Genomic DNA, 55,644 nt, shown 5'->3' with positions numbered 1-55,644 from the left:
GGTGAAACGGCGCACGAAAGTCCTTCTCGTCGCGGCCCGTTGAGGGAACCGACATGCGACGCACCTCGTCGTCGGTGATCAGGCCGTCGGCGACGAATTGGTCCAAGGCGGTCATGATCGCGTCGAACGCGACCTCGAATCCCGAAGTGCCATCGGGCTTCAGCCCGACCGTCAGCACAAGCAGCCGACCCCCCGGCGCCAGTTCACGACCGCGGAAGGCGATGAAGTCGCGCCAGTCCTCGGCGGCCTGGCGGGCGTAGGCGCGGCGTGCGTCGTCGTCGGTGCTGTAGGAGATCTCGATGTGGTCGGGAATCGGCATCGGCACCCGCCGCAGCCAATGGATCGCCCACGAACTCCAGCCCAGCGCGATGCTGTCCGAGGGGAGGATCTGGCTGTAGAACGACCGGCCCACCACCGAGGCGTAGGTGGCCGAATCCTTTTTCAGGTAGCTGTCCTGATCATCGGCCAGCGTGCTGAACAACGTGGTGAAATCGTTTCCGGGGACGTCGGTGTGGGCGACCAGGATGGCGTGGTCGGTGCGGGTGCGTTTGCGGATGATGTCGATTGCCGCCCCGATCGGCAGCAGCGAGTTGTAGCCCGTCGCCGCCCCGTAGTCGGCGATCGCGATGGGCTGCGGCGCCCGCGGGATCGCGATGCTACGGGCTGCCTCTTCGAAACGTGCTGTGGCAGTTCGCAATCCAGCTGCCTGCAGCCGCGAGGATTCGGTATAGGTGTGGCTGCCCATCGGCTGCGGGCGCACCACGATGCTGGATTCGCGCATGTCAGCTCCTGCGGCGGCGGTGCAGCAATAACCCGACCACCAGACCCACGACCGCCATCGCGGTCAACAGCAGCCACATCGGCGATTCAACGGTGATCCACAGGACGTGCACCCGCTGGCGCTCGCGGTTCTGGGCGATGAAGATCGCTGCGAGAACCACCAGGGTGATGGCCAGCCAGTAGCGCAGAGCGAACCGCCGCACCGCACCACCGGCGGGCTTGTCGACTTCGTCTCTGGACATCGCAACCTCCCCCTTTGTGCCGATGCGTTGACGTTAGTCGCTGTCGGCTAGTTCGTCGGATAACTCACGCCGGTCAGCTTCTCGGACAGTTGCCACAGACGCCGAGAATCCTCGACGTTGGCGGCCCGGCCGGGGATCTGCGCCTCGGTCACGCCGCCACCGGCGAGCTCCTGGAATCCGCGCGGGCCGTAGAACTCGGCTCCTCTGGCTTTCGGGTCGACGGCCGAGTACAGCACGGGGATGATGCCCTCGTCGACCTCCTGCCACATGAAAGGCAGGTAGCGCCAGCTGAACTGGTAGAAGCGCGCCAACGCGGTCGGCTTCGCGCGACCGTGGGACGGCCCGCTGATCTGGAGGTTGGTCTTGCACAACCCGGGGTGGGCGGCGTTGGACGTCAAGCCCCACCCGAGTCGGCGGCTGATCCGGTCGAGTTCGATCGCGAACATCAACGTCGCGCTTGGACTGGCCGTAGGACAGGTTGGCCGAGTAGCTGCGCTCGAAATTGGGATCGTCGAAGTTGATCCGGCCAAAGCGGGCCGCCAGGCTGCTCAGCGACACCACGCGCGGATTGTCGGCGGCGCGCAGCAGTGGCAGCAGGTGGGCCGTCAGTGCGAAATGGCCGAGGTGGTTGCAGCCGAATTGCAGCTCGAACCCGTCAGCGGTGGTGTCGCGCTCGGGCGGCTGCATCACGCCGGCGTTGTTGACCAGGATGTCGATCGGGCGGCCTTCTGCGTTCAGTTCCGCACCGAGTTCGGCGACGCTGGCCAGCGAGGACAGGTCGAGGTTCTTGATGGTCAGTTTGGCGTCGGGGACCTCGGCGCGGATGTCGGCGATCGCGGCTTCGCCCTTGGCGCGGTTGCGGATCGCCATGACCACGTCGGCGCCTGCGGCGGCGAAGCGTTTGGTGACGCCGAGTCCCAGTCCGCTGTTGGAACCGGTGACGACGGCGAGTTTCCCGGAGAGGTCGGGGAGGGTGAGGGCGAGATCAGTCATGCCGGCGACGTTAACAGAACAACGGTCTGATAACAAGAGAACGCTGGTCTGCTAAATTGAAGCCCGTGACTTCGACGTTTCAGCGCGCCAGGCGGCCCGAGCAGCTGGCCGCCCGCCGCTCGGCGATCCTTACCGCGGCGCGGGCGGCACTGTCCGAGAAAGGGGTCGACGGAGTCACGCTGCGTGACATCAGCGAGCGGGTGGGTCTGGCGAAGTCCAACGTGCTGCGCTACTTCGACACCCGAGAGGCGATCCTCCTCGAGGTGCTGCACGAGGAGTGCCGGGACTGGGTGGCGGAGCTCGAGCGACAGCTGGGGCGGCCGCGGGCGCGAAAGCCCGGCTATGCGACCGAGATTCGGTTCGCCGGTGTCGTCACCGACACGCTTGTGGAGCGGCGGTTGATGTGTGAGCTGCTGGGCGCGATGGCCGGTGTGCTGGAGCGCAACATCTCCGGTCAGTTCGCCCGTGACTTCAAAGTCCGGGTCATGCAGAGCATCGCAACGGTGTCCGAGCTGGCCGCCCGTCAGCTGCCGTGGCTGCCAGACGAGTTCGCGGCGTTTTTCGGCGAGGGAACGTTGAGTCTCGTCGCCGGCATGTTCCCGTTCTCGGTGCCCACCGAGTCGATGCGCGACGTGATCTCCGAACTCGGCTTTCCAGACCCGCATACCCGGTTCGTCGAGGGCCTGCGGACGGGGCTGGTGACCTGGCTGATAGGAGCCGCGGCGCAGAGCCCGGCGTGACACACTTTCTCACCATGGCCGGCACCAAGACTGTCTCCCGCATCCTGACGCTCTCGGGAATCTTGATGATGGTGATCGGTGGTGTCGGTTTCATCATCGTGATGGTCCTCAACGCGTTCGTGCTCGACGAGTTCGACGCCTACGGCGAGGTCCCGATTCCCGGTTCTGCTCAGGTGCAGCTGCCGGCCGGCCAGGCGCAGATCAGCTTCCACACCTCGGTCACCGGGTCGCCGTCCAGCGGTTTCCCGTTGCCGTCGTTGCGGTTGAACATCGTTCCGCCGGAGGGGGTCGCGGACCCGGTGCTGACCGAGAACCACGGCACTCTGACGACGGTCAACAGTGACACCCACATCCGGATCTGGACCGCTGAAATTCCCGCGGCCGGTACCTACCAGATTCGCACCGACGGGCAGGTGAACGGCTACATCAATCCGCGGCTGGCGTTCGGCAAGGAAAGCGGCTCAGGATATCTGCCCTGGGTGTTCGGCGGGATCTTCGGACTGGGCCTGCTGGACCTGATCGCATCGCTGATTTTGCGCAGGCAACAGCCCACGGTTGCGCAGTTCACCCCAGCTCACCAGTACACGCCGTCGGATCAAGGAGTACGGCTGGAGCAACTGAAAACTCTGGCTGCTCTGCGGGATTCGGGAGCGCTGACACAAGACGAGTTCGACGCGGAGAAGCGCAGGATCCTGGGCGAGTAGGCTCAAACGCCGTGAAGGCTGTCAGCTGTGTGCACGGAACGTTGTCGGTGATCGAGATGCCCGCCCCGAAGCCCGCGGACGGTCAGCTGGTGGTCAATGTCGCCAGCTGTGGCATCTGCGGATCGGATCTGCATGCCAAGGACCATGCCGACGAGGTGCGCAGCAACGCCGACGAGATGGGCTACCGCGACTTCATGCGCAGCGACACCCCCGTGGTGATGGGTCACGAGTTCTCCGGGGAGGTCGCCGAGCGCGGCCGCAAGACCCCGAAGGGCTTCAGGGTCGGCACCCGAGTGGTGTCCTTCCCGCTGGTGCGCGGTCACGGTGGTGTGCACTTGACCGGGCTGTCTCCGCTTGCTCCGGGCGGGTACGCCGAGCAGGTCCTGGTTCAGGCGGCCATGACGTTCGCAGTGCCCAACGGTCTGTCGCTGGACGTCGCCGCGCTCACCGAGCCGATGGCGGTCGCACTGCACGCAGTGCGGCGCGGTGAGATCAAGAAGAGCGACACAGCCATCGTGATCGGCTGCGGGCCAGTCGGTTTGGGGATCATCTGCCAGCTGAAAACGTTGGGGGTGGCCACCATCGTGGCCAGTGACTTCTCGCCGGCTCGGCGAGCGCTGGCCGCGCGGTGCGGCGCCCACATCGTCGTCGATCCGAAGGTGGATTCGCCGTACGAACAGGCGTCCAAGCCGCTCGACGCTCCGGCCCTCTACGAGGGCGGTATGAGCGCGATGGAGAGACTTCGGAAGCTTCCCGGATGGCAGCACGTCTATCGCGTCGCCGACGCGCTGGGCGCGGTAGCGCCCAAGCGGCCGGTGATCTTTGAATGTGTCGGCGTGCCCGGCGTGCTGGACGGGATCATCGGTGCGGCGCCGCTGAACTCACGGGTGGTCGTCGCCGGGGTGTGCATGGGTGCAGACCGGATACGGCCGTCGATGGCCAACGTCAAAGAGGTCGACCTGCGATTCGTATTCGCTTACACGCCACTGGAATTCCGCGACACCCTGCACATGCTGGCCGACGGCAAGCTCGACGCGTCCGCGTTGGTGACGGGGAAGGTCGGCCTCGACGGTGTCGCGGCCGCCTTCGACGCCCTGGGTGATCCGGAAGTGCACGCGAAAATCCTGGTCGATCCCAGCAGTTCGGTGATTACGCCCTAACGGCCGACGGGCTGGGCGGCCATTGCTTTGACGTCGGCGGTATGCAGCGGATGACCGCCGACGCCCCAGTCGCCACTGCTGACCTCCTCGACCACCACCCAGGTGACGGGTCGCATGGTCTCGCCCTCGATGTCGACCATGGCGTCGGTGACCTTCTGGATGATCTCCTGCTTCTGTGCCGCCGAGAACACTCCCTCGATGACCTTCACGTTGACGAATGGCATCGCCTTCTCCTTTTCTATTCTCCTGCCGGCCAGCGGAATTGCTGGCCGAGTCCATGGATGTCCGCGAAGCGCGGTGCGTTCGGTTCGAGCGGTAGCCGAAGTCCGTTGACCAGGTAGCTGATCATGCGGTAGTAGCCGGCAAGCATGAGCAATTCGATGATCGCCTCGTCTGAGTGGTATTCAGTCAGGCTCTGCCACAGGTCGTCATCAACAGTGCAGAACTGATGCAAGCTGTCACAGAGTCGGATGAGGACTCGGTCCTCGTCGGACCAAACATCTTCGCTCGCATCGCGTTCCACGAGTGCTGCGATCTGCGGTTCATCCAGTTCTGCCTTGGTGGCGTACGCCGCCACATGCACACCCCACTCGTATTCGGCATTGCACAATGCGGTTGTGCGGTCGATGACGATTTCGCGCTGCCGGATGGTCAGGTGTCCCCGGTCGAGAAGTCCCGCACTGAAGAGCTTGAAGAACAGCCGACGATCGCGGGCCAGCGTGGTGAAGAGAACGAGCGGTTCACCGCCTCGCATCACTGCGTCGATGCTGCCTTGGATGTCCGCGGGCAGCGGAGAGGCGGCCGGAGCCACACGGGCGCTATGATTCTTATAGCGTGTCATGGTTGCGACGATGCCCACACGTGCTACAAAATGTAAAGCATGAATGTTCCCAAGCTTGGCCGGCCTGTGCGTGGCTCGTCGAGTGGGCGCCCGATCATGGTCGTTCTGGATGTGCTCGGTCGGCGCGGCGCACTGCGCGTGTTGTGGGAATTACGCGATGGGCCATTGACTTTCCGCGCGCTTCAGGAAGCGTGCGAAACCAATCCGGGCTCGCTCAACGCGCGCCTGAAGGACTTACGCGAGCTTGGAACCGTCGTGCACGACGACGGCGGTTATCGCCTGACCGACAGTGGTCATAGCCTCATGAAGACTCTCAACAGTCTCCAAAGCTGGTCCGAGCGCTGGGCCTCGGGCGCTCAGTCGCAGAGCTAGCTGCCCTTGGCAACCCACTCGTCGTAGTTCACCAACTCGTCGCCGATCCGCGTGGTGTCTCCGTGGCCGGTGTAGACGACGGTGTCGGCGGGCAGCTTGCCGAGTTTGTCCTTGATCGACCCGAGGATGGTCGGGAAGTCGGAGAATGACCGGCCGGTCGCGCCGGGGCCGCCCTGGAACAGGGTGTCGCCGGAGAACACCGCACCGAGTGCCGGTGCGTAGAGGCAGGTGGAGCCGGGGGAGTGTCCGGGAGTGGCGATCGCGTGCAGCTCGATGCCGTCGGCCTTGAGCACCTGACCGTCGGAAATCGTGCGGAACTCCTTGTCGCCGTGCGTCATCCGCCACAGCATGTCGTCGGCAGGATTCAATAACACTGGGGCGTCGAGATCGGCGGACAGTTGCGGCGCGACGGTGATGTGGTCGTTGTGGCCGTGAGTGCACACCACCGCGACGACGTGCCGGTTGCCGACCGCATCCTCGATGGCCTTGGCGTTGTGAGCGGCGTCGATGACGATCACCTCGGAGTCGTCGCCGACGATCCAGATGTTGTTGTCGACTTCCCAACTGCCACCGTCGAGTTCGAAGGTGCCGTGGGTGACAACCCGCTCGATGCCGCTCACAGCACGACCACCGAGCGCAGCACCTCACCGGCGTGCATCTTGTGGAAGGCGTCTTCGATGGCATCGAGGCTGATACGTTCGGAGACGAACTTCTCCAGGGGGAGCCGACCTTGGCGGTAGAGGCTGATCAGGGTGGGGAAGTCGCGTTCGGGCAGGCAGTCGCCGTACCACGAGGACTTCAACGATCCGCCGCGGGAGAAGAAGTCGACCAGCGGCATCTCGAGTGTCATATCGGGGGTCGGAACACCCACCAGGACAACGGTTCCGGCGAGGTCGCGGCCGTAGAAGGCCTGCTTCCAGGTCTCCGGGCGGCCGACGGCGTCGATCACGACATCGGCGCCGAACCCGTCGGTCAGGTCTTGCAGGGTCTCGACGACGTCGAGCTCCTTGGCATTGATGATGTGGGTGGCGCCGAACTCGCGCGCCCACTGGAGTTTCTTGTTGTCCATGTCGATGGCGATGATCTTCTTCGCACCGACCAGCGCGGCCCCGGCGATCGCGGCGTCACCGACGCCGCCGCACCCGATGACGGCCACGGTGTCGTCGCGGGTGACCGCACCGGTGTTGATCGCGGCACCCAGGCCGGCCATCACCCCGCAGCCCAGCAGGCCGGCGACGGCGGGGTCGGCTTCGGGATCGACCTTGGTGCACTGGCCTTCGTGGACCAGGGTCTTGTCGGCGAAGGCGCCGATGCCCAGGGCGGGGGTCAGTTCGGTGCCGTCGGTCAGGGTCATCTTCTGGGCGGCGTTGTGGGTGTTGAAGCACAGGTGCGGGCGGCCGCGTTTGCACGCCCGGCATTGCCCGCACACCGCACGCCAGTTGAGGATGACGAAGTCACCGGGTTCGACGTTGGTGACGCCCTCGCCGATCGCTTCGACGGTGCCGGCGGCCTCGTGGCCGAGCAGGAAGGGGTACTCGTCGTTGATGCCGCCTTCGCGGTAAGTCAGATCGGTGTGGCACACCCCGCAGGCGATGATGTCGACAACCACCTCACCCGGGCCGGGGTCGGGGATCACGATGTCGACCAACTCGACGGGCTGTTTCTTGGATCGCGAGATCACACCGCGCACTGTCTGGCTCATGGGCCAAACACTAGCGCGGGGGATACCGAATGCGCCGTGCGTGTCCCGCTCGGGCGATACGGTGAAGACTTGCTTACCGCGATCCTTCACACCCAGGCCGACCTGCTGATCACGGCCCGTGCCGCCTACCGCCGCGGCGACTTCGAAACCAGCTATGCGGCGTTCTCCCGCGCCGGCGCCGTGGGTCCGTTGGCGCTTGACGATCTCGATGCGATGGCGACATCTGCGTTGCGGCTCGGCCACCAACGCGAGGCGATGCGGGTCGGTGAACTCGTCTACGTCCGGTTGGCGCGAACCGATCCCAATGCGGCCGCGGGCAAGGCGGTCGAACTGGGGTCGGCGTGGTTGTCGCGGGGTGAGGTATCCGTCGGGCAGGCGTGGATCAGTCGGGCGCGCGGACTGCTGGCCGAGGCGCCGGACAGCCCCGCCTCCGTTCGACTGACCTATCTGGAAACGGTCGTCGCCGTAGTGAGCGACGACAGCGATCTCGCGGCCGAACGCTCCGCGGTGCTGCGCGCGATGACGTTGGTTGGCGCAGCACCGGCGGCCGCCGGTGAGGCGTACTACCAGCTCGGTGAACTCCGGCGCCGTCGCGGTGATATCGACGGAGCGTTCGCGGCGTATGCCCGAGCCCGCGAATCGGGTGTCGTGCCGCAACCCGGTGCGGCGCTATTGCGCTGCGCACTGGGCGATGTGGACACCGCGCGGGCCGAGGTGCGGGCAGCGATCGAGGAGGCCGACCCGCGCCACCTGCCGCGGCTGCTGCGCGGTGCGGTCGAAATTGCTTTGGCTGCAGGCGAACTCGATGAGGCCGACGATTACTTGCGCGCGTTGGAGTCTGCCGATGGCGTGGATTCTGCGATGCGTGGGGCGGTGCTTGTGCGCCGTGGCCGATATCGCGAGGCGCTGACAGTATTGCGGGCGGCGCTGCGAGAGCCACGGGTGCGCGAGTCGGCGTCTGCGGTGGCCGAGGTTCACGAGTGGATCGAGCGGGCCTACACCGGTCTGCTGACGGCGCCCGCGTAGCCTGATCTTGATGGCCACGCCACTCGACTCGATCGCCGACTGGCCGTGCCCGGCCGCCGCCGCCGCAGTGGTGGGCAGCGCCGGGGTCCTGGCCGAGTACGGCGACACCGCTCGCCGATTCCGGCTCGCATCGGTGACCAAACCGCTCGCGGCGCGCGCTGCGCAGGTGGCGATCGAAGAGGGCGTCGTGGAGTTGGACACCCCCGCGGGTCCGCCGGGCAGCACGGTCCGGCATCTGCTGTCGCACGCCTCGGGGCTCTCGATGCATTCGGCGGAGGTGATGGCCGAGCCCGGGAAACGGCGGGTCTATTCGAACTACGGCTTCCAGGTGCTGGCCGAGACGATCGAAGCCGAGTCCGGGATCGAATTCGGTCGGTATCTGGCCGAGGCGGTGTTCGAACCCCTGGGGATGGCCGCATCGGAGTTGGACGGCGGCGCGGAGGCGGCCGGCTTCGGCGGGGTGTCGACGGTGGCCGATCTGACGGCGTTCGCCGCTGACCTGCTGGCGCCGAAGACAGTGTCGGCTCAGCTGCACAAGCAGACGATCAGCGTGCAGTTCCCGGGCCTGACCGGGGTGCTGCCGGGGTTCGGGGTGCAGCGGCCCAATGACTGGGGGCTGGGCTTCGAGATCCGGGACGACAAGTCGCCGCATTGGACCGGCTCGGCGAACTCGCCTCGGACGTTCGGCCACTTCGGCCAGACCGGCACCTTCATCTGGGTGGAGCCGGAACTGGCGTTGTCGCTGGTAGTGCTCACGGACCGGGATTTCGACGAGTGGGCCAAACCGGCCTGGCGGGCGCTCTCTGATGAAGTTCTGAGAGAGTACGCACCGCACTAGCGCAACACAGGCCTCACAAGGCACAATAGACACGCACGACACTATTGCAACTCGGTTACACCAGGTCGTTGGGGAAGACGTCCCTCGTAGAGCCGAAGGAGCAAGGTGATGCGTGCGTCGAACCAGTTCGCCGATGCGACGACTGGCGTGGTGTACATCCACGCCTCTCCCGCAGCGGTATGCCCACATGTCGAGTGGGCTCTGTCGTCGACCCTGAATGCCAGGGCGAACTTGAAGTGGACCCCACAGCCGGCGATGCCTGGGCAGTTGCGGGCGGTGACCAACTGGGTTGGTCCCGTCGGCACCGGTGCCCGGCTGGCGAATGCGCTGCGCTCGTGGTCGGTTCTGCGGTTCGAGGTCACCGAGGATCCCAGCGCCGGCGTGGACGGCGAGCGGTTCTGCCATACGCCGCAGCTCGGTCTGTGGGCCGGAACGATGAGTGCCAACGGCGACATCATGGTTGGCGAGATGCGACTGCGGACCCTGATGTCCTCGGGCGCCGACACGCTGGCCGCTGAGCTCGACTCCGTGCTCGGCACGGCATGGGATGAGGCGCTCGAGCCGTACCGCGATGGCGGTGACGGCGGCGAGGTGAGTTGGCTCAGCAGGGGAGTCGGCTAAGCCACACCGATCAGAACGGTGGGGGTCGGGTGCGTTCGGCGACGCGGGCGTCGTTGAGTTTGCGCTCGGCTGTGATGCGGTGAGCGCGTTGGGCTGCCCGGGTTTTGCGCCGGGTGGGCATCATGATGCCGATCGTTGGTGGCGGTTCCCCTTGCGGTGGCGGCAGGGCCGCGGTGGTGGTGTTCCACGTCGGCAGGAATAGGTGACTGCCGGGTCTGGTGATGTACGTGCGTCCGGTCGGTGAGGTCCACGTGATGGTGCCGTCGGGGTGTTGACGATCCGACCAGCCGGCGTAGAAGGTCTTGAGCAGATGGTGTTTTCGGCACACACAGGCCAGGTTGGACGGGTGCGTCGGGCCGAACGGCCAGGCGATGGTGTGGTCGACATCGCAAAACTCGGCGGGCACATCGCAATTCGGGAAGCGACACGTCATGTCCCGCATCCGCACGAATTCATCCAGCGCTGTGGACGGGCGGTACTGCGGTTCGGGCTCATTCTTCGGACGGCGTACGTACCGCACTTTCGCACCAGAATTGATGAGCTGGGCCAGCAGCGGTGTTGGCACGGTGCCCCGATGGCCGGTCATCACCCCAATGGGCGCCCTGCGGTTCGCAGCTTCGGATGAGGTGTCGGGCTGCTCACCGTGGCTGACGCGATCGGCTTGCTCCTGGAGCGCCTCGGCCTCGGCCACCACATGCACCACCACACTGGCTGCCCGGCCGTCGTCACTGGCTGCGGGGCATTCGGGGTTGCCGCATAGACACGCCAAGCGGTCCGCGCCGGCGGCCATGGCGCCCATGGCATCGGAGCGGCGCTGGGCGATGGTGCGTGGATCGTCCTCGCACACCGAATACGCAATCTGCGTCAAACGGCGCTGCACCACCGCGCCGTCGACGACGGTCACCGCGCCCCGAATCTCGACGACTCCATCACGGGCGTTCTGCATGTCGACCACGACGTCGCGATCCCGGGCCCTCGACCGCACCCGGCGCACCGCACCCGGGTCGTAACGATCTACCCAGTAGTCGATGGCGCGCTGCAACTTCAGCGCCGACAACGCACCCCAGGCAACTGCATCCTCGGCAATCGCCTTGTCCACCAACGCCCAGGTTGCTCGGTCTTGGATCAGGTAGGTGCGATCGGTGATCGCCTCACATACCCGATAACTCAACACGCCCGCCGCGAACAGCTCCGCCACCCTCGGCAACCGATGCCGCAGCGACATTGCCATCAACATCTCGCTCGAAGCCCGACCGGAAGTGATGTGCAACGCCGCCGACACCTCGGCGACCGCGGCATCCCACTCGTCACAGGCCCAGTGCGCGTGCTCGTTGTCTGCGCAGCGCCGCGCTACCAACTCGCCGATGGCTGCGACCCGCCGCGCAGCGTCCTGGGCCTCGCTACGCGCGAAGTCGACGAGGGCATCCACCACGCCCGCATCGCTCGCGGAACCCAACCCGGCATCGAACATACATTCGATCATGCCATCGGGGGGTGACAAGTTCCCCTAACCTGATCGCATGGTCCAACTCCACGTCGAGAAGACGATCGCCGCGCCGCCCGACAAGGTCTTCGCGTGGTTGGCCGATCCGGTCAATCTCAAGTCGGCGCCGCTGATCGTGACGGCCGAGTGGGCGAAAGATTCGCCGCCGCCGGGCCTGGGCGCAATCCGAACAGGCTTCGCCATCGGTCTGTGGTTTCGCGAGGAGATCGTCGCCTACGACCCGCCGCACAGCTATACCTATCTGATCGTCGGATCGGTTCCGGCGTTCGACCACGAGGGTGGCACGTTGACCTTCACCCTCACAGACGGCGGCACCCACGTCGATTGGGTGAGCACGTATACCCATCCGGCCCGTGGTGGTGGTAAGGCGATGGAAGCGCTCAGCTCCAAGCTCCTGCCGTGGAATTTCGCCGCGGTGCTCGACGGTTGCGCGAAGGCGTTGGAGCGCTAAACCTTCTCCGGCACAATAATTTTCAAAGCAGCCGGAACCGCGGCGATCTCCGCGGGCAACGGGCACACGTAGTCGCCGTCGGCGTAGGCGTTGATGCCGGGGGAGTCGACCGTGACCGTCCGGGCGCGGGCCGTCGTGACCTGGGGGAGGTTCACGTGCGTGCCCTTGAACACCGTCGGGAACAGCCGGATGAGTTTCGTGCGCGACGACGCGCCCACCATCGTGATGTCGAGCATCCCGTCGGAATGATCAGCGCCCGGAGTGATCAGCATGCCGCCGCCGTAGCTGCGGGTGTTGCCGAACGCCACCAGCGTGAGGTCGGCGACGATCTCGCGTTCACCGTCGAGCACCAGTCGAAAAGGCAAGGGCCGCAACCGAGAGATCTCAGCGACCAGCGCCACGTTGTACCGCATCCGGCCGTGCGGCCAACTCATGCGGTTCACCCGGTCGCTGACCAGTGAGTCGAACCCGGTCGCGGCGACCGTTCCGAACCAGGTGCTGGACCCGTCGGCGCCCTTGATGTGCCCGAGGTCGACGGTTTCGGTGTATCCGGCCGCGATCACGTTTACCGCGGCCACCGGATCGGCCATCGGCAAGCGGTACTCGCGGGCATGGTCGTTTCCGGTGCCGGCCGGCACGATGCCGAGCGGAATGTCAGTGCGCGCCAACGCCTGTATCGCCAGGCGGATCACGCCGTCGCCGCCGATCACGACCAGCGCGTCCGTCTCGCGGGTCAGCGCCTCGTCGACCAGTTGGCGCGCGTGGGCGGCGTCACGTCCGACGATCCCGGTCACGTCGATGCCGAGCTCCTGGAAGCGGGCCACCGCCAGCTCCCCGGCATGGGGTGCATTACCGTGACCCGATTTGGGGTTCGTCAGGACAGTGACGCGGGAGATCATGGAATCAGCTTGCCCGGGTTCAGGATTCCCGCCGGATCGACCGCCTTCTTCACGGCCTGCAGCACCTTCACGCCCAACTCGCCGATTTCCGCGGCCATCCACGGCCGGTGATCGGCCCCGACCGCGTGGTGGTGGGTGATGGTCCCACCGGCGCGTGAAATCGCGTTCGACGCAGCGACTTTCGCGGCCAGCCATTGTTCGGCGACATCGCCGCGCTGGCCGGCGACCACCGTGAAGTAGAGCGATGCGCCGGTCGGGTACACATGCGAAATGTGGCACATCACCAAGGCGGGCGTGCCGCTTTCGGCAAGCGAGTTCGTCAGCGCTTCGGTCACCGCTGTCTTAAGTGTGGCCAGGTTGGCCCACGTGGTGGCCGTCTCGAGCGTCTCGCACAACGTGCCCGCGGCCAGCAGCGAGTCGCGCAGATAGGGGGCGTCGAAGCGGCCGTGCTCCCACGCGCGCGCCGGGGCCTCACCCAACGACGTCCCGCCCTGGGCCTCCAGCACCGCGCGGGTTTCGGCGTGCCGGCTCTCGGTGTGCGCGGCGCTTCCCTCGAACAAGGTGAGTGCCAGACACCCGCCGGTGATGCTCTGCTCGCCGATGTTGCCGGTCGTCGCCAGGTTCACGCCGGTCTCGGCCTCGTCGGACAACCGCAGCACGGTCGGGCCGGTGCCGATCTGGGTCACTGCACGCAAAGCGGCCGCGCCGGTGGCGAAGTCGGGGAACGACCACGCCTCGTAGCGCGTGGTCTCCGGGACCGGGTGCACCCGAAGGCGCACGCGGGTGATCACACCGAAAACGCCCTCAGACCCGGAGAACAGCTCACGCAGATCGGGTCCGGCTGCGGTCTCCGGCGCGCGGCCGAGGTCGAGGACGCCGACCGGGGTGACCACCGTCAGCCCTCGGATCATGTCGTTGAACCTGCCGTAGCCCGCCGAATCCTGTCCCGAGGACCGGGTGGCCGCATATCCGCCGATGGTGGCGAACCGGAAGCTCTGCGGGAAGTGTCCGAGCGAGAAGCCATGTTCGCCCAGCAGCCGTTCGGCGTCCGGCCCGGTGACGCCGGCGCCCAACTCGGCCTCCATCGACGTCTCGTCCAGCGAGTGCAGCGCGTCAAGCCGGCGCAGGTCCAGGGAGATGACCGCGGCGAATTCACCGCGAATCGGGTCGAGCCCGCCGACCACGCTGGTACCGCCGCCGAACGGCACGACTGCGATGCCGTGCTGCGAGCAGTAGCGCAACACCGTCGCGATCTCGTCCTCGTTGCCGGGAAGCAGGACTGCATCGGGGGCATCCTGATGAGTTTGCTTGCGGCGCAACAGATCCAGCGTCGACTTGCCGCCCGCATACAGCAGGCGATCATGATCATCGGTCCGGACGTACTCGGCTCCGACGAACTCGGTGAGGGCGTCGCGGTGCGCGTCCGCCAACGCCGACGGTCGCACCTCTACCTCATCGATGGCCGGGGCCGGGATTTCGCTCGCCGTCACGCCCAGTGCCTGCTCGAGCAGTGCCTTGATGCCGTCGGACAGGGGTTTGGCGGCCTCCGGATCACCCCAGGCGTTCCAGGACATCGGGGGAACAAGGGTGCGGGCATCGTCGCTCATGCGTTACAGTATTACAGATGCTGTCAATCAGTAACGACGAATCGGTGGACATCGGCGACCGGATCATGGCCGCCGCGGCCAGCTGTGTCCGGGACTTCGGGGTCGAGCGCGTCACGCTGGCCGAGATCGCCCGTCGTGCCGGCGTCAGCCGTCCGACGGTGTATCGCCGCTGGCCAGACACCCGCACGATCGTCGCGTCGCTGCTCACTGAGCGAATCACCGGTACCTGGCGCGCCGTGCCGGCCACCCAGCCGGGTCGAACCGGCCTGGTCGAGCGGATCGTCGAGGTGGCACGCCGCCTGCGTGACGACGAACTGATCACGTCGGTGCTGCGATCGGCCCCCGACTTGGCGATGACCTACATCGCCGGACGGCTGGGTACCAGCCAGCAGATCCTCATCGACTTGCTCGTCGACGCGCTGCGGGACGCTCAGGCCGACGGCAGCGTGCGGGCCGGCGATGTCCGCCAGTTGTCGGCGATGGTGCTGTTGATCGGCCAGTCCGCAATCCAGTCCGCCCAGATCGTCGAACCCATCCTCGACGCCGACGCGCTGAGCGTCGAACTGTCACATGCACTGAACGGATACCTCGCCCCATGAGTGACCTGACCGCCCTCAATGCCGGACGCCGCGCCACTGACCTGATGGAGCTCGGTGACGGTGCCCGCGTTGACGTCGTCGTGATCGGCGGCGGTATCACCGGCACCGGCATCGCGCTCGACGCGGCCAGCCGCGGCCTGTCAGTGCTGCTGGTCGAAAAGCACGACCTGGCTTTCGGTACGAGCCGGTGGAGCTCCAAGCTCGTGCACGGCGGCCTGCGCTACCTGGCCACCGGCAACGTCGGCATCGCCCGGCGCAGCGCGATCGAGCGCGGCATCCTGATGACCCGCAACGCGCCGCATCTGGTGAGCGCCATGCCGCAGCTGGTTCCGCTGCTGCCCTCGATGGGTCGCAGCCAACGTGCCTTGATCAGAACAGGTTTCATGGCCGGCGATGCGTTGCGGATTATGGCCGGCACCACGTCGTCGACCCTGCCGCGGTCGCGGCGGGTCGGCGTTCCGCAGGCACTGGCGATGGTGCCCACCGTCCGACGCGAGGGTCTCGACGGTGGCCTGCTGGCCTATGACGGCCAACTGATCGACGACGCCCGATTGGTGGTTGCGGTCGCCCGCACCGCCGCTCAGCATGGCGCGCGGATCCTGACCCGGGTGTCGGCGGCGGCTGCCAGCGGCACCTCGGTGCGATTGGTCGACGAACTGACCGGCGAATCGCTGGACGTCAATGCCCGCGCGGTCATCAACGCGACCGGGGTGTGGGCCGGCGAGGTGGACGCCGCGATCAAGCTGCGCCCCAGCCGGGGAACACACCTGGTGTTCGACGCCGCCTCCTTCGGGAATCCGACTGCGGCGCTGACCATTCCGATCCCCGGCGAGATCAACCGGTTCGTGTTCGCGATGCCCGAACAGCTCGGCCGCGTCTACCTCGGCTTGACCGATGAGGATGCGCCCGGCCCGATTCCCGATGTGCCGGAACCGACTCCGGGCGAGATCGGCTTCCTGCTCGACACCGTCAACACGGCGCTGGGAACCGCGTTGACGACCGCCGACGTCAAGGGCGCATACGCGGGGTTGCGCCCCTTGATCGACACAGGGGAGGGCAGAACCTCTGACTTGTCGCGCGACCACGCGGTGATCGAATCCTCCAACGGTGTGTTCAGCGTCGTCGGCGGCAAGCTCACCGAATACCGGCACATGGCCGAGGACGTCCTCGACCGTGCGCTGGCCGACCGGGCGATGACGGCCCAGCCGTGTCGGACCCGGAACCTACCGTTGGTGGGTGCGGCCGCCAATCCTGTTGCGACGCTGCGCACCACGACTGATCTGCCGGGCTCGCTGGTGGCGCGCTACGGTGCGGAGTCACCCAACGTGATCGCCTCAGCCCGGTGTGAGCGGCCCACTGATGCGGTGGCCGACGGAATCGACGTTACCCGTGCGGAATTCGAGTTCGCGGTCACCCATGAGGGCGCGCTGAGCGCCGATGACATCGTCGATCGACGCACCCGGATCGGGCTGGTCGAGGCCGACCGCGCCCGGGCGTTGGACGTGGCCGACGAACTTCTGGCCCGCGCCTGACTTACAGCGGGATGTTCTTGTGCCGCCCGCGCCGGGCCGGGGCCTCGGCGAGTGCCTGCGTCAGCTTGCTGCGGGTGTGCGCCGGGTCGATCTTCTCGTCGACCACGCCGATCTCGACCGCGCTGTCCACACCGCCGGCGATCCGCTCGTGCTCGGCGGCCAATTCCTCGTGCAGCGCTTCGCGTTCGTGATCCGGTGCGGCGGCCAGCTTCTTCTTGTGCAGGATGCCGACCGCGGCCTTCGCACCCATCACCGCAACCTCGGCGTCCGGCCAGGCGAACACCTTGGTGGCACCCAGTGACCGCGAGTTCATCGCAATGTAGGCCCCGCCGTAGATCTTTCGCGTCACCAGCGTGACCCGCGGAACGGTGGCCTCACCGAAGGCGTGCAGCAGCTTCGCGCCGCGACGGACCACGCCGCCCCACTCCTGATCCACGCCGGGCAGATAACCGGGCACGTCGACGACGACCACCAGCGGAATGCCGAAGGCGTCGCACAGGCGCACGAAACGTGCTGACTTCTCGGCACTTTCGGAGTTCAGGCAGCCGCCGAGGCGCAGCGGGTTGTTGGCGATCACGCCGACGGTGCGCCCGGACAGCCGGCCCAGGCCGACGACGATCGACGGCGCCCACTTGCCCTGGAATTCCTCGAATGGGGTGTCGGCGTCGAGCAGCGCCTCGACCAACGGGTGCACGTCGTAGGCGCGGCGAGCCGATTCCGGCAGCAGCGCGTGCAGGTCGGAATCCCCGGCCTCGGCCTTGCTGCGGTCGAAATGACCCTGCTGAGAGAACAATCCGACCAACCGGCGGCCGCGCTCGTAGGCGTCGAGCTCGGAGTCGGCGACGATATGACAGACACCGGACTTCTTGTGGTGGGTGTCGGGCCCGCCGAGGGAAGCCATGTCGACGTCCTCGCCGGTCACGCTGCGCACCACGTCGGGGCCGGTGACGAACACCCGGCCCTCCTGGGCCATGATCACGACGTCGGTCAGGGCCGGGCCGTATGCGGCGCCGCCGGCGGCGAAGCCGACCACGACCGAGATCTGCGGGATGTAACCCGACGCGCGGATCATCGCTTCGAAGACCAGGCCCACGGCGTGCAGCGCCTTGACACCTTCGGCGAGGCGGGCGCCGCCGGAGTGCCAGATGCCCACGATCGGGCTCTGCTCCTCGATGGCGGTGTCGTAGGCGTTGACGATGTGCTGGCAGCCCTCCACGCCCATGGCGCCACCCATGACGGTGCCGTCGGTGCAGAAGGCGATCGTGCGCACACCGTTGACGCTGCCGGCGGCGGCGAGCACACCGGAGCGGTCACGCTCATGCAGCAGCTGCACGCTGCCGTCGTCGAAGAACGTGGACAGCCGCAGCAGCGGGTCGCGCGGGTCGAGTGATTCGCCGACCGTCTCAGGGGCCATGATCGTCATCTAAACCTCCATGTGTGCGCGGATGCTTCGAGTCTGAGGATTTCAGTACTTCCCGAAGGCGATCGCGACGTTGTGACCACCGAATCCGAACGAGTTGTTGATCGCGTACTGGTAGTTGCCTGGCCGGGGTTCGCCGGCCACCACGTCCAGATCGATCTCCGGATCGAGGTTGCGCAGATTGAGCGTGGGCGGCACGACGCCGTCCCGCAGCGCCAGCACGGTGAGGATCGACTCCACCGCGCCGACAGCGCCCACCGAGTGGCCCAACGCCGACTTCGGCGCGTAGACGGCCGGCCGGTGATTGCCGAGCGCATTGTTTATTGCCTTGCCTTCCGCGACGTCGCCCACCTGGGTGCCGGTCGCATGGGCATTGATGTGATCGATATCGGAGGGCTCGAGACCCGCGAGCTGGATTGCCCGTGTGATCGCATGACCCGCCTGCTCACCGTTCGGGTCGGGCGCCACGATGTGGTACCCGTCCGAGGTGATGCCTGCCCCCATGATGCGCGCGAGGATGTTGGCCCCGCGGGCCTTGGCGTGCTCTTCGGTTTCGATGACCATGAGCGCACCGCCCTCACCGAAGACGAACCCGTTACGGTCCTTGTCGAACGGCCGGCATGCCCCGGCCGGATCGTCGTTGGTGGTGGACAAGACAATTCGCATCTGAGCGAAGCCTGCGATCGGCACGGCCTCGATCCTGGTCTCGACGCCACCGCACACCGCGATGTCGGCTTCGCCGAGAACGATCTGCCGCCATGCCTGCGCGATGCCCTCCGAGCCCGAAGCGCAGGCCGAGACCGGGGTGATGACCCCGGCCCTGGCCTTCAGCTCCAGGCCGACAGCCGCCGCGGCGGCGTTGGGCATGTACATCTGAACCGCAAGCGGCGAAACCGCTTTCAGCCCTTTGGCCCGCATCCCGTCATAGGCGAACACCAATTCCTCGGTGGATCCCATGCCGGTGCCGATCGACACCATCAACCGCTTGGGATCCACCTCGGGGGAGCCGGCGTTCTGCCAGACCCGCCGACTCAGGACCGTGGACATCTTCTGCAGGTAAGACAGCCGACGAAGTTCGACGCGAGTCAGCTCGCCGTCGAACTCCTCGACCAGATGCCCACCGATTCGCACCGGCAGGTCGTACTTCTCGACGAACTCGTCGTTGAGAAGCCGGATACCGCTCTGCCCGTCCAACAGCTTCTTCCAGGTGCTGTCGGCATCGGATGCCAGGGCGGTCGTCATCGCAACGCCGGTGACGACCACGTTGGGGAAGCCGTTCCCCGTCGACAGACGAGTCAACCCTGCCATTGCTTCCTGCTAGTCCTTTCCCCCCGGAACGGTGTCAGTACCGCCCGAAGGCGATCGCGACGTTGTGCCCTCCGAACCCGAATGAGTTGTTGATCGCGTACTGGTAGTCGCCGTAACGCGGTTCTCCCGCAACGACATCCAGGTCGATCTCCGGATCCGGTGTCTCGTAGTTCAGTGTCGGCGGGATGACGCCGTCACGCAGTGCCAGCACGGTGAGGATGGATTCCAGCGCACCGACCGCACCGATCGAGTGGCCCAGGGCCGACTTCGGTGCGTACACCGCGGCGTGTCCCACACCGGCCACCCGCAGGGCGTTGGCCTCAGCGGTGTCACCGATCGGGGTTGCCGTGGCATGGGCGTTGACGTGGCTGATGTCCTTGGGGGACAAGCCCGCCGTCTCCATCGCCCGCTTCATCGCCTGGCCGGCCCGCAGGCCGTCCGGCGCCGGGGCCACCATGTGGAAGGCGTCCGAGGTGATGCCGGCACCCATGAGCCGAGCCAGCGGCTTGGCACCGCGGGCCAGGGCGTGCTCCTCGGTCTCGATGATCATCATCGCGCCGGCCTCACCGAACACGAAGCCGTCACGGTCCTTGTCGAACGGGCGTGAGGCCCCGGCCGGGTCGTCGTTGCGGGTCGACATGGCGCGCATCATCGAGAACGCCGCGATGGGCAGTGCCTCGATGCCACCTTCCACGCCACCACAGACGGCGAAGTCGGCGTCACCCATGACGATCTGACGCCACGCGTGGGCGATCGCCTCGGAACCGGAGGAGCAGGCGGACACCGGGGTGATGACCCCGGCGCGCGCGCCCAGCTCCAGACCGGCCACCGCAGCGGCGCCGTTCGGCATGATCATCTGAACGGCGAGCGGGGACACCTTGCGGGGCCCGCCCTCGTTCATCGCGTCGTAGGTCTCGACGATCTTCTCGCCGCCACCCAGACCGGTACCGATGACCACCGCGAACCGGTCGGGGTCGACCTCGGGCTTGCCCGCGGTCTCCCACAACCGGCCCGACAGCAGCTTCGACATCCGCTGCACGTAGGACATGCGGCGCATATCGATGCGGGTCATGTGCTCGTCGATGTTGTCGACCAGGTGACCGCCGATACGCACTGGCAGGTCCCATTTGGTGACGAAGTCATCGGTGAGCTCGCGAATACCGCTTTCGCCGGCCAGCAGGCCCTTCCACGTGCTCTCGATGTCCGCAGCAAGAGCCGTGGTGGCCTCGACGGCGGTCACCACGACGGAGGGAAAACCGCCGTTAGCAGTGGAAGGCCTGGTCATTCTGCTGCGAACTTCTCGCGCAGGGCGGCAGCAGCCTCGGGGTTCTCTTCCTCGAGCTTCTGGATGTAGGAGACGACGTCACCGACGGTGCGCAGACCGGCGAGGTCCTCGTCGGGGATCTTCACGCCGTACTTGTCCTCGGTCTGAACGGCGATCTCCACCATCGACAGCGAGTCGATGTCCAGGTCGTCGACGAACGACTTCTCCGGGGTGACCTCAGACGGCTCGATGCCGGTCACTTCTTCGATGATCTCGGCGAGGCCGGCGATGATTTCTTCCTGAGAGGCGGGCACGGTGGCTCCTTCGTAATCGGTTGTGCTACTTGGGTGAAACGCTTGCTATGTGGTTGTCCTGGATGGGTGTAGCCGGTTAGAGCTCGGCGAGTCCGTCCAGGTCTGCGGGTGTCTTGATCGCACGATTGGCGACCCCCCGAAGTTCTCGTTTGGCGATCCCGGCCAGAGTCCCCGCGGGCGGGAACTCGACGATCGCGCTGCCCTCTGCGTCCTCAAAGAGCTGCCGCATGGTGTCGGTGCACAGATCCCAGCGCACCGGGCGGGTGAGTTGCGCGACGAGCTTCTCCATCGCGTCCGCCGCAGAAGATACCGGCTGACCGTCGGCGTTGCTCAGCAGCGCGGTCGTCGGCTCGTTGGTCGCAACCTCGGCCGCTGCTGCCGCATACCCGTCGAGCGCGGAAGCCATGTAGTGGGTGTGGAATGCGCCTGCGGTGGCCAGCTGGCGCACCCGGGCCTTGGCCGGCGGATCCTCGGCCAGCTTCTCCAGAGCCGCGACCGCTCCGGCCGCCACGATCTGACCTGCGGCGTTGCGGTTGGCGGGGATCAGGTCAAGACGTGCCAGCGCTTCCAAGACCTCGGCCTCGTCCCCACCCAGGATGGCGGACATGCCGGTCGGCTCGATGGCGCAGGCCTTGGCCATTTCGGCGCCGCGGACGGCGGCCAGCTTGACCGCATCGTCGGCGGAGATGACGCCCGCGATCGCGTAGGCCGCGATCTCGCCGACGGAGTGGCCTGCGACGACGGTCTTGCGGCCGGCCAGGGTGCCGCGCTTGGTCAGCTCGGCGTTGGCCAGCAGGGTCGCTGCCACGACCAGCGGCTGGGTGACCGCAGTGTCGGTGATCTCGTCAGCAGATGCCGTGGTCCCCAGGCGGGCAAGGTCCAGACCGGCGATATCCGACCAGGTCTTGATCTGATCGGCCGCGCCGGGCAGCTCCAGCCAGGGCTCGAGCATGCCGGGGGTCTGCGAACCCTGGCCAGGGGCCAGCAACGCAATCACGGGTTCTTGGGGCACTCATTAAGAAAACATTGTGAAACCGGATTTGCACGGTGTAAGAGATTATGAACCTCGTCTTATGTTTTTGTGGGGGTCCCACAAAAGTGCATGTGATGCGACTCCATCGATATCTGGCCGCGATCTATTCCTCTTATCAGACGTTTCCGGGGCTTCCGACCAACGGCGGTGTGAGTTGGGCAACAGAACTATTTGCCGTGGTATTGATGGGCGCCGGGTAGCCGAGGCGGCCGACGGTGGACGCCACTCGCAGCACGTAAGCATCGCGCGGCAGGGTGGGATCGCGGCCGGTGAAGTCCGTGATCCGCTTGAGGCGGTAGCGCACGGTGTTTGGATGAACGAACAATTTCCGGGCGCAAGCTTCGATCGCGCCGCCGCTGTCGAGGTACGCGTCGAGGGTCTCGGTGAGGGCCGGCCCGGCGTCGGCGAGCGGCCGCATGATCTCGGTGTGCAACGCGGCCACCGCCGAGGTGTCGCCGAGTAGCGCCCGTTCGGGCAAAAGCTCGCGGGCCAGGACCGGCCGCGGGGCGCCGCTCCAGCCGACGACGGCGTTCATCCCCGAGATCGCCTCACTGGCACTGTGATACGCCGCGGTCAGCATGGGTGCGGTCGGCCCGATTACCACCGGACTGTCGGAGAACGCATTGATGAGGTCGTTGAAGAATTTGTCGGTGGGCGCCAGGGGCCCGGAGATGATGCCGATCAGCCAGGTGCCGTGCACGTCGGCCAGGGCCGAGCGGCCGTGCCGGGCGGCGATGTCGCGGACGTCCTCGCTGGCGAGTTCCTCCCGGCCTGCCGGCGGGGTGCCGACGACGACGGTCGCCGGGGCGGTGGTGTCCCAGTTCAGGGCGGCGGCCCGGGACAGCAACTCTTGGCCGGTGTCGCCGCGGACGACGGCGTCGACGACGCTGGCCTCCATCCGGCTGTCCCAGGAGCCGCGTGCCTCAGCAGCGTCGGCGTAGGAGGCCGCCGCCGCGAACGCCAGGTCGCGGCTGTAGCGCAGGATGCCGATCGAGAGCGCGGTGCGCTGCTCGTCGTTGCGGCCCAGCGCAGGAACCGCGGCCTCGAAGTACTCCATGCTCACCCGGACCATGTCGACGGTCTGCGCCAGCGCGATCCGGCGGGTGAGGTCTTGGGGGACCAGGGCGAATGCGTCGGCGGTGTAGCCGACATTGCTCAGCGGGTTACGGATCCACTCGGCGAAGTTGACCACCGCGGTCTGCAGGACGAGCTGCACGCTGGCGCGCTGAGAGGCCTCGAGTTCCCCGAAGAACGGCAGGTGCTCGTGCATGGCCTGCACGGCCTGGGTGGCCAGCCGGCCGGAGTACTGCTTGAGCCGGCGCAGCGTCGAGTCCGGCACGTTCTGCAGCAGCTCCAGCGCGGACGGTGGGAGCGGCTCGACGAGCGGGTTGTCACTCACCCCTAAAAGCTACGCCGCTTTTCTGGATGTTCCCACCAAATGCACGGGGGTAGGGGCCGCTATCTAGGCGCTGCCGGTGTCGACGTAGGAGACCTCGGCGGCCATCACGTCGTCGATCCGGTACTCCTTGGCTGCCGCGATCGCCACCGACGGGTCGATCTCGCCGTCGCGGGCCAGCGCCTCCAGCACCGCCACCACCACCGACTCGGCGTCGGTGTTGAAGTACCGCCGGGCCGCGGGCCGGGTGTCGGAGAAACCGAACCCGTCGGTGCCCAGCGTGACGTAGGTGTTGGGCACCCACGGGCGGATCTGCTCGGGCACCGCACGCATCCAGTCCGACACGGCGACGGCCGGGCCTGCGGTATCGGCCAGCGCCTGCGTCACGTAGGGCGTCCGGGCCTGCCGGTCCGGGTGGCGCAGCAGCTCCTTCTCGACCTCGACGCCGTCGCGGTTGAGCTCACCCCAGCTGGTCACCGACCAGACGTCGGCGGCGACGTCCCAGCGCTCGGCCAGCAGGTCGGCGGCGCGCAGGGCCTCGGGCATCGCCACGCCGGAGGCCAGGATCTGCGCGACGTTGGTGCGCTTCTCGCCGGCCGCCCGGTAGCGATACATGCCGCGCAGCAGGCCTTCGGGGTCGAAGTTCTCCGGCTCCGGCGGCTGGGCGTAGGGCTCGTTGTAGATGGTGATGTAGAAGTAGACGTTCTCCGGGTCCTCGCCGTACATCCGCGCCAGGCCGCTTTCCACGATGTACGCGATCTCGTAGGCGAACGCCGGGTCGTAGGCCACTACAGCAGGGTTGGTCGCAGCGAGCAGCAGCGAGTGCCCGTCCGCATGCTGCAGGCCTTCGCCGGTCAGCGTGGTGCGCCCGGCCGTCGCGCCGAGCACGAAGCCGCGGGCCATCTGATCGGCGGCCGCCCACAATCCGTCGCCGGTGCGCTGGAACCCGAACATCGAATAGAAGATGTAGATCGGGATCATCGGCTCGTTGTGCGTGGAGTAGGACGTGCCCACCGCGGTGAACGACGCCGTCGAGCCGGCCTCGTTGATGCCCTCGTGCAGGATCTGGCCGACTTCACTTTCCTTGTACGCCAACATCAATTCGGCGTCGACGGCGGTGTACAGCTGGCCGTTGCGGTTGTAGATCTTCAGGCTCGGGAACCAGGAGTCCATGCCGAAGGTGCGCGCCTCGTCGGGAATGATCGGCACGATCCGTTTGCCGATCTCCTTGTCGCGCAACAGCTCTTTGAACGTGCGCACGGTGGCCATGGTGGTGGCCACCTGTTGCTGGCCGGACCCCTTCTTCAGCGCCTTGTACACATCGCGCGACGGCAGTGGGAGCACCTTGGTCTTGGTGCGGCGTTCCGGCAGGAAGCCGCCCAGGGCCCGGCGCCGGTCGATGAGGTAACGGATCTCCGGAGCCTCTGGGCCGGGGTGGTAGTACGGCGGCAGGTAGGGGTTCTCCTCGAGTTGCTCGTCCGACACCGGGATGCGGATGGCGTCGCGGAAATCCTTGAGGTCTTGCAGGGCAAGCTTTTTCATCTGGTGGGTGGCGTTGCGGCCCTGGAAGTGGGCACCCAACGAGTAGCCCTTGATGGTCTTGGCCAGAATGACCGTCGGCTGGCCCTTGTGCTCCATCGCCGCGCGGTAGGCGGCATAGACCTTGCGGTAGTCATGCCCGCCACGCTTGAGGTTCCAGATCTCGCTGTCGCTCATATCGGCCACCAGGGCCTTGGTCCGCGGGTCGCGGCCGAAGAACTGGTCGCGCACATACGCGCCGTCGTTGGCCTTATAGGTCTGGTAATCACCGTCGGGCGTGGTGTTCATCAGGTTCACCAGCGCGCCGTCCTTGTCGGCGTGCAGTAGGGCGTCCCACTCGCGGCCCCACACCACCTTGATGACGTTCCAGCCCGCACCGCGGAAGAAGGACTCCAGCTCCTGGATGATCTTGCCGTTGCCGCGCACCGGCCCGTCGAGGCGCTGCAGGTTGCAGTTGATGACGAACGTGAGGTTGTCGAGCGCTTCCAGCGCGGCGACGTGGGCCAGGCCGCGGCTCTCGGCCTCGTCCATCTCGCCGTCACCGAGGAACGCCCACACGTGCTGATCGGAGGTGTCCTTGATGCCGCGGTCGTGCAGGTAGTGGTTGAACCGCGCCTGATAGATCGCGTTCATCGGGCCCAGGCCCATCGACACCGTTGGGAACTCCCAGAAGTCCGGCATCAGCCGCGGGTGTGGGTAGGACGGCAGCCCGCCGCCGGGGTGGCTGTGTTCCTGGCGGAAGCCGTCGAGCTGGTCGGCGGTGAGCCGGCCTTCGAGGAAGGCGCGGGCGTAGATGCCGGGGGAGGCGTGGCCCTGGATGAAGATCTGGTCGCCGCCACCCGGGTGGGCCTTGCCGCGGAAGAAGTGGTTGAAGCCGACCTCGTACAGCGCGGCCGACGAGGCATAGGTGGAGATGTGCCCGCCGACGCCGACGCCCGGCCGCTGCGCGCGGTGCACCATGATCGCGGCGTTCCAGCGGATCCAGGCGCGGTAGCGGCGCTCGAGGTCCTCGTCGCCGGGGAACCACGGCTCCAGCTCGGTGGGAATGGTGTTGACGTAGTCGGTGGAGGTCAACGCCGGTATCGCGACGCGCTGCTCACCGGCGCGCTCCAGCAAGCGCAGCATCAGATAGCGCGCCCGGGCCGGGCCCGAGCGGGCCAGCAGGTCGTCGAACGACTCCAGCCATTCCGAGGTCTCCTCGGAGTCGATATCGGGCAGATATGACGCGACGCCTTCGCGGATCACCCGTACTCGATCGGAATCATTTGGGCTGCTTGAGTTTTGAGCCAGGTCGTGGCGCGCGAACTCGGTGGTCAACTTCAGCTCCTTAGTAGGAGGTGCAGGTTTTGCACCGTCCGACTTCTATCGTGCCGCAATCGAGCCAGTACCGACGAGTAGTCAACCGTGCGGTTGGTGAATTCTTCGCGGCGCGCCGAGCAGGGCCCTTACCCGGTAACCTGCCGGGGTGCTGATCATACATGCGCGCAGATTGCGGATCGGCGGGCTGCTGGTCGGCAGCGCGGCGGCCGTGCTGGCCGGCGTGGTGGGCTGCACCAGCGTCACCGGCGGCGAGCCGTCGGCCAACTCGCGCGACGCGCCGGCCTTCCGCACCTCGATGTCCGTGTCGGCCTCCGAGTCGGCCGCCTCGTCCAGCGCTCGGGAGTCCGAACGGCAGGCGTCGGTGACGACGCAGGCCATGCACGACACATGCGAGACGCTGTCGACGTCCAGCGCCGATGCGATCGACGCCGTCAACGCCTACGTGAGCGCGTTCAACCAGGCCACCCCCGACATCGCGACCACCGAGGGCCCGGCGGTCGATGCGCTGAACAAGAGCGCCGACGCCGTCGCAGGCAGCATCACCGACGCGATCCCTGACGAGCTGAAGGCTGCGTTCAAGGATTGGGTAGACGGTGCACATGCGACAGCGAGAGCGATCACCGGTCACGCGGGCCCGGCGGAGTTCAACCAGACCATCCAAAGTCTCAACGACACCAGGTCGAATGCGTTGAGCTTGTGCGACGCGACCTATTGATTCGCACCGCACGGCGAGTAATTGTCGTCGTCGTGCGACGATAGGCCGTAGACAGCCGACCCTGATTCCAAGGAGGTTCCGACCGTGGTCGCGGAGGGTGGCCCCCCGAACTACGCCCAGAAGCTGGGCATCCAGAAAGACCAGGTCGTGCAGGAGCTGGGCTGGGACGAGGACACCGACGACGACATCAGGGCGGACGTCGAGGACGCCAGCGGCGGGGAACTGCTCGACGAGGATGCCGATGAGGTCGTCGACGTGGTCCTGCTGTGGTGGCGCGACGGCGACGGTGACCTGGTCGATCGACTGATGGATGCGATCGCGCCGCTGGCCGACGACGGCATCATCTGGGTGGTGACACCCAAGACCGGCAAGCCGGGCCACGTGCAGCCCGCCGAGATCGCCGAGTCGGCGCCGACCGCGGGACTGATGCAGACGTCGTCGGCCAATCTGGGGGATTGGATCGCGAGCCGACTGGTGCAGCCGAAATCGAAGGCGGCCGGGAGGCACTCGTGACAGGTGCGGTCGGAGCGCAAGCCCCTGACTTCACGCTGAAAGACCAGAACGGTCAGCCGGTCACGCTCAGTGACTTCCGCGGCAAAAAGAACGTGCTGCTGGTGTTCTTCCCGCTCGCGTTCACCGGCATCTGCCAGGGCGAGCTCGATTATGTGCGCGACCACTTGCCCGAGTTCGACAACGACGACACCGCCACGCTGGCGATCTCGGTCGGGCCGCCGCCGACGCACAAGGTCTGGGCCACCCAGAGCGGATTCGGATTTCCGGTGCTCTCCGACTTCTGGCCGCACGGTGCCGTCGCCCAGGCCTACGGGGTGTTCAACGCCGACGCCGGCTTTGCCAATCGGGGGACCTTCGTGATCGACCGCGACGGTGTCATCCGGTTCGCCGAGTGCAAGGAGCCCGGCGAGGCGCGCGATCAATCGGTTTGGACGCAGGCGCTGGCGGCCGTGTAACCTCCCCCGGGCACGGGCGCGTAGCTCAGTGGTAGAGCTCTGGTTTTACACACCAGCGGTCGGCGGTTCGATACCGTCCGCGCCCACCAAAGACCCACCTGCCGAGATCACGCGAGCTTGGTGTGCATCAGTAGGACGTTGTAGTCGCCCCACATCGACATGTTCCAGTAGATGTCCTGCCCGGTCGACCAGGGATCCATCATGGGCGCATAGAGACCCGGGTACTGCGTCGACGTCACCAGCGTCGTCGGACCCGACCACGGACCCTCCGGCCGGTCGGCCGTGCGCATCACGACGTTGTTGTTGTTGTCCGCGTACATCATCACGTACTTGTTGAGATAGGTGTTGTACTACACGGACATCTCACCGGCGCTGGGATAGGTCTTCTTGCTGCCGCCGAACAGGCTGCTGAACCAGCCCAACAAACCAGTACTGGCTGTGGTGGTCGCCGGCAAGATGGGCGTCGCCGCCGACGGCTTGTTGGCCACCCAGGAGGTCCCATTCCAGTACTCGTACTTGGTTTGGTCCGCAATGTTCGCCTGCTGCACGCGTGACAGGTAAACGGTTCCGCCGCGGCCTGACGGCGTGCCGAAGGCGTAGACGTAGCCGGCGTCGGCCGATCCGGCCGGCGGTCGGACGAAGGCACTCTGCTGGAAATTCTGGTTGCCCGAGACGTACCCGGTCGTCGTGCGGTACGACGCAGCCGAGCGGATCGACGACGGTGCGACGGTCCACGTCTGACCGTTGTCGTCGGAGTAGGCAATGGCCGAGTAGTTCGTGGTCCATCGCCCGGGGGTGTCCCAGGACTTCACCGACATGAAGCTCACGTACTGACGCGAACCATAGGTGTTGTTGTAGGGCACCGAGACTCCGGATGTCGGAATGATGGTGACCTCCGACCCCAGCGGGCCGATATAGCCCGGGCTGTTGATGATCTGCTTGGAGAAGTTGGGGCTCGACAGCGGTGAGCCGCTGAAGACGTTGCCCACCTGGCCCGGTGCCACGCTGATACCGTCGGCAAGCACTTGATCCGAACTGCGCAGCAGCGTGTTGGAGCGCCAGATGCCCGTCTGCCCGGTGCCGCTGAACGTGTCCCCGAACGCCATCAGAACCTGATGTTCGTTGACCGGGGTGGCCGGGTTGTCGGCGATCCCGTTGTCCCACATGATGCCGAGGTCCGTGCCCGCGATGCCGAACATCGCCGCGGTGTTGTTGGTGCGGCTCAGCAGATAGGGGCCGGTGGTCCCGATGCCTGTCACCCACGCCACCGGCGTCGTGGTGGGCCCGGTGGCCACCGCGGCCGCCGCGACGGACTGGGTTTGCAGAGGTGCGGTCGAGATCGCTTGCGTGGGAACCGATCCCAGCGCGGCGCTGCGGAGGCGGGACACCATCGTCTCGAATTCACGTCTGGTCCAGGCCAGCAGACCCCACAGCGTGGGAGACCCGGCGGGCGCCAGCGGTGAGTTGGCAGCGAGCGGATCAAGCCCGAAGGCGGCGAGCGCGACGCTGACGACGTTCGGAACCGTCTGGGTGGTCTTCGAGACGGACGTATCCACCGCGGCCGCCACCGGCTGTACCTTGACCACGGCCGACGCGACTGTTTCGGCTGTCGGTGCGGCGACGGCCGGCTGGGTCTGCACCGCGCTCTTGATCGACGGTTGCGGGGCCGCCGCTTGTCGGCTGTCGGAGCTTCCCGTGGACGTCACGGCGGCCGATGCCGGCGGTGGCGCTGCCGGTCGGCGCTTGGACGCAGCGGGGGCAGGCGGCTTGGCGTTCGGCGAATTCCGATGGGCGCGAGAGGGATTCACCAGGCTTGGCGGGCGCGGGACCGTCACGCCCGTGGGGGAGGACGGTTGCGGCATCTTGGCCCCACCGACTCCTGAGTCGGCCGATGCTTGGGTCTGTTGTCCATCGGCAGTCGACGACGGTGTGTCTGACGCCGCGGAGGAACCGGTGCCATCGGCCCACGCCACCCCGCACCCGGACGCCACGGCGATCCCCACACCGAGTGCGATTCCCAGCCCCCCAACGCGGCCTACATATGCTGCTGCGCTCATTTCATACCTCATGACCGAATCCGGTCCGACTCATTTCCATGGGACTACTCCCGGCCATCTGGCAAACAGGGGCAAAGGTCCCTAACTGGGCGTTAATTATCTCTGGCGAATGCGATGCTTGCGGTGGCAACATCTCGTCTGCCGGTAGATCAGGGAAACTGGCTGTGCTGCAGCGGTTTTCGGGATGGCTCCGCCGCGTGGGGGCTCTCGATTGCTCTACCAGTAGCATTTCGTCCATGCGGCTCGACCACGTGGTGCTGTGGGTCCAGGACCCCGCCGTCGCCATGGACTTCTACACCCGGGTCGTCGGACTGCAACCCGTTCGCTTCGACGAGTTCCTCACCGGCGACGCGCCGTTCCCCAGCGTGCGGGTCTCCGACGATCCATCATCGACCTGTCCCCGAGTGGCAAAGCCGCGAGCACCGAGACCCAGACCCATGTCGCGGGCAGCGCCGGCCACCCCGTCAACCATGTGTGCCTGGCGATGACCAAGGCTGAGTACGACGCGCTCATCGACCGTTTGCAGGCTGAGGGTATCGACACCGGCGCACGGCTGGCGCCGACGTTCGGCGCCCGCGGCTGGGGACCGGAAGGGATGTATTTTCCGGACCCGGACGGCAACGTCGTCGAGGCCCGGTACTACGACGACTGATGGCCTATTCCCGAAAGGAGAGCGGACGCATGTGGGTGGCTCCGAGGGCTGCCGCCGGTGTCGGCGCGGTCGTGGCGTTGGTGGCGTTGTCGGCTGGCTGCAGCGGCAACTCGAGTTCACCGCCGCACACGTCGGGCTCGTCGTCGGCCGCGGGTAACGCCGCCGCGCCGAATTCGGCGCAGCCGACCGATTACACGAAACTCTTGATCAAAGCGACCGACATCGAGGCGCCGATGAGCTTCACGGCAGCTCCGCCCGTCGTGAATCCTGATGGCCGGCCCGGTGCGGCAGTCACGTTCAGCGGTCCGGAGAATTCTCGGGTCATCACGGACACCGTCTTGGTGTTCCCGGATGCCGCCGCCGCGGCCGGCGCCCTGGAAGCGGCCAAGAACGCTCTCGGTGGTTCGGTGAAGGGGGTGCCCAAACCCGCGGACGTCGGTACCGGTGGCACGAAGATCGAGGGAAACTCGCTCGACAATGCCAGGGGGAAGACCGTATTGCTCTTCACTGAGGGACGAGCATTCGTCACGATCGACTTCGACGCGCCGGCCGAGTTGTTTCCGCCCCCCGAATTCGTCACTCAGCTCGGGCAGAAACAAGCGGCAGCCATCAAGAACGGTCTTTAGCGACCCGAAATGCCGTGCGCTGGAAGCTCATCGATGAGTTCGTCGAGGAAGTGGCCGGCTTCGCGTCCGGCCCGCTCCGGATCCTGATCGGCGATCGCGTCGACCAGTTCGGCGTGCCCGACATCATGCATCGTGGAGGTGACGGCGACGCTGTCGGTGACAGCTTCGGTCAACCCGCGATACAGCTCGATGAGCACCTCGTTGTGCGACGCGCGGACCACCGCGAAGTGCAAGTGCGCATCTGCCCGGGAGAATTCGACACGATCGGTACCGGCGTCCAGCGCATCGCGGCGTGCAAGCAGTTCGCGAAGCTCGGCCACATCAGTGTCGGTGCGGGCGGTGGCGGCCAATCGTGCCCCTTCGACCTCGAGGCAACGTCGCACCTGCAGCACCTCGCGCAGCTTCGACCCGCACATCCGGCTCAGCGCGCCCGATATTTCACTGGTGGCCCGGACATACGTCCCGTCGCCGCGGCGAACCTCGAGAATGCCGCTGTGTGCCAGCGCGCGGACGGCCTCCCGCACGGTGTTGCGGCCAACACCCAGCGCGGCCGCCAGACCTGGCTCGGTGGGGATCCGGGTGCCCACCGGCCATTCACCCGACGTGATCGACTGCCGCAGCTGGTCAATGGCGTGATCGACCAGCCCGGAGGGGCGTGCGGCTGCTAACGGCATCGAAAACCCTTTTCATCCGATCATGGGATGTATGACACGATAGCGCGGTGAGTCGCTACGAGCATGATCTGGCCCTCGAACTGGACGGCGCGGTGGAGGTGCCCCCGAGTGGGCGTGTCGCCGCCGGTGCCGTCCTGGTCGTCGCGGTCGTGCTGACCGCACTCAATCTGCGCCCCGCCGTCACCAGCGTCGGCCCGGTGCTCGGCGATATGCAGCGCGCGCTCGGAGCGTCGGCGGTGTGGGCCGGCGTCCTCACCACGCTGCCCGGATTGTGCTTCGCCGGTGCCGGATTGGCATCGGCGGCACTGTCCCGCCGGTTCGGGCTCGGCCGGTCCATCAGCCTGGCACTGGCCACGCTGATCGTCGGTCTCCTGGTTCGTGTGCTCGACGGGTCGTACGTGGTCATCGGGGGAACGCTCGTGGCGACAGCGGGTATCGCCGTCATCAACGTCCTGATCCCGGTGGTGATCAAGCAGTCGTTTCCCGCCCAGCTCGGGTTGATGACCGGCATCTACACCGCCGCACTGCAGGGCGGCGGTGCGCTGGGGTCGGCCGTCACCCCGCCTCTGGAGAACATCTACGGGGGTTGGCGCCCGGCGTTGGGCGCGTGGGCCGTGCTGGCCGTCGTGGCGCTGCTGGTCTGGCTGATCGCCGCACGTCGCGTCGAAAACCCGGTTGCCTCAGCCGATTCCGGCGAGCGCCGCTCGCTCGTCCGGAATCCGTTGGCGTGGACGGTGACGCTGTTCTTCGGGACCCAGTCACTGCTGGCCTACATCATGATGGGCTGGCTGCCGGAGGTGTTCATCGACAACGGGGTCAGCAAGACCTCTGCGGGCCTGCTCGTCGGACTGCTCTCCGTGATCGCCCTGCCCATCAGTCTGGTCCTGGCGCCGATGGCGGCGCGGTCGGAACACCAGAGCGGCTGGATCGCCGCGCTCGGGGTGTGCGGCTTCGCCGGTGTGGTCGGCCTGCTGGTGGCTCCGGGCTTCAGCCCGCTGCTGTGGAGTGTGCTGGTCGGCATCGGGATGAGCGTCTTCTCGTTGGCCCTGACCGTCATTGCCTTGCGGTCGCGCACGCCCGAGGACACCGTGCAACTGTCGGCGATGGCGCAGGGCTTCGGTTATCTGCTGGCGGGCGTCGGACCGTTCCTGTTTGGCACACTCCATGATGTGACCGGAGGCTGGACGGTGCCGTTCATCATGGTGCTCGGTGTGTATGTGGTGCAGATGGTCTTGGGCGTGCTGGCCGGCCGCAACCGCTACGTGTGAGGAGACGTTCAGTGCTGTCGACGGACTGGTCGCGGTCGATGGGTCTCGACGTGCCGATCGTCAACGCCCCGATGGGCGGCGCCGCCGGTGGCGCGCTGGCCGCCGCGGTATCCCGGGCCGGCGGCCTGGGCATGATCGGCATGGGAAGTTCGGCAACGGCGGCGAAACTCGCCGCCGAACTGCCGCATGTGGCAAACCTGAACCGGCCGTTCGGTATTGGCATGGTCGAGTGGGTGGCGGCCGGTCAGCCGGAGTTGCTCGACACGGCACTGGCCGCGCGGCCCGCGCTGCTGAGCGTCAGCTTCGGCGAACGGTGGGAGTGGGTGCGGCGTGCGCATGACGCCGGTGTCCTCGCCGCCGCGCAGGTTCCCGACCTGCCGAGCGCGCGACGCGCGGTCGACGCCGGCGCCGACATCGTGATCGCCCGCGGGGCCGAAGGTGGCGGCCACGGCGAGCCGCGCGTCGGCACGCTCCCGCTCCTCACCGAATTGCTCGACCACCTCGACGTCCCGGTACTGGCTGCCGGCGGCATCTCGTCCGGGCGTGGGCTGGCCGCGGTTCTGGCGGCCGGTGCATCGGCGGCGTGGGTGGGCACCGCGTTCACCGCGTGCACCGAGTCGCTGTTGTCGGACGCCACCCGGGAACGGCTGTTGTCCGCGTCGAACACCGACACGGTGACCACCCGGGCGTTCGACGTCGCGCTGGGATACGCGTGGCCGCCGTCGCTGCCAGAACGGGTGCTGCGCAACGACTTCAGCGACCGCTGGGACGGTCACGAGGAGTCGCTCGGTCCCGACGCCGCCGCGGAGCTGGCCGAGGCCATCGCAGGCGAGGACTTCACCCGGTCGCCGATCAACGCCGGCCAGGGTGTCGGGGCGCTGACCGCCGTCCGATCGGTTGCCGAGGTGATCGGCCAGCTGAGTAGTGAAGCGGCGGAACTGCTTTCGCGCTGGACTACGCGGGAGTGAAGGCCTGGCGCGGAATGGTCAACGGCAGATCCACCGAGCTCACCAGCCCCGGCTGCGCGTCGACGACATAGGGGATCGCATTGACCACGCGCATCGCGGTGGCCACCATCGCGCCGGCCCCGGAGGTCATCGACTCGATGCCGGCCTTCTTGCGGTCCCTCAGTGTCACGTCGAAGGTGCAGTCGATGTCCGGAGTGCCGGTGATCACGACGCGGTAGCCAAGCGCATTCGGCAGTGTCGGCCAGTGCGGCGCGACGTCGGGAGCCAGCCGGGTGACGTGCTCGATGATGATGGCTTCCTTGCCGTCGACGATGCCGATCGCCTGCATCCGCAGCGCGCCGCACGTGCCCGCCTCGACGGTGCCCATCGCCACCTCGAGCGTCCGCTCCGTCACCGCACGGTCGAATGTTTCTCGCACTTCCTGCAATTCGACACCGAGCGCTTCGGCCACCATGCGCATCTGGCCGTGCCATTCGCCGGCAATCGCGCCGGGGAAGCTGATCCACGGCGTGTAGTCCAGCGGCCTGCCGAATCCCAACGCGTCGCTCATGATGTCCGGCACCCCGTAGTCGTCGTACAGGCCGATCTCGTAGGAGTGGATCTTCTCGATCTGCGATGACTGGGTCGAGAGCACGAGCGGCAGATAGTCGGCGGCGAACCCGGGCTCGATCCCGGATGCGTAGAGCGTCACCTGACCCTGCTTCGCGGCGGCCGCGATCTGCTCGCGCCACTCGACGGGCTCGTAGGCATGGGGGTTCACCAGTCGGGTGGTGCTGGTCGTGACGACATTGATTCCGGCGCTGAGCAACCTCACGTAGTCGGGGATCGCCAGCGCATCACGCTCAGGGCCACTGGCCGCGTAGATCACGCAGTCCGGCTTGAGCGCGATCAAAGCGTCGGCGTCGGTGGTGACCGCCAGGCCGATCGGCTCGCCATTGGCCAATTCGCCGGCATCGCGACCGTCCTTCTCCGGAGAGTGCACCCACACACCGACGAGGTCGAGGTTGGGGCGTTCGTGAACGGCCCGGATTGCGATCGACCCGATGCCACCGGTGGACCACACGACCACGCGGTATCGACCATCAGCCATGACTGCCTCCAAAACCTAAGGTTTGATCCGGAACGTAACAGTCGTCCGTCGAGACGGTCAAGGAACCGACCGAAGCGGGGTAGCGGGGAACAAAATTTAGGTTATGGTGAGGCGGATGTTCACTCTTCGGTTCGACATGCGCGCACCGGCGGGTTCGGCAGCGACGACCGACCTGTATGGGGCTGCGGTCGATATGTGCGAGTGGGCCGAGGACCGCGGTGCCGTCATCGCCGTGCTGTCCGAGCATCACGCGACCGACGACGGCCATCTGTCCGCGCCGCATCTCCTGGCCGCGGCCATCGCCGCGCGGACCAAGCATCTGGCGATCCTGCTGGCCGCGGTGCCGATCACGTTCTGGGATCCGGTGCGGCTCGCCGAGGAGATCAGCGTGCTGGACATCATTGCCGAAGGCCGGGTCTCCTACGCTTTCGGCATCGGCCACCGGGTCGAGGAGTACATCCACTTCGGTGTCGATCACCGGCGCCGCGGAAAGCTGGCGGACGAATCGCTCGCCCTGCTCCGCGAGCTGCTGCAGGGAGAGCCCGTCGACCATGACGGCCGACGGATACATGTGACGCCACCGCCGGTGACACCAGCAGGGCCGCACATGCTGATCGCCGGCGGCAGTAAGGCGGCAGCCCGTCGGGCTGCGCGTTACGGGCTCGGGTTCATCTCCCAGGTCGCCTCGCCGGAGCTCAAGGTCGTGTACGAGGCCGAATGCCGCGCCAACGGAGTCGAACCCGGCATGGTGCAGTTCCCGGTCGAGGGCGCGCCGACAACGGTTTTCGTCGCCGACGACGTCGATGCCGCGTGGCAGGAGCTCGGCTCCTACCTGCTGCACGACGCCGTGACGGCGGCGTCCTATCGGCACGGCGACGACTCGGTGGCCAGCATCTCGCGCGCCTCGACCGTGTCGGAGTTACGGGACGCGAGTGGTCCCTACCGGATCTTCACCACCGACGAGGCCGCCGACTGGATCCGCGGCGGTAGGCCACTTCCGTTGCTGCCGCTGTGCGGCGGCTTGCCACCGGCTATCGCTTGGCCCTATCTCGAACGCGCCGCGACGGCGAGCCAACGCGCACAGGAGACGCAGTGACACTGAGAACAGTCGTCTGGTCGACAGGCGGGGTCGGTTCGATCGCCATCGACGCGATCCGGGTTCGGCCCGATCTCGAACTGGTCGGAGTATGGGTGCATTCGCCCGACAAGGTCGGCAAGGACGCCGGTGAGTTGGCCGGTGGCACGCCGATCGGGATCACCGCGACCGGCAACGCCGCCGAACTCGTTGCACTACAGCCGGATTGCGTGGTCTACGCCGCAAGCGGACCCGATCGCGACGCCGGCGCCGTACCGGACTACCTGATGCTGCTCGAGGCGGGGATCAACGTCGTCTCGACCTCGTCGACCAGCCTGGTCTACCCGCCGGCCTACTACTCGCCGGAATGGCGCGACCAGATGGAGCGGGCGGCCACGGCGGGAGATGCCTCGTTCTACGCGTCGGGCATCTTTCCCGGCTTCGGATCCGATCAGCTGGCGTTGCTGCTGTCGACGCAGTCCAAAACGATCCGGCAGGTGAAGGTCACCGAGGTCGCGCTCAACGACCACTACCCGGTCGCCGACGTGATGATGAACGGCATGGGCTTCGGGCACTCGCTCGACTTCGAACCGTTGCTCAAGACACCAGGCTTCATCGAGATGGCCTGGCGAGCACCGCTTTACCTCATCGCCGAAGGCCTCGGTGTCGAGATCGAGGAGGTGCGGGGCACCCTCGACCGGCGGACCACCGACCGCGACATCGAGGTGGCGTTCGGCACGATCAAGGCAGGCACCTGCGGCGCGGTCAGCACCAGGGCGGCGGGCGTGGTCAACGGTCGCGAGGCCATCGTCGTCGAGCACATCATCCGAATGGCCCGTGACGTCGCCCCCGACTGGCCGGCATCGGAGTTCGACGCCTCGTATCACGTGGACATCGCCGGCGATCCCGACATTCACTGCGCGATGAACGTTGGTGCCGCCGAAGGGCACGGCGCCGGCCATGCCGCGATGACCGCCACCGCGATGCGGGTGGTCAACGCGATTCCGTATGTGGTGGAGGCGCCCGCCGGACTGCTCAGCTCGCTGGATCTGCCGAACACCCTGCCGCGACACGCGATCGATTGGAGAAACGAATGACTGGCGCCAGTGCCATAGACCTGTACTACGACCCTTTCGACTTCGCGATCGACGATGATCCGTACCCGATCTGGAAGCGTATGAGAGACGAGGCCCCGCTCTATCACAATGAGAAGTACAACTTCTTTGCGCTGAGCCGTTACGACGATGTCAGCCGCGAACTGCACAACTGGGAGACCTACCGCTCGGGCCGCGGCACCACGATCGACATCATCATGAGCGGCCTCGAAGTCCCGCCCGGTGTCATCCTTTTCGAGGATCCGCCGCTGCACGACCTGCACCGGCGGCTGCTGTCGAAGGTGTTTACGCCCCGACGGATGGAAGCGATCGAAGACCTGGTGCGACAGTTCTGTGTTCGAGCCCTCGACGCGCTGACCGGTGCCAAACAGTTCGACGTGATCACCGACTTCGGCGCGCTGATCCCGATGCGGACGATCGGCTATCTGCTGGGCATTCCCGAAGAGGGCCAGCAGCACATCCGGGACAGCACCAACGCCCAGATCGACCTGAAGGACGGTGGTTTCCAATCGGTCTCGGCTGACGCGTTCGAGAATGCCTACCAACTGTTCGCCGACTACATCGAGTGGCGGGCACAGCATCCGTCCGACGATCTGATGACGCAGCTGCTCAACGCGGAGGTCGAAGAGGATGGACGACTTCGACCACTGACGCGCCTCGAGGTGCTGACGTACACCAGCATGATCGCCGGCGCGGGCAACGAAACCACCACGCGCCTGATCGGTTTCATCGCTCAGATGCTGGCCCAGCACCCCGATCAGCGCCGCGAGCTCGTGGAGGACCACTCGCTGATCCCGGGGGCGATCGAGGAGACGTTGCGCTACCAGGCGCCGTCCCCGGTACAGGCCCGCTACGTCGCACGCGATGCCGAATGTTACGCGCAGCGCATCCCGGAGGGCTCGATCATGTTGCTGCTCAACGGGTCGGCCAACCGCGACGAGCGCCACTATCCGCGCGGCGAGGAGTTCGACATCCACCGCACCGGCGCGCACCTGTCCTTCGGCCAAGGCCTGCACTTCTGCCTCGGCTCATCGCTGGCCCGCATGCAGGCCCGAGTGGCCACCGAGGAGATGCTGCGGCGCTGGCCGGAGTGGGACGTCGATCTGGCGAACGCCGCGATGGCGCACACCTCCAGCGTCCGGGGCTGGGGCACGCTACCGATGATCGTGGGCTGAGCTCAGCCGCGGCGCGTGGCGACGCCGCGCAGCGACGTGTCCCGGATATGGATGAGTGACGCCCGTGTCCCGATGTCGCGCAGGATGTTCTCCGGGATCCAGCCGACGCCGATCACCGCGCGTGCGAGCATCTCGTTTGACGGAGTGTCGATCGCTATCTCGCCGGTCTTGATGCCTTCGGCCAGAAGCATTTTCATCTGTCCGACGCGCGTCGAGAACAGCCAGCCGGGATCCGGGGTGTCCGGCGGGGACTGGCGCATCCACGCCAACTGGATGCGGAACTCGTCGCCGAACTTCTCCAGGACATTCGTGTGAATCCATGACACCGCGTCGAGCTTCTCCAGCGGGGACGAGTCCGAGCGCAGGACATCGGTCCACCCCGGCTCCATCTTCTCGCCGAACGCGCGCATGATGTCGGTCAACAGTTGGTCTTTGGAGCCGATCAGCCGGTACACGGTCCCGGTGCCCATGCCGGCCGCGGCGGCGATATCCCTGATCGAAGTGAATTCATAGCCCTTGCGCCCGAACTCGGTCCGGGCGACCGCCCTGATGCGGGCGGCGTCGTCGGCCGGGTCGTCGGCTTCCTGCCAGGACTGCACCACCTGATCTGCCGCTCGGTACGCGGCAGACGCGTCGAGCTCGACATCGGTGACGGGGTTGGTGGCCAAGCCCTCCAGCAGGATCGTGCACAGCAGGGCGGCAACCTTGTCGGGCCCCGCGTCGTTTCGGATGACGTCGAGTCCGACGTGCAACATGGTCTGAACGAAGCGGTCGGCGAGAATCGAGATGTCGACGTGCGGGCCGATGTAGCCACTCCACCGCGCGGCCCGCAGCGTCTGCAGCGTGGCCGCCAGAATCGCGGTGGGCCGTTGCCGGGCGAGTTCGGTCAGGTCCGGGTCGGCGGACGGGAACTCGTAGAACGTCATCTGCAGTGCTGCCCGATGGGTGACCGCGCACTGGGCGATCGCCGACCCGAGGTCGACAAGCCGGTCGAACGCTGACGTCGAGCCGGGGCCATCGAGCCGGCTCTCGGCTTGCCGAGCGATGTCGTCCAGATCCTCGTGGTAGCTCCGGAGCAACTCGACGAGGATGGCCTCTTTGGATTCGAAATGGTGATAGAGGCTTCCCGGCAGAATGCCTGCGGCGTCGGCGATCTCCTGCAACGAGGTCCGCAGCCCCGAGGCGGCGATCAGCGCGGCTGCGGACTGCAGTATGTCGCTGCGCCTGCTCACGGCACCTCCAATGCGGACCGGATATTTGGTAACGGTAGCAGAAGCAGGGCTCGTCACATCGTTGACGGCAGGAGGGCGACTCGGTAGGGTCCGAACAAAAGTTAGGTTGCGGGAATTCTGGTGACGAGTGAGGTCCATGTCGAGCAACCCGATGACCGGTGAGCGCCGCAGTGTCGTCATCACCGGCGCCTCGCGAGGGCTCGGCCTGGCGTCGGCCACGAAGCTGTACAAGCGGGGTTGGCGCGTCGTTGCCGCGATGCGGTCTCCCGACACCGGCATGAAGGTGCTGCGGGAGGCCACCGGCGCCGGGGACGACGACCCGAGGCTGGTCGGCGTCGCGCTCGATCTCACCGACCTGTCCTCGGTGACCGCCGCGGCCAAAGCCATCGAAGATGCCGTCGGCGCGCCCTATGGGTTGGTCCACAATGCCGGCATCTCCGCGGCCGGCATGGTCGAGGAGACGCCGACCGAGCTGTGGGAGCGGATGTTCGCGACGACGATCTTCGGCCCGGTGGCGCTGACCAAGGAGTTACTGCCGTCGATGCGCCGGGCCGGCGCTGGACGCATCGTGCTGGTGTCCAGCCAGGGCGGTGTTCGCGGAATGCCGGCCACCGCACCGTATTCGGCGGTCAAGGGTGCCTTGGAACGGTGGGGTGAGTCGATGGCGGGGGAGGTCGCGCCGTTCGGCATCGGTGTGACCGTCATCGTCACGGGCACCTACGACACCGACATCATCACCGACGCGGGCACCACCGACTGCCGCGATCTCGCCGGCGTGTACGCCCGCCACCACCAGACCATGGACAAGCGGGGACGGGCCGCGATGAAGCTGGCCGCACGCTCCCCGGAGAAGTTCGCCGAAGGTCTGGCCAAGGCCCTCGACAGTGAGAAGCCCTTCGTCAAGACCGCGATCGGTCCGGATGCACGCATGCTGTTGATCGCCAACCGGGTGTTGCCATCGGCCGGACTGCACCAGATGACCCGGCTGATGATGGGCATTCCGCGGTTCGGTGCCATGAGATCAGGAGGCAGCAGCAGTGACTGACAGCGCAGGCGTCCGCTTCGAAACCAAGATGATGATCGACGGCAAGCTCGTCGACGGTCAGGCGGGCACGTTCACCAACATCAATCCGGCCACCGAGGAGGTGCTCGGCGAGGTCGCCGACGCATCCAAGGCCGATATGCACCGGGCCATCGATGCCGCGCGGCGCGCGTTCGACGAGACCGACTGGGCGACGAATCACGCCTTCCGCCAACGGTGTCTGCTGCAGCTACAGGAGGCGCTGGAGTCCGAACAGGAGGAGCTGCGCGAGGAACTGATTCTCGAAGTGGGCTGTCCGCGCGCCATCACACACGGCCCGCAGCTCGACGCGCCGCTGGCCGACGGTCTCCGCTATCCGGCCAAGCTGATCGACGAATACCCTTGGGAGACTTCGCTGGGCGACGCGGTGGTGTCGGTGACCGGCGTCAACACCACCCGTATGGTCTGGCGGGAGCCGGTGGGTGTGGTCGGTGCGATCGTGCCGTGGAACTTCCCGTTCGAGGTCACCATCCAGAAGATCGGCCAGGCCCTCGGGACCGGCAACACCGTCGTCCTGAAACCGGCGCCCAACACCCCCTACAACGCGACCCGCCTGGGTCGGCTGATCGCCGAGAACACCGACATCCCAGCGGGTGTGGTCAACGTCGTCACTGCCTCGCACCACTTCGTCGGCGAGGAGCTCACGCTGTCGCCGAAGGTCGACCTGATCTCGTTCACCGGATCGACGGCGGTCGGCCAGCGGATCATGGAGAAGGGCGCCGCCACCATGAAGCGGCTGTTCCTGGAACTCGGCGGCAAATCGGCCACGATCGTGTTGGAGGATGCGGACTTCGCGCTCGGATGCATGATGGGCATCGCCCCCTGCATGCACGCGGGTCAAGGCTGCGCCAACCCCACCCGGATGCTGCTGCCACGGTCGCGCTACGAGGAGGGCGTGGAGATCCTGCGCGGCATCTACGAGGGAGTCTCCGCCGGCGACCCGCAGGACCCTGGAACACTGTGCGGCCCGGTGATTTCCGACCGCCAGTGCAGTCGGATCCGCGGCTACATCCACAAGGGCGTCGAGGAGGGAGCCACACTGCTCGTCGGCGGTGCCGAGGCCCCCGAGGGCATGGACACGGGGTTCTTCGTCAAGCCAACGCTTTTCGTGAACGTCGACAACTCAATGACGATCGCTCAGGAGGAGATCTTCGGCCCGGTGCTGTCGGTCATCCCGTTCGACGACGAGGACGACGCCGTGCGCATCGCCAACGACAGCCCCTACGGCTTGGCCGGCAATGTGATGGCGGGCTCACTCGACCGCGCATTGTCGGTGGCCAAGCGCCTGCGCGCCGGTTTCATCGGCCTGAACGGCACCGCGGGCTACGGCGCCGACACTCCGTTCGGTGGATACAAAGCCAGCGGGGTGGGCCGTCAGAACGGTATCGCCGGATTCGACCAGTACACCGAAATCAAATCGGTTGCCTACCCAGCACAGTGAGGAGCTTCTTGTTGTGACCGATTTCGACGTGGTGGATTTCTTCACCGACGAATCGCTCGTCCCCGATCCCTACCCCTACTTCGATCACCTGCGGTCGAAGTGCCCGGTGACGCCGGCAACGGCCTTCAACGTGCTGGCCGTGACCGGATACGACGCGGCGCTGAGCGTGTACAAGAACCCGGCGTTCTCGTCCTGCGTCTCGGTGGCGGGGCCGTTCTCGGGCATGCCGATCACCCCGGGTGAATCCGATGACGTCTCGGATCTGATCGAGCAGCACTGCGCCAATGTGCCGATGGCCGAACACATCACGTCGCAGGATCCGCCGCTGCACACCCGCACCCGCAGCCTGATGAACACGCTGATCACGCCGAAGCGTCTCAAAGAGAATGAAGACTTCATGTGGCGGCTGGCCGATCAGCAGCTCGACACCTTCCTGGCCAAGGGCGAGTGCGAATTCCTCACCGACTACGCGAAACCGTTCTCACTGCTGGTCATCGCCGACCTGCTCGGGGTGCCGGCCGAGGACCACGAGGACTTCAAGACCGTCTTCGCCAACGAGACCGTCGGTGAACTCGGCAAGGATGCGCCCACCTCGCACAACCCGCTGGAGTGGCTGAACGACCGCTTCTACCGTTACCTCGACGACCGCAGGCGCGCACCGCGCGAGGACGTCCTCACCGGGCTGGCACTGGCGAAGTACGACGACGGGTCGACTCCCGATCTCGATGACGTGGTGAACCTGTCGACGTTCCTGTTCGCCGCAGGCAGCGAGACGACCACGAAGCTGGTGAGCTCGGCGGTCCGGTTCATCGGCGACAACCCGGGATTCGAGGACATGCTGCGGCAGGACCGCAGCAAGATCCCGGCGTTTCTCGAAGAAACCCTGCGGATGGAGAGTCCGGTCAAGGCTCACTTCCGGATGGCGCGCACCAACACCACGATCGGCGACGTGGAGGTCCCGGCCGGAACGACGGTGATGCTGATGCCGGGCGCCTGCAACCGCGACGCCGAGAAGTTCGAGAACCCACATGAATTCCACGCCGACCGGCCGAATGTGCGCGAACACATCGCGTTCATCCGCGGTGCGCATTCCTGCCCGGGTGCGCCGCTGGCGCGGGCGGAAGGACGAATCTCGTTGAACCGCATCCTGGATCGCATGAAGGACATCACGATCTCGGAGTCCGACCACGGTCCCGCCGAGAACCGGCACTACACCTACGAACCGACATTCATCATGCGCGGGCTGAGCGAACTGCACATCACGTTCACGCCGGCCGACTAGAGGGAGAGACGCCATGACCGGAAAGCTGGAAGGCAAGGTCGCTTTCATCACCGGAGCCGCCCGCGGGCAGGGCCGCGCACACGCGATCGCGATGGCCCGGGAAGGCGCCGACATCATCGCGGTCGACATCTGTCGGGACATCCCATCGAACCCCTATCCCTTGGCCACCCCGGATGACTTGGCTGAGACCGAGCGCTCGATCAAGGAGATCGGTCGCCAGGTGCTTGCCCGGGTGGCCGATGTCCGCGAACGTCACGAGCTGCGCGACGCGGTCGAGGCGGGTGTCGCTCAGTTCGGCAAGATCGACATCGTCGTCGCCAACGCCGGCATCCTGCCGATGGCGATGGGCCGCCCGCACGACGCGATGTCCTTCGTCGACGCCAGCGACGTGGACCTGCTCGGGGTGATGAACACCGTCGCGGTCACGGTGCCGCACCTGCCCAACGGCGCCTCGGTGATCGTCACCGGTTCGACGGCGGGGATGATCCGCGGCACCACCGACAACCCGAACATGGGACCCGGTGGCCGCGGTTACGGTTGGAGCAAGCGGGTGATCATCGAGTACGTCGAAGAGATGTCGATGGCATTGGCCGACAGGATGATTCGCGTCAACGCGATCCACCCGACCAACTGCAACACCCACCTGCTGCAGAACGACGGGATGTACAGCATGTTCCGGCCCGATCTGACTCAGGCAGGCCAGCAGGCCACCCGTGAGGACGCCGAGCCGCTGTTCACGATCTTCCAGGCGATGCCGATCCCGTACATCGAGCCGGAGGACATGGCCAACCTCGGGGTGTTCCTCGCCAGTGACGACAGCCGCTACATCACCGGACAGCAGATCCGCGTGGATGCCGGCTCATTGCTCAAGTGGCCGAACGGCCCAGGGTGACAGGAGCACTATGGGAGCGGTAATCATGCTCGGCACGCTGCTCGGGCTGATCGTGCTGATCTTCGGATTGGTGATCTACTTCGATCCGGAAGCGCGGGACCGATGACCCCGGTGATGGTCGCCGGCCAGACGTTCGCCTACGTCGGCGGCTTCGTTCTGCTGGCCGTCGGCATTTACCTCAGCGTGCGGCGCGGGCGCATCCACCCGCTGCTGCTGGTGTCGATTTCGGCGATCTCGTTCTCGTGGATCGAGGCGCCTTACGACTGGGCGATGTATGCGCAGTTCCCGCCCGCACTCCCACGCATGCCGTCGTGGTGGCCGATGAACATGACGTGGGGCGGCGGACTGCCCTCGGCGGTGCCGATCGGGTACATCTCGTACTTCGTGTTCCCGGCGTTGATCGGTGCTTTCCTCGGCCGGTGGCTGGTCAAGCGGTTCGGCTGGCGCAGGCCGCAAACCCTGCTGATCGCGGGCTTCGGCGTCGGCTTCTGCTGGGCGCTGTTCTTCAATGCGGTCATCGGTGCTCAGCTCGGCGTCTTCTACTACGGGTACGTGATCCCGGGGCTCGCGATCTTCGAGGGCACCAAACACCAGTACCCGATCTACGATTCGATCGCGATGGGCGTGCAGATGATGGTCTTCGCCTACCTGCTCGGCCGCACAGATGATCAGGGCCGCAACGTGATCGAAGTCTGGGCCGACAAGCGGTCGGCGAGCAAGGTGGGCGCCGGAGTCCTGTCGGTGGTGGCAGTCGTGGTCGTCGGGCATCTTCTTTACGGGGCGGTCTTCGCGCCGCACCTCGCCACCAAGTTGGCGGGCTACGTGACGGTTGGGCCCACCGAGCAACTGTTCCCCGGTGTGCCCAACCAGCCGCGTTGAATTACGGGGCGTAGCAGCGCTCGTCGTTGTTGACGTTGATCCAGCAGTTCGGGCTGATGAAGTGAGCGTTGGGGCCGGGCACGTTCAGGACGCAGTTCGGTCCGTCGAGGTGATAGCCGATTCCGCAGCCGTCGGCTGCGCTTGCGGTGGGGGCGAAGCCCAGGCCCAGGGCCAGCGCGCCGGCGGCGACGGCACTGGCGAAAAGTCCTGTGGCACGCTTCGAAATCTGTGCAGTCATCGTGTCCTCCGAGTTGTCAGTTCTGTGGTTCGTGGTCCGCTCGGGTTGAGCGAGGCTCGAAACGAATCGTGCGCCCGCCCCTATCGCGCGTCTGTCCGCCGAGCGGATGGTTGGCGGGAGGAATTGCGGATCCACCGATCGGTGGACGCCCAGCGGTGCGCTTCAGCCATCCCCGAACGGTGAAGAACGGGATCGTCCAGCCGAGCCAGGCGCCAAGGCCGGCGACGAACCACAGGTAGTGCTCTGGGTTGCCGTCAAAGATGCTGTGCTGCAATGGATGAAGTGCCAGGAACAGTATCGGGGTCCAGATCCGATTGGTGATGATGGACAGTGTGAGGGTGGCGCTGAGGACCATGTTCCTACGGTGCTCTTCGAACCTGCGCTGGCGGATGGCGCGGTACCCGTTGATCGTGAACCACAACCACAGCGTCGCCAGGACGACATTGCTCACGGCGAGGAACGGCCCGAACGGGGTCGCCGCACCGATGATCAGCGCGCAGATCGCCGCCGGGATGGCGGCGGCCACGTAGATACGACCGCACCGGCGGTGCAGGGCCAGCCGGTGGGTGCGGAGTCCGGGCCAGATCTGGGCCAACGCCATCAGCATCGCGACCGCGGCGAACATCACGTGAGCGACCAGCAGTGGGTAGTGCAGACCGAACGTGGCCGGCACCCGGGTGCGGCCGGTGAAATAGGGCGGCAGCGATAGGGCGAGGAAGGCCACAGCAATCAGGGCGAGCAAGGTCGCCAGCGCGGACCGCTTTGCGTACGTCATACGCAAAGCGTACGGTATACGCATTCGTGATGTCGGTCGTTTACGCTGACTGCGATGGCCGACGAGACCATTCCCGAAGCACTCGCCGTGCTGTGGCGGGACCCTGCGCCGACCCGGCGAGCCGGTGGGCTCAGTCGCGCCCGCATCGTCGACGCCGCCATCGAGATGGCCGACGCCGACGGCCTTGCCGCGCTGTCGATGGCGAAGCTCGCCGAGCGAATGGGCTGCGGCACGATGTCGCTCTACCGGCACATCGCCAACAAGGAACAGCTGATCGCCTTCATGTTGTCCGCGGCCCCCGGACCGCCCCCGGCGCCGGCTGAGGGCGCGGATTGGCGTGCCGCTCTTGACGGCTGGGCCATGGGACTGTGGCAGGTCTACCACCGGCATCCGTGGGTCCTGGCCGCATCGACCGCGGGGCCGCCCGTCGACCCGGGTCAATTGGCGTGGCTCGATGCCGGCCTGGCCGCGCTGCGGGACACCGGCATGGCCGAACGCGACAAGTTGGCCGGTGTGCTGGCGGTGCTGCACTTCGTGCGCGGCGCCGCGGCGCTGGCGATCGAAGCGCCCACCGAGGGTCCCGACTATCCCCGTTTGCTGCACGGTGTCGTCGACAGGGATCGGTTTCCGGCGTTGGCTTCCGCGCTGGAAGCCGGCGCGTTCGACGACGAGGACGAGGACCACGGTGACGCGTTCCGGTCCGGGTTGAGCCAGTTGCTCGACGGCTTGTCCCTGAAACTCTGAGTAAATCCCCCCATTTGCCCCTCGGCGGGCAAATACTGAAGGACGAACGACAGGGGGGCGCCATGCGTACAGCGGCGTATATCGGGGGAATCGGCGGATTCGCGGTGGCTTTGGGTGTCGGCGCCGCGGTGACCGCGGGCTGCGCAGTGGCGTCGGCCGACTCGGCGGACTCGGGCTCCGGTCCGAAGACGTCGGCGACGCACTCGTCGTCGACTGCCCGCTCGGCCGTCGGCCATACCCAGCGGGCCAAACCCCAGCAGAAATCGTTGCCCACCAGACAAACTCGGGCAGTCGCACCGAAGGCGAACGCCACGGCCGTGGCCTCCGCGCCGGTCACCACCAAGGTCGGCTGGGTCACCGGACCCAATACCTCGGCCCCGGGCCGGTTCGGGATCTACGGCACCGACGTCGGGATCATGTGGGACAACGGCATGGCCGGTGACAAGCGGCAGGTGCTGATGATCTTCGGCGACACCTTCAGTGGCCCCGGTATGTCGGGTAACTGGCGGTCCAACGTGCTGCTGCGGACCACTGACCCCGTCAACCGCGTCTTCGCGCCCGGTTCCACCACCGACCCGTTCGCCGGTTCGCCGTTGAGCTCACCGGGGATGTCGAAGCAGGTGATCGCGGGCAGCGCACGGAATCTGGGCCCGTTCGGCTCCCAAGTGACGGTCATCCCGACCGCGGCGATCTCGGTGCCCTACGACAACCAGTACGGCGCACGGCAATACGTCAACTTCATGTCGGTGCGCTCGTGGGACTTCGGCGGCGCCTGGACCACCAACTACTCCGCGATCGCCTATTCCGATGACAACGGCCAGAATTGGACGGTCGCGCCGCAGACCATCCGGGCGGCGAGCTGGTTGCGCTCGTCTACTCCATTCGTCTACGGGAACCAAAACTTTCAGCAGGGCGCCTTCGTCAAACCGCCCGCCGATTCACCCGACGCGGGATATGTCTTCTCCTACGGCACGCCGTCGGGCCGGCTCGGCTCGGCGTACCTGTCGCGGGTCGCAGAGGCCGACATTCTCGATCTGACGAAATACGAGTACTGGGACGGCGACACCTGGGTGGCCGGCAAGCCGGGCGCCGCGGTGCCGATCCTGCCGTCCACCCGCAGCAATCAGTACGCCGGCGGATTCCTCGGCCAGCTGGGTCTGTTCTTCGGCGGCTGGGTGGCCGGCATCTTCGGAGTGGGCGGCCCCAGCGGGCACGTCAGCGAGCTGTCGGTGCAGTACAACACCTACCTGAACAAGTACGTGGCGATGTACTCGAGCAGCGTTGGCAGCGTGATCATCCGGACAGCCGACAGCCCGCAGGGCACGTGGTCGGCACCGACCACGCTGGTGACGTCGGTGCAGTACCCGGGCCTCTACGCGCCGATGATGGATCCGTGGTCCACCGGCCAGGACATCTACTGGAACATGTCGCAGTGGGGCAGCTACAACGTGCTGCTGATGAAGACGACCCTCGGCGCGGCCGCGGTTCAGGCCTGAGCCGGAGGCGCGAAAAACTCCAGCGTGATGCCGTCGGGGTCGCGGAAGCTCAACCCGGAACCGTAGTGCGCGTCCACAATTCCGCCGTGCGTCACGCCCAACTCGTCGAGGCGGGCCTGCCAGCTCTCGAGCTCGCCGCGGTCGGCGACGCCGAAGCCGACGTGGTCCAGGCCGACGTTGTGCTCGCTGAACGCCTGATCGGACGGCGCGGTGGTGTGCTGGTGCAAGCCGAACAGAGTGCCGTTGTCGAGGAGGAACACGCAGTGGTGGAAGCCGGCGTCGGTGTCCTCGTCGAGCACCGGATCGGAACCGAGCAGCGCCCGGTACCAGGGCACGCTGACCGACAGGTCACGCACCGTGACCGCGACGTGGGCGAGGGTGGGAAACGACATGGCACACCTTTCTGATGGTGGGTCTAACAACAGGTATGACGGGGATGGCCCATCAGATGTTCATGCGGACCGGCGTCGGCGCCGCTGATCGCGCCGACGAACGCGTCCAAATCGATGCGCTCGCCGCCCAGCCACGTTCCGCTCACGGTGGCCTTCTCGGCCAGCTGTGCGGGATCCACCGCGTAGGGGTCGGCGGCCAGCTCGGTGAAATCGGCGAGCTTGCCCACCTCGAGTGAGCCGATCAGCTTGTCCCGGTGCAGAGTTCGTGCGGCATTGATGGTGTGCGCGCGCAGGGCGTGGTCCAAGGTGATGCACTGGTCGGCGCCGTGCACGGTGCCGGCTCGGGTCCGCCGCGTCACCGCGGTCTGAATATTGAGCACCGGCGTCGGTGGCGACACCGACCCGTCGTTGTGCAACGAGACCACCGCTCCGGATGCCACCGCGTCGGCGAAGGCCCCCCACTGGCTGCCGTGCTCGTGATCGAAGATCTGGCCGTCCAGCAGATCGCCCCAGTAGTAGTACTGGAACGGCGCCATCGAGACGTGCACCCCCAGGCCGGCGGCCCGGTCGAACTGGCGCCGGGTGCCCGCCCCGAGATGTTCCAGACGCCAACGATGGTCGGTTCCCAGCAGATTGTGCCGGTGCAGCGCCCCTTCGTAGGCATCGAGTGCCAACTCGATGGCGAGGTCGCCGTTGGCGTGAAAGGCCATCTGCCAGCCGGTGGGAGCGGCGACGTCGAGCACAGCGTTCAGTTGCTCCAGGCTGTAGTTCATCGACTGGGGGCCGCCGGCCACGGCCGGGTCGATACCCGCGGTCCTCGTCGCCTCGGTGCTCAGGTAGGGGAAGGAGATCGCGATGTTGCCGATCCAGGGTGAACCGTCGGTCCACAGTTTGACGCCCTGTTTGACCAGCAATTGCTCTGCGACACTGAAGCTTTCGGAATCGTTGTACGTGTCGGTCGTGGACATCTCCCACATGCTGACCCGCAGCGGGCAGGACGGCGCCGCGGCCAGCGCCTCGTAGGCACTCTTGAACTTCGGGTCATAGGTCATGTCCGAGGTCGACGTGTAGCCGCCACGGGACATCCAGGCGTAGTACTCCGCGGCACTGACCAGCGGGTTGCCCAGCTGGGCCAGGATGGGCCCGGCGACGGCGAGCAGCACCGCCGTCTCGAATCCCTGGCCGTTGAGGCTGCCGTCGGAATTGCGGCCGAAGTGGGCGCCGACCGGGTCAGCCGGCGGATTCACGTTCCAGCCATGCTGTTTCATGACCGCGGTGTTGAAATACACGCCGTGGCCGGAGTTGTCGGTGATCACGGCGAGCCGGTCGCCGAAGATGCGGTCGAGTTCGTCGACCTTCGGCGACGGGCGCTTGTGCAGCAGTGCGTCGAAGCCCGCGAACAGCAGCGGCGTGGTCGGGTCGGTGGTGGCGACGGCGTCGGCGAAGATCGCCTCAGCGTCCGACCAGGCGGGTGCGTCCCACGGCGCGATCGAGCGGGCCGGCGGCTGGGTGGCGATCCCGCTCATCACCGGATGACTGTGCGGCTCAACGAATCCCGGGAGCAAGGCGGCAGCGCCGGTGTCCACGATCTCGGCGTCGGGACACCCCGCCTGACAGTGCGCCACCGAACCCACCGCCACGATGCGGCCATCGGCAACGGCGACTGCCTCGGCTCGCGGCTGGTCGGGATTCATGGTGATGATCGTTCCTGCGGTGAGGATCTTCGGTGACATGTTGCCCCTTGTGTGTCAGACGATCCGCTGTCCGCGGCGCGCTCTGGCCCGCATGTCCCACAGATAGAGCTGATAGCCGAGAATCCAGGCCTGGTGCGGGATCAGTCGGTCGGCCAGCCGCAGCGCGGCGAGTAGCCACTCGAAGCGGCGCTGCTGGCCGGCACCCCAGGGCAGGCGCATCATCGCCCGGAATTCGGGCGGCAGGAAGCCGGCGGTGGCGAACAGATTGAACCTGCCCAGCGTTTCCCGGATCGGCAACGGCATGAACGCCATTCCCGCAACACCTTTCAGATGCTCGCGGACCGGCGGGTCGATCTGCAGATCGTCCAGCGAGCGCTTCCAGTACTCGTCGAAGGCCGCGCGGTCGGCAGGCCACATACCCTCACGCACCTGCAGCGTGGTTCCCAACCGGCTGGCGTCGGCGTACACCGCGTCGGCTGCCTCGTCGTCGAGTGGGCCGTAGAGAAACTCGTGTTGGTCGACGTAGTAGCGGTACAGGCAGGCCGCCACCCACAGCTGCAACTTGGGGTCGAAGGCGCGGTAGGACACCGGACTGGCCGGCGTGGAGCGGACCTGGGCGTGCGCGGTGTCCACCGCGGAGCGGATCAGGGCGCGGTCGGCATCGGTGCCGATCGTGGCGGCGGCCAAATACGTGCCGGTGGTGCGGGCTCGCTTGATCGGATGCTTGTAGACATTGCCGCTGTCCACCGGGCTCTCCAGGACGCCGTAGCCGACGCCGGGGTGAGCCAGTTGCATGATGACGTTGGCTGCGGGCGCCAACACCGCGGCCGGGTTGAGCAAGTCCGAGACTCGCTTCGGGTGTCGCGTCATCGCGGCCTCATCAAGGCAGTACATCACGTGTGAGAGAGTGCCGGGGTGTTTGCGCGCAGACCGGCCCGCGGTGTCGGCATCCTGGTGGCCCAGCTCGCCGACGTGGCCTTCGGTGACCCGGTGCACGGCCATCCGGTCGCGGGGTTCGGTTGGTGTGCAGCCGCACTCGAGAAGCTGACCTACCGCGACAGTCGAGCCGCGGGCGCGGTGCATACCGCTGTCCTGCTGGGCGGGTTGGCCGTCGCGGGCACGCTGGTGCAACGCAGCACACGCGGACCGGCGCTGGCAGCGGTGACCGCCGCGGCCACGTGGGTGGCACTCGGCGGAACCACGCTGGGCCGCACCGGTGAGGGGGTGGCCGACCTGCTGGCCGCCGGGGACATCGACGGTGCCCGGGCGCTGCTGCCGTCGCTGTGCGGTCGGGACCCGTCCGCACTGGACGCCGACGGCTTGGCCCGTGCTGCCCTGGAGTCGGTGGCGGAGAACACCTCCGACGCGCACGTCGCGCCGCTGTTATGGGCGGCCGCCGGGGGAGTGCCGGGTGTCCTGCTGTACCGCGGGGTCAACACATTGGACGCGATGATCGGGCACCGCTCGCCGCGCTACGAGCGATTCGGTTGGGCGGCAGCACGTTTGGATGACGCCGCCAACTACGCGGCGGCGCGGGTCGCGGGCGCGCTGGTGGTGGTGTGCGCCCCGCTGGTCGGCGGTTCCCCGACCGGTGCGCTACGCGCGTGGCGCCGCGACGCGGCGCGGCATCCCAGCCCGAACGCCGGTGTGGTGGAAGCGACCTTCGCCGGAGCGCTGGGCGTGCGCCTGGGCGGTCCCACCCAGTACCACCACCAGTTGGAGATCCGCCCGACCCTGGGCGACGGCCACGTCCCGGGCATCGAGGACCTGCGCCGGTCGGTGCGGCTGTCGCGGACCGTTCAGGTCGCCGCGGCGGTGCTCGCGGTCGGTCTCACTGCCGTCGGCCGTACCGGTCGGCGAGCTTGTCCTCGACGGTGACCGGCGCCGACGGCGTGTTCGTGGCGGCCGCGTTCTCCCGGCGGCGTGCCTTGATCTCCGAATACACGAAGTAGCCCAGCCCGATCGGGGCGACGATGCCGAACGCGATCCACTGGATGCCGTACGACAGGAACGGCCCGGCATCCAGGTGCGGCAGTTCCGCAATACCCAAGCCACCGGGCTGGTTCTCCACCAACTGCAGGTACGAGCCCGCCACCTTTACCCCGGTGGTCGTGCCGACCTGCGCGGTGTCGATGGCGTACAGCTGGGTGAAGCCGCCCTCTGTGAACGGTGGCTTGTCCGCGGGCGCGGTCTCCGAATCACGCAGCCGCGCCGTGATCGTCACCGGACCGGATGGCACCGGCGCGATCTCGGGCACCTTCGAGCCCTGGACGGCAAGCACATATCCCCGGTCGACCAGAACCGTCGGGCCGCCGTCGACGATGAACGGCACCAGCACCTCGAAAGCCGGTGCGCCACCGACCACCCGCAAGCGGGCCAGCACCTCGGCGGACGGCACGTAGCGTCCGGTGGCCGTCACGCGCCGCCACTGCGCATCGGGTGCCGACGAATCCTGATGCGGCAGAAGCGTTGTCACCGCCACCGGCTCCGCATTCAACGAGGAGGCGATCTGGTTGTTCTCCCGGCTGGTCTTGGTGTTCTTGCCCAGCTGCCACGGCGCCAGCACGGTGAAGCACAGGTAGGCAAACGCCACCACCACCAACGCCAGGGCGATCCAGCCCGGGCGCAGCAGGAACAACAGGCGCTTCATCAGCCGGTCAGGCCCTCGCCGGCCAGGCGTTCGTCCACCCAGGCGTGCAGGCCCGGCAGGGCCGCCTCGATGACGGTGAACGTCTCTTCGAAATCTGTCGGCCCGCCGTAATACGGGTCTTCGACGTCGTCGGCGTGTGCGCCCGAACGCGGGTCGAATGACCGCAGCAGACGCACCCGCTCGGGCTCCACCCCGAGGTGGGTCAGCATCCGCACATGGTTGCGCCCCAGCGCGATCACAAGGTCGGCCGCGAGGTGGTCATCGCCGACCTGCGCCGCGCAGTGCTCGGTCGGATAGCCGTGCTTGCGCAGGACGGCGTTTGCGCGTTCGTCGGCACTGTCACCGGCATGCCAGTCGCCGGTGCCGGCGCTGGTCACCCGGACCAGATGGGCCAGGCCGCGCTGGTCGATCTGGTGGGCGAACATCTTCTCGGCCATCGGCGAGCGGCAGATGTTGCCCGAGCACACGAACGTCACGTGCAGCAGCTGTGTGTCAGACACCGAGCACCTCCCGCAGCGCCGTCACCGTCGGGACATGCGCGGCCGCGGCCTCGGCCAGATGCGGCTCACGGAAGTCGGCGGCGCCATAGCCCCAGCCGACCACGACCGTGTCGATGCCGTGCTCGGCGGCGCCCTCCACGTCATGGGCGCGATCGCCGACCATCACCAGCCGCTCGGGCAACGGTTGCAACTGGGCCAGCACATGCGCCAGCACGTCGGCCTTGCTCGAGCGGGAGCCGTCCACGCTGGCACCGGCGATCACGTCGAAATGGTCCGCCAGCCCGAAGTGCTCGAGGATTCGCTGGGCGGTCGGCTCGGCTTTGGACGTCGCGACGGCCAGCCGCACCCCCGCCGAGCGCAGGTCGGCCAGCAGCTGCGGAATGCCGTCGAACAGGCTGTTCATCGCCCAGCCCCGGCTGGTGTAGTCGGCCCGGTAGGCCGCGATCGCGTCGTCGGCGCGCTCACCGAGGCCGAGGCCGGCCAGGGTCTGATGCATCGGCGGGCCGACGATCCGGCCGGCCAGATCACCGCCCGGCGCCTCGGCGCCGACGGCGGCCAGTGCGTGCCGGAAGCTGGCCACGATGCCCTCGGCCGAGTCGGTGAGGGTGCCGTCGAGATCGAAGATCACCAACTGCGGGCGGGTGTCGGAGGCCGTGCTTGTCACCGGTCCATTGTGGCCGATCGCTGCGCACTACTGTTCTTGGCGTGGTGGAGGTGCGTCGATGAGCGTGAAACTGGCCGAGGTCATCGCCGTGCTCGACGCCGCCTACCCGCCTTCGCTGGCACAGAGCTGGGACTCCGTCGGCCTGGTCTGCGGCGACCCGGACGACGCCATCGACTCGGTGACGGTGGCCGTCGACGCCACCGCCGACGTCGCTGCGACAGTCGGCCCGCGCGGACTGCTGCTGGCGCACCACCCGCTGCTGCTGCGCGGGGTGGACACCGTGGCCGCCAGCACCCCGAAGGGTGCGCTGATCCACCAGCTGATCAAGGCGGGCGCCGCGTTGTTCACCGCCCACACGAATGCCGACTCGGCGAACCCGGGGGTGTCCGACGCGCTCGCGGAGGTCCTCGGCCTGACGGTCGACGGCGTACTCGACCCGATCAGCGCGGGCGGCGATATCGACAAGTGGGTGGTCTTCGTCCCCGCCGCCGACGCCGAGACCGTCCGCTCCGCGCTATTCGCCGCCGGGGCCGGCCACATCGGCGACTATTCGCACTGCAGTTGGAGCGTCGCGGGCACCGGTCAGTTCCTGCCGCTCGAGGGGGCGGCACCGGCCATCGGAACGGTCGGCTCGGTGGAGCAGGTCGCCGAAGACCGCATCGAGGTGGTGGCCCCGGCCCGGCTGCGGGCCCGGGTGCTCGCCGCGATGCGCGCCGCCCATCCCTACGAAGAACCGGCGTTCGACGTGCTCTCGCTGGCCGCGCTGCCGTCGGGCGTCGGGATCGGGCGGATCGGCACCCTGGCCGAACCGGTGCGGTTCGCCGACTTCGTCGCCCGGGCAGCCACGGTCCTGCCGCAGACGACGTGGGGGGTGCGGGCAGCGGGTGACCCGGACGCTCCGGTGAGCCGGGTGGCGGTGTGCGGTGGCGCCGGCGACTCCCTGCTGGGTGCGGCGGCCGCTGCGGGTGTGGACGTCTACCTGACCGCCGATCTGCGCCACCATCCCGCCGATGAGCACCGCCGCGCCAGTGACGTCGCGTTGGTCGACGTCGCGCACTGGGCGAGCGAGTATCCCTGGTGCGCTCAGGCGGCCGCG

General features: G+C 67.0%; 55 protein-coding genes, 1 tRNA gene and 3 pseudogenes (2 of these 59 running past the window's edge). 30 read left to right on the top strand and 29 right to left on the bottom strand.

What is annotated here, in order from left to right:
• From K0O64_RS18735 to K0O64_RS18725, 3 genes and pseudogenes are all read right to left on the bottom strand, one after another.
• On the bottom strand, positions 1-781 hold the 5' portion of the coding sequence (locus K0O64_RS18735; RefSeq protein ID WP_071943378.1) for a class I SAM-dependent methyltransferase. Its footprint begins 332 nt before the window's first position; only the first 781 of its 1,113 coding nucleotides appear in the window; it begins with the start codon at positions 779-781; its stop codon lies beyond the left edge, outside the window.
• 1 nt (position 782) lies between these two features.
• A complete protein-coding gene (locus K0O64_RS18730) occupies positions 783-1,022 on the bottom strand; it encodes a DUF1049 domain-containing protein (protein ID WP_071943380.1) in 240 nt (79 codons plus the stop codon).
• Between the two features lie 47 nt (positions 1,023-1,069).
• Positions 1,070-2,015: pseudogene (locus K0O64_RS18725) on the bottom strand (SDR family oxidoreductase).
• Between the two features lie 65 nt (positions 2,016-2,080).
• Here K0O64_RS18725 and K0O64_RS18720 point away from each other — a divergent pair.
• Genes K0O64_RS18720 through K0O64_RS18710 form a run of 3 tightly spaced genes read left to right on the top strand, consistent with a single transcriptional unit; the run spans position 2,081 to position 4,619 of the window.
• The gene (locus tag K0O64_RS18720; RefSeq protein WP_096311742.1) at positions 2,081-2,755 is read left to right on the top strand and encodes a TetR/AcrR family transcriptional regulator; all 675 of its coding nucleotides are present in this window, start codon (positions 2,081-2,083) and stop codon (positions 2,753-2,755) included.
• A gap of 14 nt (positions 2,756-2,769) precedes the next feature.
• Positions 2,770-3,459 (top strand): SHOCT domain-containing protein, encoded by a 690-nt coding sequence (locus K0O64_RS18715; protein ID WP_071949723.1) that lies wholly within the window; start codon positions 2,770-2,772, stop codon positions 3,457-3,459.
• Between the two features lie 11 nt (positions 3,460-3,470).
• Entirely contained in the window at positions 3,471-4,619 is a 1,149-nt protein-coding gene (locus K0O64_RS18710) for a zinc-binding dehydrogenase (protein ID WP_071943383.1), read from the top strand.
• Here the strand turns inward: K0O64_RS18710 and K0O64_RS18705 are convergent.
• The gene (locus K0O64_RS18705; protein ID WP_071943385.1) at positions 4,616-4,843 is read right to left on the bottom strand and encodes a tautomerase family protein; all 228 of its coding nucleotides are present in this window, start codon (positions 4,841-4,843) and stop codon (positions 4,616-4,618) included. The two genes, K0O64_RS18710 and K0O64_RS18705, sit on opposite strands and share 4 nt — an antisense overlap.
• 14 nt (positions 4,844-4,857) lie before the next feature.
• Positions 4,858-5,478 carry a carboxymuconolactone decarboxylase family protein gene (locus K0O64_RS18700; protein ID WP_225933483.1) on the bottom strand — a complete coding sequence of 207 codons (621 nt, stop codon included), beginning with the start codon at positions 5,476-5,478 and terminating at the stop codon, positions 4,858-4,860.
• A 21-nt stretch (positions 5,479-5,499) separates the two neighbouring features.
• Here K0O64_RS18700 and K0O64_RS18695 point away from each other — a divergent pair, with 21 nt between their 5' ends.
• Complete coding sequence (locus K0O64_RS18695) at positions 5,500-5,832, top strand: winged helix-turn-helix transcriptional regulator (protein WP_071943387.1); 333 nt, start codon at positions 5,500-5,502, stop codon at positions 5,830-5,832.
• Here K0O64_RS18695 and K0O64_RS18690 read toward each other — a convergent pair.
• Both K0O64_RS18690 and K0O64_RS18685 read right to left on the bottom strand, forming a co-directional pair.
• Positions 5,829-6,452, bottom strand: coding sequence for an MBL fold metallo-hydrolase (locus K0O64_RS18690; protein WP_071943389.1), 624 nt, complete (start codon positions 6,450-6,452; stop codon positions 5,829-5,831). The two genes, K0O64_RS18695 and K0O64_RS18690, sit on opposite strands and share 4 nt — an antisense overlap.
• Entirely contained in the window at positions 6,449-7,534 is a 1,086-nt protein-coding gene (locus K0O64_RS18685; RefSeq protein WP_071943391.1) for an S-(hydroxymethyl)mycothiol dehydrogenase, read from the bottom strand. The genes K0O64_RS18690 and K0O64_RS18685 overlap by 4 nt, the downstream gene beginning before the upstream one ends.
• Positions 7,535-7,603: 69 nt before the next feature.
• On the opposite strand from K0O64_RS18685, the gene K0O64_RS18680 reads away from it, so the two are divergent.
• From K0O64_RS18680 to K0O64_RS18670, 3 genes are all read left to right on the top strand, one after another.
• Entirely contained in the window at positions 7,604-8,560 is a 957-nt protein-coding gene (locus K0O64_RS18680) for a tetratricopeptide repeat protein (RefSeq protein ID WP_125477455.1), read from the top strand.
• A gap of 10 nt (positions 8,561-8,570) precedes the next feature.
• The gene (locus K0O64_RS18675; RefSeq protein ID WP_071943395.1) at positions 8,571-9,398 is read left to right on the top strand and encodes a serine hydrolase domain-containing protein; all 828 of its coding nucleotides are present in this window, start codon (positions 8,571-8,573) and stop codon (positions 9,396-9,398) included.
• Positions 9,399-9,506: 108 nt separating this feature from the next.
• A complete protein-coding gene (locus K0O64_RS18670) occupies positions 9,507-10,019 on the top strand; it encodes a DUF3145 domain-containing protein (protein WP_071943397.1) in 513 nt (170 codons plus the stop codon).
• 10 nt (positions 10,020-10,029) lie between these two features.
• Here K0O64_RS18670 and K0O64_RS18665 read toward each other — a convergent pair whose 3' ends face one another.
• Positions 10,030-11,490, bottom strand: a complete 1,461-nt coding sequence (locus K0O64_RS18665) for an HNH endonuclease signature motif containing protein (RefSeq protein WP_071943399.1) — start codon at positions 11,488-11,490, stop codon at positions 10,030-10,032.
• Positions 11,491-11,539: 49 nt separating this feature from the next.
• On the opposite strand from K0O64_RS18665, the gene K0O64_RS18660 reads away from it, so the two are divergent.
• The gene (locus tag K0O64_RS18660) at positions 11,540-11,974 is read left to right on the top strand and encodes an SRPBCC family protein (protein WP_071943401.1); all 435 of its coding nucleotides are present in this window, start codon (positions 11,540-11,542) and stop codon (positions 11,972-11,974) included.
• Here the strand turns inward: K0O64_RS18660 and K0O64_RS18655 are convergent.
• Both K0O64_RS18655 and K0O64_RS18650 read right to left on the bottom strand, forming a co-directional pair.
• Entirely contained in the window at positions 11,971-12,873 is a 903-nt protein-coding gene (locus tag K0O64_RS18655) for a diacylglycerol kinase (protein WP_071943403.1), read from the bottom strand. The two genes, K0O64_RS18660 and K0O64_RS18655, sit on opposite strands and share 4 nt — an antisense overlap.
• Positions 12,870-14,447 (bottom strand): FAD-binding oxidoreductase, encoded by a 1,578-nt coding sequence (locus K0O64_RS18650; protein ID WP_071949725.1) that lies wholly within the window; start codon positions 14,445-14,447, stop codon positions 12,870-12,872. Before K0O64_RS18650 ends, K0O64_RS18655 begins: the two co-directional genes overlap by 4 nt.
• A gap of 50 nt (positions 14,448-14,497) precedes the next feature.
• Here K0O64_RS18650 and K0O64_RS18645 point away from each other — a divergent pair, with 50 nt between their 5' ends.
• Positions 14,498-15,079, top strand: coding sequence for a TetR/AcrR family transcriptional regulator (locus K0O64_RS18645; RefSeq protein ID WP_174714134.1), 582 nt, complete (start codon positions 14,498-14,500; stop codon positions 15,077-15,079).
• Positions 15,076-16,611 carry a glycerol-3-phosphate dehydrogenase/oxidase gene (locus K0O64_RS18640; protein ID WP_071943405.1) on the top strand — a complete coding sequence of 512 codons (1,536 nt, stop codon included), beginning with the start codon at positions 15,076-15,078 and terminating at the stop codon, positions 16,609-16,611. The genes K0O64_RS18645 and K0O64_RS18640 overlap by 4 nt, the downstream gene beginning before the upstream one ends.
• Position 16,612: 1 nt before the next feature.
• Here the strand turns inward: K0O64_RS18640 and K0O64_RS18635 are convergent, their stop codons facing one another.
• From K0O64_RS18635 to aceE, 7 genes are all read right to left on the bottom strand, one after another.
• A complete protein-coding gene (locus K0O64_RS18635; RefSeq protein WP_071943407.1) occupies positions 16,613-18,034 on the bottom strand; it encodes an acyl-CoA carboxylase subunit beta in 1,422 nt (473 codons plus the stop codon).
• Positions 18,035-18,076: 42 nt separating this feature from the next.
• The gene (gene kasB, locus K0O64_RS18630) at positions 18,077-19,339 is read right to left on the bottom strand and encodes a 3-oxoacyl-ACP synthase KasB (RefSeq protein ID WP_071943409.1); all 1,263 of its coding nucleotides are present in this window, start codon (positions 19,337-19,339) and stop codon (positions 18,077-18,079) included.
• Between the two features lie 34 nt (positions 19,340-19,373).
• The gene (kasA, locus tag K0O64_RS18625) at positions 19,374-20,624 is read right to left on the bottom strand and encodes a 3-oxoacyl-ACP synthase KasA (RefSeq protein ID WP_071943411.1); all 1,251 of its coding nucleotides are present in this window, start codon (positions 20,622-20,624) and stop codon (positions 19,374-19,376) included.
• Positions 20,621-20,917, bottom strand: coding sequence for a meromycolate extension acyl carrier protein AcpM (acpM, locus tag K0O64_RS18620; RefSeq protein WP_071943413.1), 297 nt, complete (start codon positions 20,915-20,917; stop codon positions 20,621-20,623). The genes kasA and acpM overlap by 4 nt, the downstream gene beginning before the upstream one ends.
• 76 nt (positions 20,918-20,993) lie before the next feature.
• A complete protein-coding gene (locus tag K0O64_RS18615) occupies positions 20,994-21,914 on the bottom strand; it encodes an ACP S-malonyltransferase (protein ID WP_096311741.1) in 921 nt (306 codons plus the stop codon).
• Between the two features lie 151 nt (positions 21,915-22,065).
• Complete coding sequence (locus K0O64_RS18610) at positions 22,066-23,349, bottom strand: PucR family transcriptional regulator (protein ID WP_071943417.1); 1,284 nt, start codon at positions 23,347-23,349, stop codon at positions 22,066-22,068.
• A gap of 63 nt (positions 23,350-23,412) precedes the next feature.
• A complete protein-coding gene (gene aceE, locus K0O64_RS18605; protein WP_071943419.1) occupies positions 23,413-26,202 on the bottom strand; it encodes a pyruvate dehydrogenase (acetyl-transferring), homodimeric type in 2,790 nt (929 codons plus the stop codon).
• Positions 26,203-26,350: 148 nt separating this feature from the next.
• On the opposite strand from aceE, the gene K0O64_RS18600 reads away from it, so the two are divergent.
• The 4 genes from K0O64_RS18600 (at position 26,351) to K0O64_RS18585 (ending at position 27,977) form a co-directional block, all read left to right on the top strand.
• A complete protein-coding gene (locus tag K0O64_RS18600) occupies positions 26,351-26,920 on the top strand; it encodes an Rv2240c family protein (RefSeq protein WP_071943421.1) in 570 nt (189 codons plus the stop codon).
• An 84-nt stretch (positions 26,921-27,004) separates the two neighbouring features.
• A complete protein-coding gene (locus tag K0O64_RS18595) occupies positions 27,005-27,433 on the top strand; it encodes a DUF3052 domain-containing protein (RefSeq protein ID WP_047331272.1) in 429 nt (142 codons plus the stop codon).
• The gene (locus K0O64_RS18590; protein ID WP_071943423.1) at positions 27,430-27,888 is read left to right on the top strand and encodes a peroxiredoxin; all 459 of its coding nucleotides are present in this window, start codon (positions 27,430-27,432) and stop codon (positions 27,886-27,888) included. The genes K0O64_RS18595 and K0O64_RS18590 overlap by 4 nt, the downstream gene beginning before the upstream one ends.
• Positions 27,889-27,902: 14 nt before the next feature.
• A tRNA-Val gene (locus K0O64_RS18585) sits at positions 27,903-27,977 on the top strand.
• A gap of 18 nt (positions 27,978-27,995) precedes the next feature.
• Here K0O64_RS18585 and K0O64_RS18580 read toward each other — a convergent pair.
• Positions 27,996-29,279 (bottom strand): annotated as a pseudogene (locus K0O64_RS18580) (glycoside hydrolase family 183 protein).
• Positions 29,280-30,181: 902 nt separating this feature from the next.
• On the opposite strand from K0O64_RS18580, the pseudogene K0O64_RS18575 reads away from it, so the two are divergent.
• Together K0O64_RS18575 and K0O64_RS18570 are read left to right on the top strand one after the other, a co-directional pair.
• A pseudogene (locus K0O64_RS18575) lies at positions 30,182-30,597 on the top strand (VOC family protein).
• A 29-nt stretch (positions 30,598-30,626) separates the two neighbouring features.
• Entirely contained in the window at positions 30,627-31,223 is a 597-nt protein-coding gene (locus K0O64_RS18570) for a hypothetical protein (protein WP_096312915.1), read from the top strand.
• On the opposite strand, the gene K0O64_RS18565 is transcribed toward K0O64_RS18570, so the two are convergent.
• Positions 31,220-31,897 carry a FadR/GntR family transcriptional regulator gene (locus K0O64_RS18565; protein ID WP_096311740.1) on the bottom strand — a complete coding sequence of 226 codons (678 nt, stop codon included), beginning with the start codon at positions 31,895-31,897 and terminating at the stop codon, positions 31,220-31,222. The two genes, K0O64_RS18570 and K0O64_RS18565, sit on opposite strands and share 4 nt — an antisense overlap.
• Positions 31,898-31,965: 68 nt before the next feature.
• On the opposite strand from K0O64_RS18565, the gene K0O64_RS18560 reads away from it, so the two are divergent.
• Together K0O64_RS18560 and K0O64_RS18555 are read left to right on the top strand one after the other, a co-directional pair.
• Positions 31,966-33,165, top strand: coding sequence for a CynX/NimT family MFS transporter (locus K0O64_RS18560; protein WP_425574768.1), 1,200 nt, complete (start codon positions 31,966-31,968; stop codon positions 33,163-33,165).
• A 38-nt stretch (positions 33,166-33,203) separates the two neighbouring features.
• Positions 33,204-34,133: an NAD(P)H-dependent flavin oxidoreductase gene (locus K0O64_RS18555; RefSeq protein ID WP_096311738.1), complete on the top strand. Its 930-nt coding sequence runs from the start codon at positions 33,204-33,206 to the stop codon at positions 34,131-34,133.
• On the opposite strand, the gene K0O64_RS18550 is transcribed toward K0O64_RS18555, so the two are convergent.
• Positions 34,120-35,223: an NAD(P)H-dependent amine dehydrogenase family protein gene (locus K0O64_RS18550; protein ID WP_071943429.1), complete on the bottom strand. Its 1,104-nt coding sequence runs from the start codon at positions 35,221-35,223 to the stop codon at positions 34,120-34,122. The two genes, K0O64_RS18555 and K0O64_RS18550, sit on opposite strands and share 14 nt — an antisense overlap.
• Before the next feature lie 115 nt (positions 35,224-35,338).
• On the opposite strand from K0O64_RS18550, the gene K0O64_RS18545 reads away from it, so the two are divergent.
• Genes K0O64_RS18545 through K0O64_RS18535 form a run of 3 tightly spaced genes read left to right on the top strand, consistent with a single transcriptional unit; the run spans position 35,339 to position 38,588 of the window.
• Positions 35,339-36,319: an LLM class flavin-dependent oxidoreductase gene (locus tag K0O64_RS18545; RefSeq protein ID WP_096312914.1), complete on the top strand. Its 981-nt coding sequence runs from the start codon at positions 35,339-35,341 to the stop codon at positions 36,317-36,319.
• 2 nt (positions 36,320-36,321) lie between these two features.
• Complete coding sequence (locus tag K0O64_RS18540) at positions 36,322-37,395, top strand: NAD(P)H-dependent amine dehydrogenase family protein (protein ID WP_425574767.1); 1,074 nt, start codon at positions 36,322-36,324, stop codon at positions 37,393-37,395.
• A complete protein-coding gene (locus K0O64_RS18535; RefSeq protein ID WP_096311736.1) occupies positions 37,392-38,588 on the top strand; it encodes a cytochrome P450 in 1,197 nt (398 codons plus the stop codon). The genes K0O64_RS18540 and K0O64_RS18535 overlap by 4 nt, the downstream gene beginning before the upstream one ends.
• A 2-nt stretch (positions 38,589-38,590) precedes the next feature.
• Here K0O64_RS18535 and K0O64_RS18530 read toward each other — a convergent pair whose 3' ends face one another.
• Entirely contained in the window at positions 38,591-39,820 is a 1,230-nt protein-coding gene (locus K0O64_RS18530) for a TetR/AcrR family transcriptional regulator (protein ID WP_225933482.1), read from the bottom strand.
• A 136-nt stretch (positions 39,821-39,956) separates the two neighbouring features.
• Here K0O64_RS18530 and K0O64_RS18525 point away from each other — a divergent pair, with 136 nt between their 5' ends.
• From K0O64_RS18525 to K0O64_RS18505, 5 genes are all read left to right on the top strand, one after another.
• The gene (locus tag K0O64_RS18525; protein WP_096311734.1) at positions 39,957-40,865 is read left to right on the top strand and encodes an SDR family oxidoreductase; all 909 of its coding nucleotides are present in this window, start codon (positions 39,957-39,959) and stop codon (positions 40,863-40,865) included.
• A 28-nt stretch (positions 40,866-40,893) separates the two neighbouring features.
• Complete coding sequence (locus K0O64_RS18520) at positions 40,894-42,342, top strand: aldehyde dehydrogenase family protein (protein WP_220046508.1); 1,449 nt, start codon at positions 40,894-40,896, stop codon at positions 42,340-42,342.
• A 13-nt stretch (positions 42,343-42,355) separates the two neighbouring features.
• The gene (locus K0O64_RS18515; RefSeq protein WP_096311733.1) at positions 42,356-43,624 is read left to right on the top strand and encodes a cytochrome P450; all 1,269 of its coding nucleotides are present in this window, start codon (positions 42,356-42,358) and stop codon (positions 43,622-43,624) included.
• A gap of 13 nt (positions 43,625-43,637) precedes the next feature.
• The gene (locus K0O64_RS18510; protein WP_071943441.1) at positions 43,638-44,516 is read left to right on the top strand and encodes a mycofactocin-coupled SDR family oxidoreductase; all 879 of its coding nucleotides are present in this window, start codon (positions 43,638-43,640) and stop codon (positions 44,514-44,516) included.
• Positions 44,517-44,618: 102 nt separating this feature from the next.
• Positions 44,619-45,395 (top strand): spirocyclase AveC family protein, encoded by a 777-nt coding sequence (locus K0O64_RS18505; protein WP_096311732.1) that lies wholly within the window; start codon positions 44,619-44,621, stop codon positions 45,393-45,395.
• Position 45,396: 1 nt separating this feature from the next.
• Here K0O64_RS18505 and K0O64_RS18500 read toward each other — a convergent pair whose 3' ends face one another.
• Positions 45,397-45,633, bottom strand: a complete 237-nt coding sequence (locus K0O64_RS18500) for a hypothetical protein (RefSeq protein ID WP_096311731.1) — start codon at positions 45,631-45,633, stop codon at positions 45,397-45,399.
• 16 nt (positions 45,634-45,649) lie between these two features.
• The gene (locus K0O64_RS18495; RefSeq protein WP_096311730.1) at positions 45,650-46,408 is read right to left on the bottom strand and encodes a DUF2306 domain-containing protein; all 759 of its coding nucleotides are present in this window, start codon (positions 46,406-46,408) and stop codon (positions 45,650-45,652) included.
• Between the two features lie 54 nt (positions 46,409-46,462).
• Here K0O64_RS18495 and K0O64_RS18490 point away from each other — a divergent pair, with 54 nt between their 5' ends.
• Positions 46,463-47,152, top strand: a complete 690-nt coding sequence (locus K0O64_RS18490) for a TetR/AcrR family transcriptional regulator (protein WP_096311729.1) — start codon at positions 46,463-46,465, stop codon at positions 47,150-47,152.
• A 62-nt stretch (positions 47,153-47,214) separates the two neighbouring features.
• Entirely contained in the window at positions 47,215-48,648 is a 1,434-nt protein-coding gene (locus K0O64_RS18485) for a glycoside hydrolase family 183 protein (RefSeq protein WP_096311728.1), read from the top strand.
• Here K0O64_RS18485 and K0O64_RS18480 read toward each other — a convergent pair.
• From K0O64_RS18480 to K0O64_RS18470, 3 genes are read right to left on the bottom strand one after another with little or no spacing between them, the layout of a single operon-like run.
• Positions 48,639-49,040, bottom strand: a complete 402-nt coding sequence (locus tag K0O64_RS18480) for a VOC family protein (RefSeq protein WP_096311727.1) — start codon at positions 49,038-49,040, stop codon at positions 48,639-48,641. The two genes, K0O64_RS18485 and K0O64_RS18480, sit on opposite strands and share 10 nt — an antisense overlap.
• A 23-nt stretch (positions 49,041-49,063) precedes the next feature.
• Positions 49,064-50,773: an amidohydrolase gene (locus tag K0O64_RS18475; protein WP_096311726.1), complete on the bottom strand. Its 1,710-nt coding sequence runs from the start codon at positions 50,771-50,773 to the stop codon at positions 49,064-49,066.
• 15 nt (positions 50,774-50,788) lie between these two features.
• On the bottom strand, positions 50,789-51,604 hold the full coding sequence (locus K0O64_RS18470; RefSeq protein ID WP_096312912.1) for an oxygenase MpaB family protein: 816 nt from the start codon (positions 51,602-51,604) through the stop codon (positions 50,789-50,791).
• 45 nt (positions 51,605-51,649) lie between these two features.
• Here K0O64_RS18470 and K0O64_RS18465 point away from each other — a divergent pair, with 45 nt between their 5' ends.
• Positions 51,650-52,612, top strand: a complete 963-nt coding sequence (locus K0O64_RS18465) for a cobalamin biosynthesis protein (RefSeq protein WP_096311725.1) — start codon at positions 51,650-51,652, stop codon at positions 52,610-52,612.
• On the opposite strand, the gene K0O64_RS18460 is transcribed toward K0O64_RS18465, so the two are convergent.
• Genes K0O64_RS18460 through K0O64_RS18450 form a run of 3 tightly spaced genes read right to left on the bottom strand, consistent with a single transcriptional unit; the run spans position 52,566 to position 54,548 of the window.
• Complete coding sequence (locus K0O64_RS18460; protein WP_096311724.1) at positions 52,566-53,384, bottom strand: SURF1 family cytochrome oxidase biogenesis protein; 819 nt, start codon at positions 53,382-53,384, stop codon at positions 52,566-52,568. The genes K0O64_RS18465 and K0O64_RS18460 overlap by 47 nt on opposite strands.
• Positions 53,384-53,884: a low molecular weight protein-tyrosine-phosphatase gene (locus tag K0O64_RS18455; protein ID WP_071943459.1), complete on the bottom strand. Its 501-nt coding sequence runs from the start codon at positions 53,882-53,884 to the stop codon at positions 53,384-53,386. Before K0O64_RS18455 ends, K0O64_RS18460 begins: the two co-directional genes overlap by 1 nt.
• On the bottom strand, positions 53,877-54,548 hold the full coding sequence (locus K0O64_RS18450; RefSeq protein WP_071943461.1) for an HAD-IA family hydrolase: 672 nt from the start codon (positions 54,546-54,548) through the stop codon (positions 53,877-53,879). The genes K0O64_RS18455 and K0O64_RS18450 overlap by 8 nt, the downstream gene beginning before the upstream one ends.
• Before the next feature lie 58 nt (positions 54,549-54,606).
• Between K0O64_RS18450 and K0O64_RS18445 the strand changes: the two genes are divergently transcribed.
• A protein-coding gene (locus K0O64_RS18445) for a Nif3-like dinuclear metal center hexameric protein (RefSeq protein ID WP_071949731.1) crosses the window boundary here: on the top strand, positions 54,607-55,644 show its 5' portion. 96 nt of this gene lie beyond the right edge of the window; 1,038 of the gene's 1,134 nt are visible here — the first part of the coding sequence; it begins with the start codon at positions 54,607-54,609; the stop codon falls past the right edge of the window.

Origin of the sequence: Mycolicibacterium pallens (assembly GCF_019456675.1) — a bacterium.
GTDB classification, from domain to species: Bacteria; Actinomycetota; Actinomycetes; order Mycobacteriales; family Mycobacteriaceae; genus Mycobacterium; species Mycobacterium crocinum.
This window is presented reverse-complemented; position numbering and strand designations above follow the sequence as displayed.

Bases quoted from the DNA above. Each gene is read 5' to 3' on its own strand.
- K0O64_RS18475 (WP_096311726.1), bottom strand. From the start codon at position 50,773: ATGTCACCGAAGATCCTCACCGCAGGAACGATCATCACCATGAATCCC.
- K0O64_RS18655 (WP_071943403.1), bottom strand. From the start codon at position 12,873: ATGATCTCCCGCGTCACTGTCCTGACGAACCCCAAATCGGGTCACGGT.
- K0O64_RS18550 (WP_071943429.1), bottom strand. From the start codon at position 35,223: ATGGCTGATGGTCGATACCGCGTGGTCGTGTGGTCCACCGGTGGCATC.
- K0O64_RS18660 (WP_071943401.1), top strand. From the start codon at position 11,540: ATGGTCCAACTCCACGTCGAGAAGACGATCGCCGCGCCGCCCGACAAG.
- K0O64_RS18525 (WP_096311734.1), top strand. From the start codon at position 39,957: ATGTCGAGCAACCCGATGACCGGTGAGCGCCGCAGTGTCGTCATCACC.
- K0O64_RS18715 (WP_071949723.1), top strand. From the start codon at position 2,770: ATGGCCGGCACCAAGACTGTCTCCCGCATCCTGACGCTCTCGGGAATC.
- K0O64_RS18570 (WP_096312915.1), top strand. From the start codon at position 30,627: ATGTGGGTGGCTCCGAGGGCTGCCGCCGGTGTCGGCGCGGTCGTGGCG.
- K0O64_RS18635 (WP_071943407.1), bottom strand. From the start codon at position 18,034: ATGACGATCATGGCCCCTGAGACGGTCGGCGAATCACTCGACCCGCGC.
- K0O64_RS18545 (WP_096312914.1), top strand. From the start codon at position 35,339: ATGTTCACTCTTCGGTTCGACATGCGCGCACCGGCGGGTTCGGCAGCG.
- K0O64_RS18520 (WP_220046508.1), top strand. From the start codon at position 40,894: ATGATGATCGACGGCAAGCTCGTCGACGGTCAGGCGGGCACGTTCACC.
- K0O64_RS18565 (WP_096311740.1), bottom strand. From the start codon at position 31,897: ATGCCGTTAGCAGCCGCACGCCCCTCCGGGCTGGTCGATCACGCCATT.
- K0O64_RS18675 (WP_071943395.1), top strand. From the start codon at position 8,571: ATGGCCACGCCACTCGACTCGATCGCCGACTGGCCGTGCCCGGCCGCC.
- K0O64_RS18535 (WP_096311736.1), top strand. From the start codon at position 37,392: ATGACTGGCGCCAGTGCCATAGACCTGTACTACGACCCTTTCGACTTC.
- K0O64_RS18650 (WP_071949725.1), bottom strand. From the start codon at position 14,447: ATGTCCTGGAACGCCTGGGGTGATCCGGAGGCCGCCAAACCCCTGTCC.
- K0O64_RS18480 (WP_096311727.1), bottom strand. From the start codon at position 49,040: ATGTCGTTTCCCACCCTCGCCCACGTCGCGGTCACGGTGCGTGACCTG.
- K0O64_RS18555 (WP_096311738.1), top strand. From the start codon at position 33,204: ATGGGTCTCGACGTGCCGATCGTCAACGCCCCGATGGGCGGCGCCGCC.
- K0O64_RS18685 (WP_071943391.1), bottom strand. From the start codon at position 7,534: ATGAGCCAGACAGTGCGCGGTGTGATCTCGCGATCCAAGAAACAGCCC.
- K0O64_RS18460 (WP_096311724.1), bottom strand. From the start codon at position 53,384: ATGAAGCGCCTGTTGTTCCTGCTGCGCCCGGGCTGGATCGCCCTGGCG.
- K0O64_RS18695 (WP_071943387.1), top strand. From the start codon at position 5,500: ATGAATGTTCCCAAGCTTGGCCGGCCTGTGCGTGGCTCGTCGAGTGGG.
- kasB (WP_071943409.1), bottom strand. From the start codon at position 19,339: ATGGCAGGGTTGACTCGTCTGTCGACGGGGAACGGCTTCCCCAACGTG.
- K0O64_RS18505 (WP_096311732.1), top strand. From the start codon at position 44,619: ATGACCCCGGTGATGGTCGCCGGCCAGACGTTCGCCTACGTCGGCGGC.
- K0O64_RS18500 (WP_096311731.1), bottom strand. From the start codon at position 45,633: ATGACTGCACAGATTTCGAAGCGTGCCACAGGACTTTTCGCCAGTGCC.
- K0O64_RS18510 (WP_071943441.1), top strand. From the start codon at position 43,638: ATGACCGGAAAGCTGGAAGGCAAGGTCGCTTTCATCACCGGAGCCGCC.
- K0O64_RS18730 (WP_071943380.1), bottom strand. From the start codon at position 1,022: ATGTCCAGAGACGAAGTCGACAAGCCCGCCGGTGGTGCGGTGCGGCGG.
- K0O64_RS18495 (WP_096311730.1), bottom strand. From the start codon at position 46,408: ATGACGTACGCAAAGCGGTCCGCGCTGGCGACCTTGCTCGCCCTGATT.
- K0O64_RS18645 (WP_174714134.1), top strand. From the start codon at position 14,498: ATGCTGTCAATCAGTAACGACGAATCGGTGGACATCGGCGACCGGATC.
- K0O64_RS18670 (WP_071943397.1), top strand. From the start codon at position 9,507: ATGCGTGCGTCGAACCAGTTCGCCGATGCGACGACTGGCGTGGTGTAC.
- K0O64_RS18705 (WP_071943385.1), bottom strand. From the start codon at position 4,843: ATGCCATTCGTCAACGTGAAGGTCATCGAGGGAGTGTTCTCGGCGGCA.
- K0O64_RS18640 (WP_071943405.1), top strand. From the start codon at position 15,076: ATGAGTGACCTGACCGCCCTCAATGCCGGACGCCGCGCCACTGACCTG.
- K0O64_RS18490 (WP_096311729.1), top strand. From the start codon at position 46,463: ATGGCCGACGAGACCATTCCCGAAGCACTCGCCGTGCTGTGGCGGGAC.
- K0O64_RS18470 (WP_096312912.1), bottom strand. From the start codon at position 51,604: ATGACGCGACACCCGAAGCGAGTCTCGGACTTGCTCAACCCGGCCGCG.
- K0O64_RS18485 (WP_096311728.1), top strand. From the start codon at position 47,215: ATGCGTACAGCGGCGTATATCGGGGGAATCGGCGGATTCGCGGTGGCT.
- kasA (WP_071943411.1), bottom strand. From the start codon at position 20,624: ATGACCAGGCCTTCCACTGCTAACGGCGGTTTTCCCTCCGTCGTGGTG.
- K0O64_RS18665 (WP_071943399.1), bottom strand. From the start codon at position 11,490: ATGTTCGATGCCGGGTTGGGTTCCGCGAGCGATGCGGGCGTGGTGGAT.